Below are 57,671 nucleotides of genomic sequence, written 5' to 3' on the forward strand. Positions count from 1 at the left end.
AATCTTAAAAGATTGTCAGGAGTTTCCAAGTAAATAATCCAGTTAATCCTAAAATCCCGTTAATCTTGGTTTAGACTTCTTTGTGAGGATACAGAAGGATTATAGGGCGATGCAGAAGAGTTGTAGGACAATACAGAAAGATTGTAGGACAATGCAGGACTTAAACGCTTTAATGGGGCGTAGTTGCGATTGGGTGCGGGTTTATTTGCACAATCCTAATTCTGGCGTTAAGGAGGAGGATAGACATTTGTGTGATGGGATTGGGGGTAAATCGTCAGTATCAGGATTTTGAGGATTAGAGGATTTTCAGGATGCTCAATCTTAAAAGATTGTCAGGAGTTTCCAAGTAAATAATCCAGTTAATCCTAAAATCCCGTTAATCTTGGTTTAGACTTCTTTGTGAGGATACAGAAGGATTATAGGGCGATGCAGAAGAGTTGTAGGACAATACAGAAAGATTGTAGGACAATGCAGGACTTAAACGCTTTAATGGAACGTAGTTGCGATTGGGTGCGGGTTTATTTGCACAATCCTAATTCTGGTGTTAGGGAGGAGGATAGGGGTTTGTGTGATGGGATTGGTGAGGAGAAGTGATAATATAGTTACATATTATGGAGATTTAGAGAAGAAAATGATCTTACTCAATTATTGTGAAAAAGCTTTACAAAAAGCACAATACAAAAGGCTAAATGACGGTACTTGGTTTGCTGAAATAGAAGGCTTTCAAGGCGTTTGGGGAAATGGATTGACCGTTGAAGAATGCCGTCAAGACTTACTAGAAGTTCTAGAAGAATGGATCATTTTAAAATTACAAGATGGCGACCCTTTACCTATCATAGATGGATTAGAAATTAAAGTTACAACAGTTGCAGAAGTTTAGTTATGCCATCAGCAATTTCTCGAAGAAAATTAATCAGAAAATTGAAAGCTTTAGGTTACGCAGGGCCTTTTTCTGGTAGTAAACATCAATTTATGAAAAAGGGTCAACATAAAATTCGCATCCCTAACCCTCATGGAAATCAAGAAATCTCTATAGATTTAGTTAAGGAAATTCTCAAACAAGCGGGTATTAGTGATGAAGAATGGGACAACAGTTAAACAGTATTGGTTATATATTTAGGATTTGATCTTTATGATTCTTTTCATATCGCTTGCGCTGAATATGCTAGAATAGACGTATTGTTAACCACCGATGACAGATTACTGAGAAAAGCCATAAAATACAGTAAATTATTGCAAGTAAAATTAGCAGAATTAAATATCTTAACCAATTAAAAAAGCGAGAAAGTATTAGCAACCCTTCTCGCTTTATTATAACTAAACCAACGCCTCCACAGCTTGCGGAACTACTGCCGTCTCAGTTGTGGTATTTTCCCCTAGGTAAATTCCCAAAGAACGGGCTGTTTTGACGATAAAACCATCAGGATCCACGGGATAGGCACAGCGATGCTCTTGATGACATTGTTTGATAATTTTGATCACTGGTTTCAGGGGCAAACTACGCACTTGTCCCCCGCGCCAAATCACCACGCGATCGAGTTTTCCCTGTTCGATTAATTCTACGGCCTTAATGCCGAAAGCCGTGGCTAACAGTCGATCCATGGCCAAAGGAGGACGACTTCTTTGCAGGTGTCCCAAAGACATGGCCCGCACATCCATGGAATTGAGATAACAGAAGACGGGATCGGTAACGCACAAAGAGCGAGTTTTGTCAAATATTAATTTTTCTAAATAATCGGCAATATACTTCTCTTTTTGGTTATCTTCGTTTTTAACACCCTCAGAAATCACAATGAGAGCGAATTTACGACCTTGAGCGCGTAATTCTGCCAAATGGCGACAACAACCGTCGATAATTTCGGGAGTGAGAGCCGGGGTTAATTCGGGAATAAAAATCGCATCGGCCCCCCCGGCAATTCCGGCATGAAGAGCTAAATGACCGGCATCTCTACCCATCACCTGCACAATCATCACCCTTTCGTGACTAGCGGCGGTAAAGGTGAGATCATACAAAGCTTGAGTAACGATATCGACGGCAGTGGTAAAACCGACGGACCATTCCGTATAGGGAACGTCATTATCGATGGTTTTGGGAACCGCGATAATATTCCAGTTGCCTTTCTGGGCGAGATCGTAGATGATATCGATGCTCCCATCGCCCCCGACGACGATCAGGGCATCTAATCCCAGCATTTCGTATCCTTGCAGGATTTTCGTGGCAATTTCTGGGTTTTCGGGATGTCCTTTGCTCAAAGAACCCAAAACACTACCACTAAGAAACTGCAAAACGTCTAATCCTTTCAAGACCCCGGGTAGGTTATAGCCATGCTGAGTCAGGATCAAATCTTGGGGGTGATATTTTCCCTCGGCAATCTGCATAAAACCGTCGGTCCCGTAGGGAATGCCGTACACATCCCAACCCTTGAGTTTTGATGATTTCACCACGGCACGAATTACCGCGTTTAACCCCGGGCAATCGCCACCACTGGTAAGAATACCGATTTTTTTCTTTTGATTCTCGTTCATAGTTATATCCTCCTGGATTTTTTTGTCAGTTATCAGTTATCAGTGATCAGATGTAAGTTTTCAGTTTTCAGTTAAGTAGCTGGTTATAATTAAATTAAAAATCGATTTTAGGTTCGATCCCCCCTGCCCCCCTTGATAAGGGGGGTGCCGATCCCCCCTGCCCCCCTTGATAAGGGGGGTGCCGATAGGCGGGGGGATCCCCCTTGATAAGGGGGGTGCCGATCCCCCCTGCCCCCCTTGATAAGGGGGGTGCCGATCCCCCCTGCCCCCCTTGATAAGGGGGGTGCCGATCCCCCCTGCCCCCCTTGATAAGGGGGGTGGCTGATAATTTTTAACGCCTACCTACTTAAGTTTTCAGTTCACTGATTACTGATTACTGTTTACTGGACGGCTACGCCGTGCCTTTGGCAACACTGAAAAAAGCTCCCCACTTCCCACTTTTATTTACTGGTGGTTTGAAAACGTTTCCAAACAGGTTCGTAACTTTGCAGAGCTTTCATGTACTGTACCCGTTCAAAAGCAGTCGGATCTGGGCAATTCATTTGACTCATACTGCCAATTAACTGCTCGATCGATTCGTACTCATTTTCTTCCAACCAATGCAATAAACCCTGTTCGATCTTGGTAATTTCCTCCAAACCGTGGCGTAATAAAACACTAACTAACATGGTCGCTTTTGCCCCTACCATCATCATTTTGATCACGTCGATGGCGTTATGAATACCACTGGTAGCGGCAAAATCCGTCGCTACACGACCGTAAAGCATGGCAATCCAGCGCAGGGGTAAACGCATTGCTTGGGGATTACTGAGGATAATATTAGGGTGAACATCCAAGGTGTCTAAGTCGATATCCGGCTGATAGAAACGGTTAAATAATACCAACCCATCGGCCCCTGCTTCCGCTAATTGTTTAGCCATATTGGCCGTATTGCTAAAGTAGGGACTTAACTTCATCGAGACGGGAATTGATACCTCCGATTTGACAATTTTGAGGATATCAATATAGTTTTGTTCGACGTGATTTCCGGTTAATTCTAGGTCGTTGGGAACATAATAAACATTCAACTCCAAAGCATCAGCGCCCGCTTGTTGAATTTGAATGGCATACTCCAACCATCCCCCAGAGGTCTCACCGTTGAGACTGGCAATAATGGGAATATCGACCATTTCTTTGGCTTTGCGAATATGGTTGAGATATTCGTCGGAACCAACGTGAAAAACCTCTGGTTCGGGAAAATAAGTCAAAGCTTCCGCAAAACTCTCGGCTCCGTGGGTAAAATGATGGTGTAGAGCCAGTCTTTCGTGTTTAATCTGCTCCTCGAAAAAGGAGTGTAAAACCACGGCAGCGGCTCCGAAGTCTTCCATTCTCTTGATATTGTCGATATCCTCGCTCAAGGGTGCGGCCGCACCGATGACTAGCGGCGATCGCAATTGCAAACCCATGTAAGTAGTGTGTAGATTCATAACTATTCGTTGCTCCCTGTACCTTTTGCTGCTAAATACTGATACATTTGCCAGCGCGTATCCACATCTGCTTGTGCTTCTTTGAGCAGACGTTTAGCTTCCTCCGGCTTACTGGTGGCCAACATCTTAAAGCGATTCTCCGAGTAGAGAGTTTGCGCTACGGTAAGCTTAGGCGCACGGCTGTCCAATTGTAGGGGATTTTTGCCTTCTTTAGCTAAATCGGGATGATAACGGTACATTAACCAGCGACCGCTTTCCACCACTTCTTTTTGATGGTTCATGGCGGTGGTCATGTTGATCCCGTGAGCAATACAGTGAGAATAGGCGATAATTAACGATGGCCCGTTATAAGCTTCCGCTTCTAGGAAAGCTTTGATAGTTTGCTCGTTTCTTGCCCCCATAGCCACGCTGGCCACATAGACGTTACCGTAGGTCATGGCCATTAAACCGAGGTCTTTTTTCGGGCTGGGTTTGCCACCAGAAGCAAATTTAGCTACGGCGGCGCGAGGAGTAGCTTTCGAGGACTGGCCGCCCGTATTCGAGTAAACTTCCGTATCCATGACCAAAATATTCACATTGCGACCACTGGCTAAAACGTGATCTAAGCCACCATAACCGATGTCGTAGGCCCAACCGTCACCCCCGACAATCCAGACACTTTTCTTGACCAGATAATCGGCCACGGATAACAACATTTTCACCTGCGTGGTCGGGGTTAACTGCCCTAAACGGGATTTTAGGGCCTCTACCCGATGCCGTTGTTCGTAAATTTCCGCTTCATCGACTTGGTGACAATTGAGAATATCTGCCGCTAGACTTTCTCCGATTTCACTAGCGAGGGTTTGTAACAGTTCGGCAGCAAATTCTGCCTGTTTATCGATGGAAACTCGGAATCCTAAGCCAAATTCGGCATTATCTTCAAAGAGGGAATTCGACCAGGCCGGCCCGCGACCTTCGGCGTTAACTGCCCAGGGTGTTGTCGGTAAATTACCTCCGTAGATAGATGAACAACCGGTGGCATTAGCCACTATCATGCGATCGCCAAATAGCTGACTGACTAATTTAACGTAGGGAGTCTCACCACAACCGGCACAAGCGCCAGAAAACTCAAAGAGAGGTTCCTGCATTTGCTGATGGTTAATTTTATTGAGATTTAGGCTTAATCGGTCTGGATTAGGCAAATTAAGGAAGAAATCCCAGTTAACTCGTTCCTGTTCCCGCAGGGGCAGTTGGGGAGCCATATTAATCGCTCTTAGACGTGGTTGCGATTTGTTTTTAGCGGGGCAAACATCAACGCAGAGACCGCAACCGGTACAATCTTCGGCGGCCACTTGGATGGTGAATTTTAGCCCTTTCCAGTCGTGATCCTTGGCATTAGCGACTTTAAAGGTTTCTGGAGCGGTGGCTAATTCGACCTCATCATAGACTTTCGAGCGAATAACGGCGTGGGGACAAACAAGAACGCATTTACCGCACTGAACACAGACATCTGCATCCCAAACGGGTATTTCTTGGGCAATATTGCGTTTTTCCCATTGGCTAGTGGCGGTGGGATAGGTCCCATCGTTGGGAAGGGCGCTAACGGGTAGTTGATCCCCGTGACGGGCGATAATTTTGCCGAGGACTTCTCGGACGAAAGCAGGTGCGGTGTCGGGAATTGGGGGTCTTAATTCAAAAGCTTCGGGGGTGACAGTGGCGGAAATTGGCACTTGATAGAGATGTTCTAGGGCAGAATCGACGGCTTTAATGTTCATCTGCACGATTTCTTCGCCTTTCTTGCCGTAGGTCTTGCGGATGGCTTTTTTAATTTGTGCGATCGCATCTTCCCGCGACAAAACTCCCGCTAGGGCAAAGAAACACACCTGCATAACGGTATTAATCCGGCTGCCCATCCCCGCTTCTTTGGCTACTTGAGTCGCATTAATCGTATAAACTTGCAGATTTTTGTCGATGATAGTTTGCTGGAGATTGCGGGGTAGGTGACTAAATACCTCCTCCGGTGGATAGGGACTATTGAGTAGAAAAATTGAGTTCGATTTAGCGGTTTCTAGCAGATCAAATTGTTCGACAAATTCCCACTGATGACAGGCGATAAAGTTAGCATCGGTGATTAAATAGGTAGAGCGAATCGGCTCCGAACCAAAGCGTAGGTGAGAAACGGTGACGGAGCCAGATTTTTTGGAATCATAGACGAAATAACCCTGGGCATAATTATCAGTATCTTCACCGATAATTTTAATTGAATTTTTGTTAGCTCCCACCGTACCATCGGAACCTAAACCGTAGAAAACTGCCCGCACTACTTTGTCTGGTTCGGTGGAAAAACTGCGGTCATATTCCAGACTGGAAAAGGTAAGATCGTCAACGATACCAATAGTGAAGTGATTTTTCGGTTTGTCGAGACTTAAGTTATCAAATATACCAGCAACCATAGCTGGAGTAAATTCTTTGGAAGATAAACCGTAGCGTCCTCCGACAATTTTCGGCAGCTTGCCTTCGTACTCTTCCATAAAGGCATTTACCACGTCTAAATATAGCGGATCGCCCCCAGCACCGGGTTCTTTACAGCGATCTAAAACGGCTATTTTTTTCACTGTGGTGGGCAAAGCTGCCAGTAATTTTTCGGCGGCAAAAGGACGATAGAGACGAACTTTTAAAACCCCAACTTTAGCCCCATTTTGATTGAGATAATCCACGGTTTCATGGACGGTTTCCCCTCCCGATCCCATTAACATAATCACTCTTTCGGCATCGGGCGCACCGTGGTATTCATAGAGATGGTATTGCCGTCCTGTTAATTGGGCAAAACGATCCATAATTTTTTGAGTGATATCGGGACAAGCATGATAGAAAGGATTGACGCTTTCCCTTGCCTGGAAATAAACATCGGGATTTTGTGCCGTGCCTCGTAACACCGGTCGATCGGGAGTTAAAGCTCTTTGACGATGGGCAATAATTAGGTCTTCATCTATCAGTTCTTTGAGAATTTCATCGCTAATTAATTCGACTTTTTGCACCTCATGACTGGTACGAAAACCATCAAAAAAGTGTAGGAAAGGAAGCCGCGTTTCTAGGGTGGTAGCTGTGGCGATTGCTGCCAGATCATGAGCTTCTTGAACGGAATTAGCCGCTAACATAGCCCAACCCGTACTTCTGGCAGACATGACATCACTATGATCCCCAAAAATTGACAACCCTTGGGCTGCTAAAGCACGGGCCGCCACATGGACTACTGAAGAGGTTAATTCCCCCGCAATTTTGTAGAAGTTGGGGAGCATTAATAATAATCCCTGCGAGGAAGTGAAAGTAGTAGTTAAAGAGCCTGTTTGTAGCGCTCCGTGCAGGGTTCCCGCTGCCCCACCTTCGCTCTGCATTTCGATTACGGAAGGAATGGTTCCCCAGAGATTAGCTCTGCGTTCGGCTGCCCAACTATCGGACCATTCACCCATAGGCGAGGAGGGAGTGATAGGATAAATAGCGATTACTTCACTGAGACGATAGGCAACGCGTGCAACAGCTTCGTTACCGTCTATGGTTGCATAGGTTTTTGTGGTCATGTGTTCCCCTTAGTTTTTACGATATTTGTCGGGATTTTAAGTTTTTTTACGGCTCAATTTCGCACTAAATATCCTCTCGTTTCCCTGACAACCGAAGGATTTTCTTTGAGCGTCGCTTTTGACTCCCTATCTACTATTGGACGCTTACGGCAGACAGGCTTAAGTAGAGCAATTTTTCTGTCTCCACCTCGATCATTATCCAGATTCTCGGCTTTCTAGCAATTCGTTATTTTTTCTTAATACGCTGCTGAGTTTGCCAGCAACCGACCCTGGGATTAATTAATATTCAGAATTGAGATAAAAATTAATGATACTTTTAAAAAAAAAGTGCTAGGTCAGAAGATAAGCTGTTGACTATCTAAATTACTCGTTAAGACTGCATGGGAGCAGGGAGAAGGAATTATGAATTATTAATTAGGGTTTGCGGCAAAAAGTTTTTCGGTGGTGGCAGGGTGTGGGGTGTGGGGTGTGGGGTGTCGGAAGAATAAATAGAAATAATCCCCTGTCTCGGAGTCTCCTGTCTCGGAGTCTCCTGTCTCGGAGTCTCCTAACCAAGCACGACAATTTTTGATTTTTGCAAGAGATCTAATAACCAGTTGATTTAGTCAGCCGATGAAGTTAAGATGTACTAGGTTAAACACAAATGAACTAAAGTACAAATTATCTTAACCCAAGGATAGGAAAATAGATCATGACTAACCTCGAATCCCTTACTCAAGCGCAACAGGAGTTGTACGACTGGCTAATTGAGTACATTCGCACTACTCAGCACGCCCCTTCCATCCGGCAAATGATGCGAGCGATGAATTTACGCTCTCCCGCACCGATTCAAAGCCGTTTAGAACGTTTACGCGCCAAAGGCTATATTGATTGGACAGAAGGAAAAGCACGCACCCTGCGGATTCTCAAACAACCAGTGCAAGGTTTACCGGTTCTGGGTGCGATCGCTGCTGGTGGTTTAGTGGAACCCTTCACCGATGTGGAAGAAAAACTCGATCTTTCTAACCTGTTGCAACGCAGTCAAGACTGTTATGCTCTGCGGGTTTCCGGAGACAGTATGATCGAGGACCATATTGCCGATGGGGATCTGGTGATTATGCGTTCTCTCACAGGCAATGAAGGGGTGTCCAATGGGGAAATCGTCGCCGCTAGAGTCGAAGGCCACGGTACTACTTTAAAACGTTTCTACCAAGAAGGCGAAATCATCACTCTCCAACCCTCCAATCAAAAATATCAACCAATTACAGCCAATACTGAACAAGTACAGGTGCAAGGGGTTTTGGTTGGTGTTTGGCGCGGTTATTAGCCAAAACTGGGGCGCACTTAAGCGCCCCGATCATTTTTCCTCTCCTTGGCTACTGGAAAAGAATCGGGTTGGCAAACTAGGATAATATAAGGGTTTTAGCCTATCCCGCACTCAGGTGTTTTAACTTTTATGCCCAAAAAACAGAAGTATCCCCATCTCTTGGGGTCAAAATGGACGGCAAAACAAAAAACATGGGGCTGGCGACATTTTCAAGTGGTCAATCGTCAAAATCGCGGTCAATGGGTTTTTGCCGAATTAGTCGCTTCCTGCGATCCGACTGTCCGCTTCTGGATTAATGCTAAACAGTTGCAAGACGCGAATCTCTGGCAATCAGGTTGGCAAACCCTAACGGAAATGAACCAACCCGACAGCGCCGACGAGATTATTGTAAATTAAATGCAGTACAGCCTATTACTGTTCCATAAAAGTCCGCACCGTACCATCAGAACCAAGAACTAGACGCAATTGAGGATTACCAGAGATATCGAGGGGAGACACGAAAGGTTGATTGAGCAGGGGCATATTAGTGCGATCGAGATAGATTTTCGCCGCCTGTCCCAGGGGAATAATCTGTTTTAGGGAACCATCCTGATTTAAGACCAAACGGTACTCTAGAGTATGCTTGAGACTTTCCGGGGGTTGCCAACGGGACTGAAAATATTCTCTGGTTTCTGCCACTTGGGGAATTGTATCTAGTAAGTTCGTCTCTGGGGCTTTAGCGGTACTTGTGGATGGTTTGGGGTCTAAATTGACATTTTCGGGGTTAACAGGGCTTAGAGGCGGTAAATTGGGCAATTTTGGCGGTGCTGGACTCGGATTCATCGTGGTGGGGGGGACATCTGCCAGTGCATTTGTACCCTGAGCGCCAGTGACGGGGGGGGCAGTAATCGGGATGTTCTGATTATTCGGTTCAATTATGATCGCCGTGCCGCCGGGAAGCGAACCTGTGACTGGTGGCGGCGGTAAAGTGGACGGCGGAATCACCAGGGGGACGCTAGAGGGACGAACTGGGGCTGGAACGGTTCCCACGGGCGGCGGTGGCGGTAAAGGGGTTTTATTGCCCAAATTTGCCGGTAACTGCGGGTTTGGGGCGGCTGTTCCCGTGGGGGGTAAAGGCAGCGTTGGCAAGGGTTGGGGAATCTTGGCACTATTGGGATCGCTGGTTAAATCATTATTGGCCACTTGTTGCTGTTGATAAAATGCGATCGCTATTCCCCCGATAGTTATTAGGGCTGAGGCGATTAATCCCGTCCAGATCAGGGCATTTTTTCGAGTTTTCTGGCGAATTAATGGGGGTATTAGGGGGCTTTCATGGTTATACTCCCCTAAAGCATTGGCTAGATCGAATAATTGCGACGTGGTTAATTCGATCTCCTGTTTATCCTGATCGGTTAGCAGGGAACCTAAAAATAATTGATGCTGCAGAAGTCCCTGACAACGGAGAGAGGGTAAGGAGGGGAGATGACTTTCGGGGGAACCACTAGCCACGAAAGAGAGGGTAGAAACGGGACTAGAGAGTAAATTCTGCACATAATTAGCGACAATTTCCCCTAGGAGTTGTAATTGTGTGCGATCGCCTTTGATTGTCACCTGTTTTTCCTCACTCAATCTAGGATCATCAAAGCGCAATTGAAAGTGGGCATCGTTTAAGACATTTTTACCTAACCAAACCGCTAGAGGCGAACTATTTCCCCAAATTTCTAGGGTACAGGTGGGAGGTGTATATTTGCGAATTAGATTACTCATTTTTAGTTATCGGTGGGAATTATAAATTATGAATTATGAATTATGAATTATGAACTGGGAAGCTTTTTTTCAGTGTTGCCAAAGGCACGGCGTAGCCGTCCAGTAAACAGTAAACAGTAATCAGTGAACTGAAAACTTACATCTGATAACTGATAACTGATAACTGATAGGCTTTTTACTTTTTACTTGCCAAAAGGGTGTGCCAAAGAAGGAGATGACTGCGGGGGCTGCTGTAGAACAATAAATCGATTAATAATTTCCAAGCTAGGGAAGTTAGGCTAGAATCAATGAGATTATTTTCCGATATTTCTGGGTATTTTAAGCGAAAATTATCAATATAATTGCCCAAAAGTGTGGTTTTAACTGGTTCTTCTCCTTGAGTTCCCACTTGTTCCAAGAGAATTACAGCGCGACGGATTAACTCTTGCTTTTTTTGGGCCAAATGACAGAGGAGGAGAACTAGAGAACGGATGTCCGCGAGGGAAAGTTTTGACTGGGGTTGCCAGTGGTGGGCAACTAGGCGATCGCTTGTATCTGCATCTAAGGCTAATTCTTGGGCTGCTTGGGTGATAGACTCGGAGTCTAAATTAGCTAGAGAGACTAAAGCCGCCAAAATCAGGTTTAAATAGCTATTAATACTCTCTAACTGCTCGTTACTGGGTGAGATAGCTAGGGGTAAATCCTCACCCGTGGAGGACTCGGCAGACTGAGGCATAGTCAAGGACATAGATAAAAGGAATTGCCAGCAGAAAAACTTGGGTTTAGGAGAAAAAATCACTGGTTCTAAAGTGTCATAATAATTGAGATTGTTCTTTTCTTGCACGTCCGCTCACCGATTGCCTCCCACCCAATGAGTTTAGAATCCGCTACCGATGAAGTCATTAAGCAAAATTTAGAACAATTTCTAATTGTTTTGTCCGTTTCCCTGAGTGTGGCCACGGTTTCGAGGATTTTTAGCTGGTTTCGCCAAATTCCTTACACCCTATTGTTAGTGATAGTCGGTTTAGGTTTAGCCTTCATCGATATCCGTCTGGTGAACCTATCCCCCGAACTGATTCTAGAAATTTTTCTGCCCCCTTTGCTATTTGAAGCCGCTTGGAATACGCGCTGGCGAGATCTGAAGGATAATTGGATTCCCGTCAGTCTTTTCGCTATTGTCGGCGTAATTATCTCGATTTTCGGGGTTGGTTTTACCCTAGATGAATTGACCAATTTACCCCTATTTACGGCATTATTAGTGGGTGCAAGCCTTTCTTCTACGGATCCCGTCGCTGTTGTCGCTCTTTTTCGCGAATTAGGGGCCAGTAAAAAACTCACCGTGCTTTTGGAAGGGGAAAGCTTATTTAATGATGGGGTCGCTGTGGTCGCTTTCGCTCTTTTGGTGGAAATTCCCCTCGGTGCTAGTGGTCTATCCTTAGAGACAACCATTAGCCGGATTGCCGCTTTTATCGGTATCGGGGTGGCAGTGGGTTGTTTAGTGGGTTTTGGTATTTCCTATCTGACTCAACGTCTGGATTTACCCCTAGTGGAACAGTCTTTAACTCTTGTGTCCGCCTACGGTGCTTATTTATTAACCGAGGAGTTCGGGGGTTCGGGGGTAATCGGAGTGGTGACTACGGGGATTATTTTGGGTAATTTTGGCTCTAGAATCAGCATGAGTCCCCGTACGAGGCTATTAGTCACGGAATTCTGGGAGTTTCTCGCTTTTTTTGTCAATTCGATCGTTTTTCTCCTCATCGGCGATCAGATTCGTCTCTCCAGTTTAGCCGATAATCTCAATTTAATTTTTATCACGATCGCTGCCGTAGTGGCGGCCCGTTTTCTGGCTACCTTTGCCTTGGCAACTGTTAGTAATGCCTTGATGGAAACTAAAATTAATTGGCGGGAAAAAACGGTTTTATGGTGGGGAGGTTTGCGCGGTTCCGTTTCTATTGCCCTAGCTTTAAGTGTGCCGGTTATTTTTCCCAATCGTCAGGATATCATCGATATCGTCTTCGGAGTTGTTCTCTTTACCCTGTTGGTTCAGGGATTAACTATTCAAACTTTCCTATCGAGATTAGACTTGATCGGTGATCAACCAATTCGAGAAAACTATGCAGAACTTTTAGCCCGACGGGTAGCTTTAAAAAGGGTTTTAGACTATCTTTCTAAGTTAGATAAATCTCCCGATGTTGCCCCCGAATTCTTTAGTTATGAGCAGCATCTCGTCAAAGAAAAGTTAAAGACCGTAGAAGCGGAAATACAATCTCTCAACGATAGTTATCCCCAATTACAGCTATTGACAATGGAACAACTTCGGGAAACCCTCCTAGATATCGAAGCTGATACCTACGCTGAATTTATTCGAGCCGGCCGTTTAACTAGCAATTTATCCCCCGTCCTTCAAGAAATTCTCGCTGAAAGTAAAATTACTGATCAGTAGGACTATTTTGGGGTACATACCTGAACTTTCCCCGTATAAATATACGGCTCATCTGAGTTCAGTATGCTAAAGATCGAAGACAAATTTCTCAAACAGTTTTCACACAACTATTTGGACTCTTGATAACCGTCCTATTGGATTTTAGGCTCTGTAATCTTGGGCAAGAGAGGGATTGAGTTTTTATAAATTTATAGATAACCTACTAAACTAGGATGAGTCCATTGGTATGGGAGACGATAGTTTCGATCGATACCGACTCCACAGACTATCTTGGCTTATCCTTTACTAAAGTTCTTCAGCCAAAGCTAAGACACGCTGATATAGCTGGGAACTGACACGAAAACCAGCTTGGCTAATCAAGGTATCCATAACAGGTTGAACTTGAGGGATGAGGCTTCTTTGTTTGGCAACGAGCAGAATGCCCAGAATACCAATGATAGACAGCCCTAGCCGCAGGGCTTCTTGCCGCCCCAAGCGTTCATCAATGAGCAGATCATCAGCTTGTAGCTCAAGGGCCAAGGCTATGGCATTCGCTTCTCCAGCATCCAATCCTCGTTCTTGCTGAAGCTGGTTAACGAGTTCGGAGTTGGTGAGGGGTTGGGGTTGAATCCAACCGACTTGGAGAATGGCTGGAATGATGGGATTGCTTGCGGCTGCTAGTTCCCTAGCAACAACGTCTGGAATGATAACGGTTTGGTAAATTGACTCTAGCAACCAGAGATGATCGATAATCGCTAGATTGGCAAGGGCGGAGGTATCGCTGACGACGATCATAGCCAGCCTCGATCGCGCAGATGTTGAACATCCTGCTCAAAGTCTTCTACATCGTAGTGAACACAAATACCGCGATCTGCCAACAGTTTTTGAAAGTCCATGACTTCCATCCCGGCAATTTTACTGGCGCGACTGAGGGAAATCCGCTCTTGCTGAAACAGCGCAATGGCAATCTCCCGGAGCCAGTCACCCTGGTTAAAGGTTTCGGCTTGGCTGAGGTTATCCGGTAGGTTTAGGGTAATTTGCATTGAGACATCCTCACGCGCTAATACTTACTTCTTCTAGCCTGCCATATCTCAGTTAAAGCTTTGGCTCTTCTGGTTTCTGTGTGGAAACGAGGTCTATACTGATAGAATATCCGTCAAAATAGTGCTGAAAGTCTTGCCCGATCAGCATTTCACGATTCCATAAGCAAAAATTATCAGACAAAATCGAGAAGAGCCATTAATTCTGTTGGGGTACTTAGAAAGGAATATCGTCTAAATTTTCCTCCACCGATGTGTCGCTAGGTTGCCAAGCGGAAGGATTAGAAAGTTCATAGGATGCGTCGTATTCGAAGTCCCCGGGGGAGACAGGTGCGACGGGTTTTTCCACCGGGGTTTTATTCGATTTGTGGGTATTGATTGGCACGACTTTTTCTGGAGTCGGGGCTGCCATTTCACCGCTACTCAGGCTGCCGTCAAGATGATAGAGATGACTAATGACTAATTCGGCCCGTTTTTCCTTAAAACCTTCGGGACGATCGATCGTCTGCATCGAGAGACGACCTTCTAAAATTACCCGATCGCCTTCATTATAGTTCTGAGCGACTTCTGAGGCTAAATTTCCCCAAGCTACGGCCCTTAAATTAGCTGGGGTTGCCTCGGCACGATTGGGGGAAAACTCGACTAACATTTGAGCGTAGGGAGTTTGATTATCTTGGGTATAACGTAATTCGGGACGACGGACAATTTTAGCCATTAAAATGCAACTGTTCATGGTCGAAAATCAGTCTGAATTTTTCTAATAGCACCATTGTACTGAAAAAGTACAATGATCACCACTGGGGAGGTTAGGGAATTTTATGGGACTCTGGTTAAGAAAAAATCTCTTTAACACTTGGTACAACGTCATCTTAACCCTTGCGGGTCTATTTCTCAGCCTCTGGGGTGGCTTAAGTTTTCTTGATTGGTCGATAAATCGGGCAAAATGGGCTGTAGTGACGGAAAATATCGGTTTATTCGTAGTCGGTCGTTATCCAGAACAGTCAATATGGCGGATTTGGCTGATTTTAACGATTATTGCGGCTTTATCACTGTTTTCTTGGCAATTAAACCGGGGTCGCTTCCCCAATTGCCCCGCTTTTCTCCAACGCTGGTGGGGATTGCTCTGGTTATTGACTTTACCTTTAATCGCTTGGTTACTATTGGGAGGATTATTTTTAAAGGCAATTCCCCTCGATGATCTCAGTGGTTTAATCTTAACTTTATTAGTAGCGATCGCCAGTATGATTTTATCTTTTCCCTTGGGGGTATTATTGGCCCTGGGGAGACAGAGTGAATTACCGGCAATTCGTTGGCTATCTATTGGTTATATCGAATTATTGCGCGGTTTACCTTTGTTGGGAATTTTATTCATGGCTCAGGTGATGTTACCTTTAATTTTACCCGCCGGGACCAGACCAGAACGGGTGATCAGAGCGATCGCCGGATTTACCCTTTTTGCGGCAGCCTATCTGGCCGAAAATGTTCGGGGTGGTTTACAAGCGATTCCCAAAGGTCAAATTGAAGCGGCCAGGGCTTTGGGTTTAAAACCGATTTTCGTTTTATTATTGATCGTTCTACCCCAAGCTTTAAAAGCGGTCATTCCCGCTATTGTTGGTCAATTTATCAGTTTATTTAAGGATACTTCTCTACTGGCGATCGTGGGACTGGTGGACCTCTTGGGTATGGCAGGATCGGTTTTAGCTAATCCGAAATTTATCGGCGATTATCCAGAGGTTTATCTATTTTTGGCGTTTATTTACTGGATTTTCTGTTATTCTATGTCCCTAGCCAGTCGTAGGTTAGAACAGCGTTGATTGGGGTGTGGGGTGTGGGGTGTGGGGTGTGGGGTGTGGGGTGTAGGGTGTAGGGCGTAGGGTGTAGGGTGTAGGGTGTAGGGTGTAGGGTGTGGGGTGTAGGGTGATGGGGTGATGGGGTGATGGGGTGATGGGGTGTGGGGTGTAGGGTGTAGGGTGTAGGGTGTGGGGTGTAGGGTGTGGGGATAATAAATAAAAATAATCTCCTGACTCCTGAATACTGACTCCTGAATACTGACTCCTGAATACTGACTCCTGAATACTGACGACCGGCTACTGATGACCGGCTACTAACCCCACCAACAGACTTATTCAGCACACCCTACCTGGCTTTTTGTCATAAATATTGATATGATTTAACAATCAGCAGCAATTTATGGTAAATATATTTATTTAGGAGAGCGAGAAAATGGCTGGATTCTTTGGCCTGTTTGGCAATAAGACGAAATACGTCGATGAACCGATGGATATGAGCGCACCGGAACCGAAAGAGGCTTTTTACTTGGAACCCGATGACGCTAAAACTCTCGGTAATATCGACTTTATGCGGACACCGATCACGATCCGACGTACTTTCCCGAAAACTGCCTCGAATAAAAAGGGTGGCGAATCGATTAAACAGATTTCTTCCATGGAAGTCAGCAAAGTCACCGATAACGGTATTGTGGCAAAATCGGCGACTTCCGAGGCTAATAGTAAGGCTAACGCTGCTAATGATAACGTTCGTCGCGCTAACGATGACAATATCAATCCTTTCCTGAAAATGGCCCGCGAAATCAAGAAATAGTATAGGGTTTGCTGAATAAATCTAAAAACCTTGTTGGGTAAAACTTTTAGACCTTTTGGCCATCAAAAAGTAATGGATATGGGAGTGATCGAGGGAAAAATCCCTGGACTTTTTCCCTGAAAATTAGGTAATTGACCCCCTCAAAATCGGTAAAACCCCACACCCCACACCCTACACCCTGCCCCCAGGAAAAACTTTTTCAGCAAACCCTAGTATAGTAAGGTGAGCATTGGCCACCCTTGATATCAAACTTTGGTGGGGAAAGCCCACCTTTTTTTATGACCATTATTAACGGAAAAACCAAGTTATTAGGCGTAATCGGCGATCCCATCGGCCATACTCTTTCTCCCCCCATGCACAATGCCGCTATCGATGCCTTGGGGCTAAATTATGTTTATCTTCCCCTACCGATCGCCCCGGAAAATTTGGCAACTGCGATCGCTGGTTTGTCCGCCATCGATCTACAGGGTTTTAGCGTCACAATTCCCCATAAATTAGCAATTATTCCCTTATTATCGCAAATTACGGAGAAAGCAAAGCTAGTAGGCGCAGTTAATACCGTCTGGCGCACGGAAACCGGCTGGCAGGGAACAAATACCGATGTGGATGGCTTTCTCGCACCCTTGAAATCCCTTGACAAAGATTGGAGTCAGGTGAATCCAGTTATTTTAGGCAATGGCGGCGCTGCCCGGGCGGTAGTGGTGGCTTGCGCCCAGTTGGGCTGTGGCGAAATTCATGTGGTAGGACGCAATCAAAAGAAATTAGATCCTTTTAAAGAAAGTTGGGCGAATACCAGCCTCTATGACCTCCTAGAAGTGCATGGCTGGGACGAATTAGAGGGGATGCTACCCACCACAGAACTCCTGATTAATTCTACCCCCATCGGAATGTCCCCCCAGGGCGAACAATCCCCAGTTGAGTTAGAATTATTAGACCTTTTGCCCTCATCGGCGATCGCCTACGATCTAATTTATAATCCCCGACCGACCAAATTTCTCCGGTTGGCCCAGACTAGAGGGATAAGAATTATTGATGGGTTAGAAATGTTAGTTAATCAGGGAGCGATCGCGCTAGAAATCTGGTTAGGTCAACCCGTCCCCGTCTCGGTCATGCGGGAAGCTTTGTTAAAACAATTCTAAATGCTAAAATCCTATTTCTGGCTTGATTTATGACCCCTTCTAGCTCCTTTTGGAAAACTCTGAATAACTCGATTCTAGTGCGCTATCTATTATTATTTGGTTGTGGCTGGAGTCTGATTATCTTAATTAACTATTTCTACGGGATAATCGCTATTTTTACTGGTTCAGCGATCCTGGCTGCTCTATTAAATTATCCCGTGGTTTGGTTATCTCGTTATCTACCGAGAGGACTAGCCATTGCTATTACCACCATAGTAGCTTTTATCCTCCTATTTAGATTAGTCACAGGCATAGGATTAGAAGCAGTTAGTCAGGGGAAAGGACTACTATTCAATCTTACCGATGCCTTGGGTCAACAAGATTTTTTACCCTTTAAAGACTTTCTCGATCGATTAGATTTGAATAAAATGGTGGGAACCCTACAAACTGGTTTAGCCACGGGTTTATCGATCGTACAGGGAGTTTTTTCCAGCGTCTTTACTGGCGTTTTCGGGGCGGTGATCAGTGTTTATATGCTCATCGACGGTGATAAACTCTGGCGAGGTTTTTTGCAGCTTCTCCCCCCAGCATACCGGGAGCGTTTTGCCAAGTCTTTTCGACAAAGTTTTCTGGGATTTATTCGCGGGCAACTGTTATTAATGCTCTTTTTATCGGTGACGAGTTTCTTAAGTTTTTCCCTATTGGGAATTCAATATGGGCTAATTTTAGCGGGTATTCTTGGTGTTATCGATGCTATACCGGGTATCGGGGCAACCCTGGGCATTTTGTTGGTAACTATCTTGACTTTTACCTCCCAAGGACTAACAATTGCCGTTAAAGCTTTTATTGTCTGTGTTGTCTTGGTACAAATTCAAGATAATATTATTCGCCCTAAAGTTATGGGCAATGCCCTAGAATTAAACCCGGTAATTTTATTTTTATCCCTCTTTATCGGCGAAAGAATTGCGGGATTATTAGGGGTTTTTCTCTCCATTCCTATCGCTGGGATGATTGCGATCTGGATCAGTTACGGGGAAGAAAAACCAATAACAGATTTAGAGGAAAATCAGTTAAAAGAAAGTCAGGAGAATTAAGGGCTGATCCCCAGTTTCTACTATACAATTAGGGAAATTTGTTATCTACAAAACTCGATCGCTACCTATGGAAAACCTAGATTTAAAGAAATCCTCACCCCTCTTACTTATCTCACCGTTTTTTCTCTGGGGAACAGCGATGGTAGCGATGAAGGGTGTTATCCCCCACACCACCCCCCTATTTATGGCGGCAATTCGCCTTGTTCCCGCCGGAATGTTAGTTTTAATGATAGCTTGGTTTTTAGGTCGTCCTCAGCCCAAAACCCTGCAAGCATGGTTATGGATTGCCCTTTTTGCTCTCATGGATGGCACTCTTTTTCAAGGTTTTCTGGCATTGGGATTAAATCGCACCGGGGCAGGGTTAGGATCGGTAATTATTGACTCCCAACCCCTAGCGGTGGCTTTAATGTCCAGTTGGCTATTTAAAGAAGTTATCGGTGTCTGGGGGTGGTTGGGATTGGGTTTAGGAATTGGGGGAATTAGTTTAATTGGCTTGCCCGATCAATGGTTTTATGACTTTTTTGGACAAAAAGCGGTAAATATTGACTTTAGCTGGCAGGAATTACTAAATAGCGGCGAAATGCTCATGCTTTTGGCTTCCCTATCCATGGCGGTGGGAACAGTCTTAATCCGGTTTGTCTGTCGTCATGCGGATCCCGTCAGCGCCACAGGATGGCACATGATTTTAGGAGGATTGCCGCTATTTTTAGCTTCAGGTTTCACCGAATCCCATCAATGGCAAAATGTAGATTTAAATGGTTGGTTAGCTTTAAGTTATGCCACTATTTTTGGTAGTGCGATCGCCTATGGAATATTCTTTTATTTAGCCGCCAAAGGCAATTTAACCAGTTTAAGTTCTTTGACTTTTTTAACTCCGGTTTTTGCCCTCACTTTCGGGAATTTATTCCTCGGTGAGATGTTAAGTGTATTGCAATGGGCGGGGGTATCTTTAACCCTTGTTAGTATTTATTTAATCAATCAAAGGGAAAAAATATCCCCACAAGTGCGGGCAATTTTTGCTAATCTTTCCTCACTTATACCCAAAAGCAACTAACTCAATCTTGAGATAATACAGTTAGTTTTTCTCCCGATGGATCGTATTTAAAAAAAGCTTCTACGCCATAACCGCAGCGATCGCTATTATGGCAGAAAGCGGCGACTAAACTACCGCAACGAAAACAACCAATTTGACAGTAAACCTCGTCTGGTTGCAGACAGGCAACGGCTAGATTGAGCAGGGGAAAGAGATTGCGATCGGGATAGGAGGCAGTTTTTTGGCTTAAAAGGGTTAATTGCTCGGAAATAGGGGACATTAAAGCCGATCCCCAATCCTGATACTGTTGGGGCAGTTTTTCTAAGAATTTCTGTAAATCCATGCTCTTGCAAAAGTGACGATCCTCACCCTTAATCATAGATCGTTATCTTCGGGATGAAGTCACTGCCTTAATTGTGGAAGAGTGCTAATCTAACTATTAGCCTATTAGCACAAGTAGAGGAGCTTCTAATATGCCCTACAAATGCTTCCAGATCAAATTTTGGGGAGTGCGGGGGAGCATTCCCTGTCCAGGTTCGGAAACCGTTCGTTATGGTGGTAATACTTCCTGTGTGGAGATGCAAGTCGGTAGAGAAAGATTAATTTTTGACGGTGGTACAGGGTTACACATCCTAGGACAGTCTTTGATGGCAGAAAGTCCAGCGAAAGCCCATTTATTTTTCAGCCACTCCCATTGGGATCATATTCAAGGTTTTCCTTTTTTTACCCCTGCTTTTATCAGGGGCAATACTTTTAAAATCTATGGGGTTCCCTCTCCCCAAGGGGCAACCTTAAAGCAAAGATTACACGATCAGATGTCACATCCTAATTTTCCCGTGCCTTTGCAGATTATGCGGGCTGATTTAGAATTTTATGATCTAGAAATGGGCGAAACCCTCCACTACGGCGATTTCACCGTCGAAACCCGTCCTTTAAATCATCCCGGGGAAGCGGTGGGTTATCGGGTAAATTGGCAGGGTTTATCGGCAGCTTATATTACCGATACCGAACATTTTCCTGATCGCCTTGATGATAACGTTTTGGCTTTAGCCCAGCAAGCGGATGTGATGATTATTGATGCTACCTACACCGATGAGGAATACAACGATCCTCAGTATTCTAAGGTGGGTTGGGGTCATTCCACTTGGCAACAGGCAGTCAAAATCGCCCAGGCAGCGCAAGTTAAGCAGTTAGTTCTATTTCATCATGATCCCGCCCATAATGACGATTTTCTTGATCGCATTGGGGAACAGGTAAGAAAGATTTTCCCTGAAACTATTCTCGCCCGGGAAGGCCTCTCGATCAAATTACGACCGGAAGGTTCTCGGATAGATGAAGCGTAACCTAAGTCACTGTTCCCACCATGAAGATAACTGCTGTAGATGGTCAACAGCTTATCTCCGTGGGCGGAGATAGGATAGAATGACATAACTTCATCTGGGATTTTCTCTGGTGCTATATTATAAAAATGTCCAATCAATCCTCACCTAACTCCACAGAAATACAAGCAATTTTTGATCAGATCGCTCCCGAATATGACCGCCTCAATCAGGAATTAAGTTTAGGATTACACCGTATCTGGAAATTAATGACAGTCAAATGGTGTCAACCCGAAAAAGGGGACTTTGCCCTCGATGTCTGTTGTGGTAGCGGCGACCTGACTAACCTATTATCAAAACAAGTGGGTAAAACCGGCCAAGTGATCGGACTAGATTTTTCCCCACAACAATTAAAAATCGCCCGTCAACGTTTTAGCGCCACTAATATTAACTGGATGGAAGGGGATGCCCTCAATTTACCCTTTGCCGATTCTAGCTTTGATTGTGCCACTATTGGCTATGGATTACGCAATGTGGTCGATATTGCCCAATGTTTGGGGGAATTATACCGAGTCCTCAAACCGGGTGCTACAGCGGCGATTCTGGACTTCCATCAACCCACCCAAACCATCGCCAAATTATTCCAAAACTGGTATCTCGATCATATCGTCGTTCCGGCTGCCGAGCGTTACGGTTTAACTGACCAGTACGCTTATATTAGTCCCAGTATCGATCGCTTTCCCATGGGCCCAGAACAGGTAAAATTAGGCTATCAGTCGGGATTTTCCAGTGCTGTTCACTATCCACTCCTAGCAGGACTGATGGGAGTGTTAGTCTTGAAGAAATAACCTACTGACATTTCCGTTTATTTTTTGCTGCTAAATTGAATCTCCCTACTCTTTGGACATGGATATTACCGCCGATCGCGGGGGCAATTATTGGCTATTTTACGAACGATGTAGCCATAAAAATGCTATTTCGTCCCTACAAGGCGATTTATATCGGTAAGCGTCCTCTTCCCTTCACCCCGGGGTTAATTCCTCGCAATCAAGATCGATTAGCTGTCCGGGTATCGGATACGATCATGGGTTCCCTGTTAACCCCCGAAGAACTACAAAAACTAGCTAAACGACTCCTCGACACGGAAAGGGTACAGGGGGCGATACTCTGGCTGTTACAATTAGCTTTAAAACAAATAAAAGGCGATCGGCAAGCAAAAACCGCCGAGATTTTGGCGGCGATTCTTCACGATTTATTCGGGGAATCTTTAGCGAAATTACTAAAAGTTTTAGCCCGACGGCAGGACTTTTTAGAAAAACAGATCAATCAAATTTTTGATCGCCTAGTCTTGGAATTTTCTCTCAGTGAACAACAGGCGCGACAATTCTCCGATTGGCTATTAGAAACTGTCTTACCTGCTGATGTTATCCGTCTAGCTTTAATCGATTTTTTAACCGATCGCAATATTCAAGTTATCGATGAAGGATTTCGGGAAAAAACCAGTGGAACCTATTGGGTAGTAGCCAATTTATTCGGTTTACGCAATGCTCTCGCTCGCTTACGCACTTTTTGCCTTGATGAAAAGGATTTAGCTAATACCAGAATCAAAGAATTATTACTATCTTTAGAGATGCGTAATCGTCTGAAAAACTGGTTACAAGGTATCTCTTTGCAAAATTTACCTATCTCCACCGTCAGACAATTGCGTAAAACCACTAGGGATACGGTGCGAATTTATATTCAAGAAAGTGGCGAACAATTTCTGCAAGATTTTGGACAAACGATCGACTGGGATCAAATCGCTAATTTAATTATTAATCGTCTGCAATCTTCGGAGTCAATGACTACATCATTAGGGGTAATTAGTCAAGAGTTAGCGTTAATTTTAGAGCGTTATCTAGAGGAAGATTTAGAGAAATTAGTCGCCCAAATTATCCCAATTCTCAACATCGATCAGGTAATCCGCGATCGGGTAAATGCTACTTCCCCTGCTGATCTGGAAAATGCTATTCAAGGCATTGTTAAACAGGAATTACAGGGAATTGTTAATCTCGGTGGTATTCTTGGTCTTCTAGTCGGACTAATGCAAACAGTTATTTTAATTGCACAGAATCCGGGGTAATAATTAGGGTCTGCTGAAAAAGTTTGTTGGTGGGGGCAGGGTGTGGGGTGTGGGGTGTGGGGTGTAGGGTGTGGGGTGTGAATTTTCCCCCTGAAAAAGCCTTAATCTAACAAGGTTTTTAGATTTATTCAGCAAGCCCTAATTAGGTGGGTTAAACTAAGTTAACCCACCGGAATCATCCCGTTTATTTTTAAGGTAAAATCAAAAAACTTCCCTGACAGAAAAGAGTTTTATCGTCGAGAATAAAAGATTTAATCTCCACATCTTTGCCTAAATCGACAGTAAAAGGTTGCAAATCAATAGATAAATCTGGGGCTAAACCTTGCCATTGTCGGGGAATAATCCCTAAAGTGCGGGCATCTTCTAGGGTAATATCAGCGCTAAAAATTACTTCCGCACCTGTTTCTCTATAGCCGAGAAGAGAGAAATAACCCTGATTTAAGAGAACATTTTTCCAGTTAAAACGCTGTTGTGAGATAATTTCTCTGGCGTTAACAATTCCGTTATTTTCTAGGGAAAAAATTAGTAAATCGGCAAAAGCATTAATTAAAATAGTCGAGGCGATCGAATTATTTAAATCCTGCTCGTTAATTTCCACCTCACCGCTAACCCGAATAGGTTCCAAAATTTTTAGGGGTTTCCCTCGCAAAACCTGCCCGATATTAAGACGAATATTTTCCCCTCTTAATTGCGCTTTACCTAGATGTAAACCCTGATAAATCGCTTTTCCCACGGCTAAAAATACCCCGGGGATATAACCGCGCAAAATTTGCCGATCATGACCTTGCAGCTGCATTTCTAAATCTTCTATCTGTTCTACTTGCGTTCTTAAGAACAGACGTACTGCTGGCGGCAAAACCTTACTAATAATCTCACTTTGAGTATTGACCCACATAAACGTTATCTCACTCACTCCACAATGTTTCTAATTGTAACAGAGCTAGATCGATCGAACCATGAGGGGCTGCCGTCAGCTATCAGTTATAGCTAAAAACTTCGCTACTTTCTGTTTACTGATTACTGATCACTGATCACTGACAAGCCCCTAATTCTTAGGTTTTTGAGGCGTTGAGGGAATTAAAACGAGGGGAAAGATAGGCGACTAAAACCCCGAGGGCAAAACCGATTAAATTGCGGAAAAGGGGCAGTAATTCACTGGTGCGAGTAACCACCGGTCCGATGCCAAAAGCAACAAAGAGGATAAACCAGAGGGGAGAGACAATTAAAACCCATTGCCAAGCGAAAACCTGTCCTTCTTTGCGGGGAATACCGGCAAACCCGAAGACTAAACCACCGACAATTGAGGTAATTAAAGTTAGGATCCACTGTTCCCTCGGTAAACCGGGGACTACCGCACAACCACCTTTAACTAAACAACCTTTTACCGTGTCTAAGGATTGTACGATCGCGTTATTTTCGCCATTTTCCCGGACAAAATACATATTGCCGAAACGGGCCTGTAATTCGATCCAAAAAGTGCGGGGTAAAAATTCATAGACGGCATCACCAATACTAAAAGATAGTAGATTACCGCCGCGACCATCGGCCACTAGGAGAATACTTTTATCATCCAATCCCCAGAAATTAATCACTGCCCGGCCGGGGCTGCGGTCATATTGGGTTAAAACTCGCATTTTCCAGCCCGTTTCCCCTTGAAATGTCTCGATATCTCGGATTAATGCCTCTTCCTGTTTTGCGGGTAGATAATTGGCTAAATCAACGATCGGAGTGGCTTGATTGGGCAGTAATTCGGGATTATTCACCGCTAGAGCTTGATCCGGGCAGATAATCCAACCCAGACAGCTAATGACACCAATTACAAGAGCGATCGAGATTCCTCGGCAAAAACGATTGAGCATAGCACTTCTAGACAATGAGAATTTTTTCAGCAAGGGTGTAGGCTAACTTTCAGTTTCTTTACACTTATTTACTTTATCTTAAGGGAATTCTCAACTTTAGTCACCCAGTTAGGGACTTGCGCTTTGATAATGTACCTTTTGGGCGAACGCAGTTCGCCCCTACATTAATGTACCTTTTGGGCGAACGCAGTTCGCCCCTACATTAATGTACCTTTTGGGCGAACGCAGTTCGCCCCTACATTGTGGACAAAATCCGTTACTGTAGGGGCGCAAGGAACCTGCGCCCTCCGATCGCCCAGGTTTGCTGATCACCCTAAGTAGGGGGAGAGCCTTTGAGAGTCCCCGCAGCTAAGGGACTTGCGCTTTGATAATATGCCATCTGGCCGGCCTGATTCTTCTACAGAGCGATTTTCTGGCTAGGATATTATTCCCACGCAAGTCCCTTATCGGTCATCAGATGCGAGTTTTCAGTTCACTCTCCAGAAACTCAACTCAAGCTGATGAGGTCTCAACCAGTGGCATTAACTGGATCTTTTGCCAAAATGGAGTGAATATAGTAGCGGGGGGATGGTCAATGACAGCACAGGAAGTATTAGAGTTAATTCAACGGGCAAAAGACGAAAGAGCGGAGAAGTTGGATCTGTCCAACAAAAACTTAACAGAAATTCCCCCCGAAATCCCTCACCTCACCTCCCTGCAACTCCTCGACCTCAGCAATAACCAAATCAGGGAGATACCAGAAGCGCTCGCTCAACTCACCTCCCTGCAATACCTCAACCTCAGAAATAACCAAATCAGCGAGATACCAGAAGCACTCACTCACCTCACCTCCCTGCAATACCTCAACCTCAGCAATAACCAAATCAGGGAGATACCAGAAGCACTCACTCAACTCACCTCCCTGCAACATCTCTATCTCAGCTTTAACCAAATCAGGGAGATACCAGAAGCACTCACTCAACTCACCTCCCTGCAACATCTCTATCTCAGCTTTAACCAAATCAGGGAGATACCAGAAGCACTCACTCAACTCACCTCCCTGCAACATCTCTATCTCAGCTTTAACCAAATCAGGGAGATACCAGAAGCACTCACTCAACTCACCTCCCTGCAACATCTCTATCTCAGCTTTAACCAAATCAGGGAGATACCAGAAGCGCTCACTCACCTCACCTCCCTGCAAATCCTCGACCTCAGCAATAACCAAATCAGCGAGATACCAAAAGCGCTCACTCACCTAGTCAACTTGAAGGGATTAGTCCTCGAAAATAACCCGATTACCAACGTTCCCCCGGAAATTATTCGTCAGGGATGGGGTGAAACAATATCGGATGATGGCAACCCGCAGGCGATTTTTAGTTATCTCAAGAATAAAGCTACACGCCCTCTTAATGAGCTTAAAGTTTTATTGGTGGGGGAGGGGGATGTGGGGAAAACTTCCCTGTTAAAGCGGTTACTGCACAATACCTTTAATTCCGGAGAACCCAAGACCCCCGGCATTAATATTGAAAAGTGGCCACTGCCCCAAAAACCCGATATTCGCCTCAATATCTGGGATTTTGGCGGTCAGAAAGTGATGCAAACCACCCATCAGTTTTTTCTGACTAAACGCAGTCTTTATCTGCTTGTCCTCGACAACCGCAAAAACGAACAGCAAAACCGTCTGGAATACTGGTTAAAACTCATTGAAACCTACGGAGGCAATTCTCCCGTGATTATCGTGGGTAATTGTGCCGATGAAAATCCCCCGCAAGTTAAGATCCGCACCCTCCGGAAAAAATATCCCCAAATCACCAAACTAATCGCCACTTCCTGTAAAACCGGTGTGGGAATCGAGGAACTTGTACAGGAAATCGCCTCCCAAATCGATGCTATTCCCCATATCAAAGATTTATTGCCTAATAGTTGGTTTGAGATCAAAACTCAACTAGAAACGATGCAAAAGACTTATGACTTTATTTCCTACGAAAAGTATCAGGAAATGTGTCAGACAGCCGAGATTAAAGAGGCCAGCGATCAAAAAAGTTTAGTGCAGTTTCTCCACGATCTCGGTATTGTCCTCAACTACCAAGATGATCCGCGACTGAATGAAACCAATGTCCTGAACCCGGAATGGGTAACTAGCGGTGTTTATGATATTCTCAATAATCACGATTTGATGGTACAAAAAAAGGGCATTCTTTCACTGCCAGATCTGCCAAATATTCTCAAACAAACCCAACGTTATCCCGAAAATAAACGCCGATTTTTGATGGATTTGATGGGAAAATTTGAACTCTGTTTTCCCCTTGATGGTTACAGTCCCGCTCGCTATCTAATCACCGATCTTCTACCCATCGATGAACCGGATGTGGATATCTACGAAAACGCACCTTTACACTTCCAGTACCGTTATGATATCCTGCCCGGTAGCATTATTTCCCGCTTTATCGTCCGTAATCACCAGATGATCTATAAAACCATGCGTTGGCGTAGTGGTGTGGTTCTGACAATGGATATTAATAAAGCTTTGGTGCGTGCCGACGAGGAAGATAACTACATCAGCATAAAAGCCCAGGGTTCCCGTGCTAGTGCGCTTTTAGCTATTATTAAGACAGATTTTGACAAAATTCACGCTACTATCCCTAATTTAGCCGTACAGGAAAGGTTAGTGATTCGAGAATTGCAAGGGGAAAAACCCACCGGGGTAGAAGTTCCCGTCGATTATCTCCATCTGATAGAACTCGATCGCCAAGGTGTCGTGGAGGCAATTCTCCCCGGTTTGCGCGGCAAATATAATATCCGCGATATCTTAGAAGGGGTGGAATCTAAGACAGAAAGAGCAAGAGATCTCGATATAAGGGAGGAACGTGGCCGCAAAAGCCGAGAAAATCGCCCTATGAGTCCCAAAACGCCAGAAACTCCCAGTCTCCTGAAACCTAGTCTCGCTTTGTTGCTGGTTTTAGCTGTGGTTGCTTGTATAGTTGCGGTGTTTGCCCATTTTGTGCCAGATTCAAAGCATATTACCAGCGTTTTGACAATTATTTTTATCTTTGCTTTTATTGTCTTTGTGTTATTGCTCTTGACGGGTAAAATCAATCAAACGACCTTTAATCAGCTTTTTGAAGTTTTGTCGCGATTTATCCCTACTTTTAAAGGACAAGAACCAAAAACCAACAACGATGACACCCCCCAAGAAACCCCCAAATCGGAGCAGTAAAGATTTGCTTACCACAGAAAGGTAACTTAGACGAAAAAGTTTACAAATATTTAGGGTTTGCTGAATAAATGTGAAATGTAGGCAAGGTAGAGGTTTTGTGGCTTTTCTCCCGAAACAGGTGCAAGATTCTGAGAGAATCGTGCTTCAAAACCTTGCGTCTTCATGGTTCCGCGTCCTGTAGGGGCGAAGCATTCGGACAATAACTTATCGGTGAAACCGTAGATTTTCTATCCGAATGCTTCGCCCCTACTTTTTCAGCAAACCCTATTTAGGGTTTGCTGAAAAAGTTTGTTGGTGGGGTTAGGAGTTGAGAGTTGGGGTTTTAGGGAGTTGGGGTTTGAGGGTTTTGGGGTATTAGTTGAAATTCTGCTATCTCCCCACTTCCCCACTTCCCCACACCCTACACCCCACTGCCCCATCTCCTTAACTGCGTTTCCAAGTATTCCAAGCGACTTTAAAACCGATCAAGAGGCGACGGCTGCCACGATCGAGCTTGCTAAGACCAGCTTTAGCACTACCGAGACTGCGATCGACTCCTTGGACAACTTGGCGGGTACTTTTGACCCCTTCATCGATATTGTCGGTTAATTCGCTGATTTCCGCCCCTGTTAGGCGAATTGCTTCTAGAGTCGGGGGGAATTCCCGATGGAGGGTATCGAATAATTTTTCGGCACTGCGGGCTGCCCGGGCTAACTCTTGCAGGGCAGGTAAAGCGGCGATGAAAACCGCCGTTAAACTAACGGCGACTAGCAGTAAAGAACATCCTAGCCAGAAAATAGGTTCGGTCATTTAATAGTGATTCGAGTGTTGATTATCGCCTTCGGGGGATTCTTGCGAGTCGGGGAAAGGATTGTCCGTGGCTAGACTTTGACTAGCTTCGATTCCGGCTGTCACCGCCTCTTTTAATCTCATTAAAGTATCATCCCAATTACGTCGGGCCGATTCCGATAGACGATCGGCCTGCAATTGCATCGTCGTGGTCAGATCTTCGGCTAATTCTGGCAAAGCCCGCGCGGATTTTTGCAGAATTCGACGGGTTTCTTTTCCAGATCTGGGCGCTACTAATAAACCCGCCACTACTCCGATCGCACTGCCCACTAAAACCCCGACGACGAATAAGCCACCGTTACCGTTATTGTTATCTGCCATAGGATTGCCCTTGTACTTAATTCCCAATTTTACGAGCAATTACACTTCTCTTGTGCAGTTTCTTCGGCAAAAATTTTGACCTGTTGCTCTTGGTAAGCAGCAACAGACCTAGAAGGGATACATTGAGAAAAAACTAGCGATCGGGCAAAACCTGATTTTATTGCCGACTTTGAGCCAATAAGGGAGTGAAAAAGAAGAACCTCTGGGAGTCTTGCCGTGTTTCGACCCCAAAGGTTCCTCTTATACTGAACTTATACTCCTCACACAATATTTATATTACACACAACCCACTGCTTTTGTCAAGAGGTTTCTGAAATTTTTTCCACAGACCTCTGGCCAAATTAATTTCCTGGGATCGGTAGGCGCTCTTGTCGGGGACAGCTAAGTAGGGTTTGCGGCAAAAAGTTTTTCCTGGGGGCAGGGTGTGGGGTGTGGGGTGTGGGGTGTAGGGTGTGGGGAAATGGGGAAATGGGGGAGTGGGGAGAGGGAAGTAGGGGGTGGTATCAACTATTGCCTTCAAGCCATGTTTTTAAATCTCGTTCTGGTTTAGCCACATTGAATAAATGTAAACCAAAATCCTCTGAAATATCTTGACAAATTTTCACTCCTCTGATGCTGTTGCCTTTTTCATCTAAAAGGGGCGAAAAAGTCCCAATTCCCAACTGATGGGGAACTACTGCCGTAATTCCGCCACCGACACCGCTTTTTGCTGGTAATCCTACCCGATAGGCCCATTCTCCCGAAGCGTCGTACATTCCACAGGTAAGCATAACACTGATCACATCTTGAACGTAGTGTTCATCGATCGCCCGTATTCCCGTGATTGGGTTGACACCTCCATTAGCTAAGGTGGCAGCCATCAGAGCTAAATCGTGAGCATGGACGAGAATGGCGCATTGTTGACAGTAAAGGTCGAGGGTTTCTTCAATTTTATCGCTAACCATGCCAAAATTTAGCATCAGATAAGCCATGGCCCGATTGCGATTGCCGGTGGATTTTTCCGAGAGAAAAACGGGGACATTAATCTCGTGATCCCTACCCGTATAGCGTTTAAACATTTCTAAAATACGTTTTAGCCTTTCGGTGGCATTCTGTCCGGTGATTAAATCCGTGGTAGCGATCGCACCAGCATTAACCATAGGATTATAGGGACGATTGGTTTTTTCATCGAGAATAATCGAGTTAAAAGCTTCTCCGGTGGGTTCAACACCGACTTTACTATTAACGTATTCCCTTCCGTGATCTTCTAGGGCCAATCCAAAGACAAAAGCTTTAGAAATCGATTGTACTGTAAAGGTTTGCTGACAGTCTCCCACCTCAAAAATCTGACCATCAGTGCTAATTACAGAAATACCAAACCATTCTGGAGCTGCTAGGGCTAATTCCGGAATATAATCGGCGATATGACCCGTCTGTAAATCAGAGTATTTTGCGTGCAGATAGTTAAGATAGTTCCGAAAAGGATAGACTAACTCTTGCTCGGAATTGACGGGACTAATAAAATCTTTTGGGGAAGCCATAGAGGAGTATAGCAGTTATCGTTTAATTGCCACTCTAGAGACGTTGATAGACACATCTCTAGAGAATTTCTGTAATCCCTAATTAACTTCTCGAACCGCGATAAATGCGATCAGCTTGGGAGGGTTCTAAATAAGTATAGCCCGGTTTTTGGGTTGAGGAGCCATTCTTTTTGGCCACAGTATTAACCGCAGGAGTCGCTTTTTTTACCTCCGCGTGAGTCCTGATATAATCCTCAGAAATCTTGAAGGGATGACTATTGGGAAGATGACGACTAGAGGGTAAATTGTCTGCTGCTTCGGCATGGGCAATTTTACTATGAGGAGCGACAAAATCGTGTAGGATGGGATCATAGGCTAAAATTTCACCAGTTTCAATCCGAAAAATCCAACCGTGTAGAGATAATTTACCCTGATGTAATCGGGAACGAATAATTGGATAGCTTTGCAAATTACTTAACTGATTGAGAACATTTTCTGCTACTGTCACCTCGATCAGTTCTTCCCCTTCTAATTCTTTGTAATTATCCTTAACTAAACGTCGAGTAGCTTCTGCTTGTTTTAACCAATCGTAAACTAAAGGCATTTCATCGGCCAGACTCTGCAATTTTAACAAACCTTTCATCGCTCCACAATGGGAGTGACCGCAGATAATCACTTGCTCGATGCCGAGAGCGTTGATAGCATATTCTATAGATGCACCCTCACCACCATTGGTTGCTCCGTAGGGAGGAATTATATTCCCCGCATTACGAATTACGAATAATTCCCCCACCTCCGCTTGGGTAATTAGGTTAGGATCGATACGGGAATCGGAACAGGTGATAAACAGGATTCTCGGTTTTTGTCCGTGGGAGAGTTGCTCAAATAATTGCCGATGTTCATCAAAATAACCACTCTGGAACTTTTCTAGTCCCTGTAGGAGTTTCTTCATAATAATTTTTCTGGTTTAGTTTGATCGCTATTTACTCGATCCTTTCAGCATTATCGGGCATGAGATAACAGCAATGCAACCGGCCAGATTAGCGATCGTTATCGGCTGCGAGATCGGTTATATTTTGTTAAGATAAGATACAGACTGTATCTAAGCAAATTTTATTTTATGGAAACTGCAACAATTTTGGGTGTTTCGATCGCTGCCGCTTTGGTAGGAATTACCGCTTTAGCTCTTTATACCGCTTTTGGACCGCCGGCAGCAGAATTAAGCGATCCTTTTGAAGATCACGAAGATTAATTCTTTAATAACCATGTGGCTATCTGCCAAGGAGAAATTTGCTCCATAGGATCGATCGCTCTTTCTAAACCGTCGATCGATTCTTTTATTGTTAATTGTAATTGATTTTGCCAATCAATAACAGCGTTTTCTCCCTGACATTCATAAACGCGCATTACCCAACCCCGAGAGGCTGTTTCACTTTGTTTGAAACTCATTAAAATTAAGTTATCGGCCGAGAATTTTAACCATTGTGCCACGGGTGGCAACTGGGTTGATCGAGAAGAATTATTAATAAAAATAACGTTGACAGGTGAGTTTAACTGCCAAGCGTGATGGACAGTTTTCGCCGTTTTCCAGTTACCTTGATGGGGATATATTGCATAGGTAAATTCTTGTTTACCCAGATCTGCCTCGGGATCGGGCCATCGGGGACTTCTCAACAGAGTTAATCGCAGTTGCTGGTTAGTAGCATCATAGCCATATTTATTATTATTTAAAAGACTTACCCCGTAGTTTGCCTCTGTATCGGTTAAATCCGCCCATTTATGGGCGTAAACTTCCCATTTTGGCGATTCTGGTTCGTGATCATGCTCGATCGCACCACAGGCAATTTCATAGGTGGTAAAATCGCTGTTTAGGGTAAGAGGAAAAGCGGTTTTTACTAAAGTATGTTCTTGCTGCCAATTAACAATAGTTTTAATCTCGAGAATAGGAGCATCTTTTTCTAAGATATAATCTTGACAAAATTCCGAATCAGCTAAATTTCTGATCACGCGAATCTGCCAGCGCAAGGGACCACATTCTAAGCATTCGATCGATTTTAATACTGTTTTAGGTAAGGTATATTGTTGATAATTCGGATCAATATTCCAAGCGTCCCAATATTGTCCTTGATCTTTAAATGCCTGTAATTGATTACCAGCAGCTTGTAGGATTTCTTTTTGATTAATTATATCAAATATACTATCTATATCCCCCGTTTCTGAGTTAATAGTAACTTTAAGCAAGCCATTATCTAAAGTAAATTGGCAGTTAGTTAAATTTTGCTCGGCTGCTTGCTGATTGGGAACTAACCAAAATAACTTATAACCCACAGAAGGAATATTTTCAGCGAGAAATAATAGCTGATTGTCGTGGGATAATTGCGAAAGACAAAGACAATTATTCAAGTCATAAACCGAACAATTGACAGATTCTATAGCTAAAGAGATAACCTGAAATCTTTCCCAGTTAAGAGAATTAAAAACTAGAAAAGGTTTTGCTTGGGGATGGGGGGGATTAGGCAAATTAATTTGATTAGCAATTGCCTGTAAAGCTTGATCTAAAATTGCTTCACCTGTAGTGATAACTTGCCGCCATAACTGATTAGCATCCCTAAATACTTCGGGGATCGAAGTACCGGGCAGTATATCATGAAACTGATTTAATAAAACCTTTTTCCAAGCGGATTCTATCTCGACTTTCGGATAGTGAATATCTAGTAAGATATTAGCCAGAGAAGACCATAATTCTCCTTGATACAAGAGGATTTCACAGTAACGATTATAGGCTTTTTGGTCAGAGTGAGTGGTATAACAACCCCGATGGAATTCTAGATATAATTCATCATCCCAGATAGGAAGATTACTTGTATCGAGACTGTCCAGATAAGTTGTTGCTTGGCTAAATTTTAACTGGGGGAAAAAAGGAGATTTTTGCCAACGTTGTGCCACTGCTAACATATCACGAGTCGGACCGCCGCCATGGTCGCCAACACCGGGCAGCCAAAAAATATCTTTTAAGCCGGTTTGCCGTTCCCAATTGAGAGCATGATCGGTCATAATAATTGGATTAGTATCCATAACTCCAGCAACATTGGGAGGAGACATTAGGGAAAGAATTTTACTGCCATCGGGAGATTGCCACCAGAAAAAACCGTGGGGAAATTTAGTCGTATCATTCCAATGTAGTTTCCCAGTTACAAAATATTTGATGCCAAAGGATTTAAGAATTTGTGGCAATTGGTAGGGAAACCCAAAGGTATCCGGCAGCCAAGCAGTTTCAGTGATTTGTCCAAATTTTTCTTGAAAATATTTTTGTCCATAAAGCAGCTGTCGAAATAGGGATTCCCCAGAAATTAAATTGACTTCTGGTTCTACCCACATCCCGCCTAAAAGTTCCCAGCATTGCCCTTTATATGCCTCTAGAATTGCTTGAAATAGGTCAGGATGATGTTTTTCTATCCATTCGTAAATTAGGGGACTAGAATGACCAAATATGAGGGCAGGAAAATATTTTTGCAGGTTTAAAACCGAGATAAAAGTGTTTTTTGCCACTTGCCAAGTTTCTGCCAACGGCCACAACCAAGCCATATCTAAATGTGCGTGGCCGAGAAGATGAAAACTGCGTTCTTTGAGAGGTTGAGCGAGGGGTTGCAGGGATTGACGAATTGATTCTAGGGATTGATTAAATCTATCTTTGTTGGTGACATTATCCCAGTCAATATTATCGAGAGTAGCGATAAAAGCCGCTAAGTTTTCAGGATAAAAAGTTTGTAGATAATTATGGAGAATGGTCAATTCATCAGCAACAAAACTAGGATCGATCGCTTGGCTATATTCATAGATTAACTGCGATTTCATCAAACCACCAATATCATGATTGGGACTGACTAAACGCAGAGTAACAACGATTTCTTGACCAGTAGAGACCGAGTTAGAAAGTAAAATGCGCGTGGAAGAATCAAAGAGGTCTCCTGCTTGGATAAATTGATTATTAACATAAATTTTGACATCTTCCGCCCACCAAGTTAGGATTAATCTCAGTTCCATTCCCGCTAAAGGATAACCGGCTAAATGTTCGGGGACAATAATTTTTTGAGTTAGATATTGGATTTGTCTGCCGGCCGGCCAAATAATGTATTGTTTTTCATTGAGGGTGACGGGTTGAATTGGTTTTCCCGCTGCTGTAGCGATAAACCAATTTTTCTGAACATCTCTGCGGGTGAGGTGAGACAGTTTAGCGATGTTGTCGAGGGGAGACATGAGCCAACAAATAAGTTAATTTTGACTATTTTAGGCGATCGATGCCTAATCGGGCTAGGGGATAACTTCTGTTAACGCAATAGTGCTGAAGACTTACTTAGGGTTTGCGGCAAAAAGTTTTTCGGTGGAGGTAGGGTGTGGGGTGTGGGATGTAGGGTGTAGGGTTTTACCCATTTTCAGGGGGTCAATTACCTAATTTTCAGGGAAAAAGTCCCTAAATTTCCCCCCCGATCCCTCCAATGGCCGGTACTTTTTGATTTCAAAAAAGCCTAAAAATATTATCCAACAAGGTTTTTAGATTTATTCAGCAAGCCCTACTTAATCTCATCCTTCAATGGTTGATTGAGAATGAGTAGGGAAGAGAAAGCCCGTGATGAGGATTGAACTCATGACCTCACCCTTACCAAGGGTGTGCTCTACCACTGAGCTACACGGGCATTGATCGTGGTGGGCCGGGCCGGATTCGAACCAGCGTAGGCGTAGCCAACGGATTTACAGTCCGCCCCCATTAACCACTCGGGCACCGACCCATTAATTCCACGATTAACAATCATAGCACCCTTAGCTAAAACCCACAAGTGTTTAGGGAAAAAAATTTTTGAGCCATAAAATAACTCCCGTTAAAGCCATGGCTCTAACGGGAATTTTCTGACGATCTGGAGAGAGATTACTTCAAAGCGTCTTCTTCCTGGTGGGTGAGGATCACACAGTCAGAGGTGGGATAGGCGACGCAGGTGAGGACATAACCCGCTTCAATTTGATCGTCATCTAAGAAGGATTGATCGGATTGATCGACAGTACCAGATTCAAGTTTACCTGCACAGGTGGAGCAAGCTCCTGCGCGGCAGGAATAGGGTAAGTCCAGTCCTCGCTCTTCAGCTACATCGAGAATGTACTCATCATCGGGAACCTCAATTGTACTCTCAATTGTACTCTCGCCATCGGGTGTTTTCAGGGTGACTTTATAAGTTGGCATCGGTTGTTCCTCTTAATTAAATGCTAGTGAAAGCGGCAGTCTCTATAATTGCCTCTCGCTCGTCGTCAGATTGAACGATGTGAGCGAGTTTCATTTTTGATACTACGGGAAAATCTGCCTGACTCAGCCTTGCATTAGTAATGACAGTCTTAAATAAACTTAAAATAAAATTTACTTATATATCTAACCCAGAATTCTTGACGCTCCTTGCTCGATCTCTAGATAATTTCATCCCTCTACAATCTAGCTAAACTAACCACTACTAAGCATTTGGAGCTATAATGCTAATCGTTTTTTTCGTCTTGAGCCGATTTTTATTAAATATTAATTTAACTTATGGTTAAGATAGATGTCGATGAATTGTCTTTAACCCAGCCAAGAAATTGCTTTTCGGCACTACTGCCGGTAACACATCTAGGGAAACTAGGAAAAAATCTATTGACAATCAAACCAATAAATGATAGAGGGGGATAAATCCCCTGTTGCCAGGGGTAGCATCCGTTAAAACGGATGGCTAACCCTCCCTGACGATTTCTTGGTTTTCGGATTGTCAGTTTTCCAGTATCTGGTTCACCGATTAGCAAACCCTAATTACTTATTAGGTTGGGGAGTCATGCGTAGATAGGGTTTGATTTCTTCAACTCCTTTGGGAAATTTGCTGCGAGCTTCTTCAGTGGGAATAGAGGGAACCACCACACAATCGCCACCGTCGGTCCAGTTAGCCGGGGTAGCCACTTGATAGTTATCGGTGAGCTGCAGGGAGTCAATTACCCGCAGGATCTCGTTAAAATTGCGTCCCGTGCTGGCAGGATAGGTAATGGTTAAACGTAATTTTTTGTTGGGATCGATAATAAACACCGAACGTACCGTCAGATTATTGAGGGAATTGGGGTGAATCATGCCGTAGAGATCCGACACTTTGCGATCGCCATCGGCGATAATCGGATAGTTAACGGTAGTGTTTTGAGTTTCGTTGATGTCATTAATCCAACCCCGATGGGATTCGGCACTATCCACACTCAAAGCGATCACTTTCACATTGCGTCGCTCAAATTCTGACTTAAGACTAGCCACCGTACCTAATTCCGTGGTACAAACGGGGGTATAATCAGCCGGGTGGGAGAACAGCACCACCCAGCTATCTCCTACCCACTGGTGAAAAGAAATCGGACCTGCACTAGAATCTTGTGTAAAATCTGGAACGATATCACCCAATTGGAGAGCCATAATTGTGTCTTCCTTATTATGTATTTCAAGACAAGCAACAGTCTATGATGCCATAGGAGTGCTGTTCGTCAGCGATAATTTTAGGGATTTATAATAATTGGGTTAGGGGATAGGGGAATGAGGAAATGGGGGGAGTGGGGAGATAGGGAGATAGGGAAATTCAACTGTAGCAGCAGCCAGATGGCATCAGGAAAATCCTTGCCAGAAAAGGGTTTTAGCGATTTAGATTCTCCTAACCAACTTGTTCTTTGTGATCAAACCCCAAAACCGCAAAACCCTTCCCCTAGGGGGGCAAACTAGGTTATGATCTGGTCTAATGGCATGATATAACTTTTTTAACTAGCTATCAGCGTTCAGCTAATAGCTAGGCTGCGGTGGCAAATCTCAACTACCCACCCTATGCCTAGTCGGAAAGCTGACGGCTTAATTTCTTGTCCTGATCGTTAATTTGCCTTGGTTTTAGGAGACCACAACTGCAATGAAGAATCTTGTTCGTCTGCTGGCGGTAATTGCCTTGATTATCGGGAGTTTTTGGGGCAAAGTTCCCGCTCAAGCTCTCAATCTTACCTCGATCACCCTTCCCTCTCATCCCGTGGCGGTCTTAAATGCGGCTGATGCCAAACTAACCACAGAATTTGGGGCGAAAATCGACCTCAATAACAGTGATATTCGCGATTTCCGGGACTTGAGAGGGTTCTATCCCAATTTAGCCGGTAAAATCATCAAAAACGCCCCCTACGAAGAAGTGGAAGATGTCCTCAATATCCCCGGACTCTCGGACACTCAAAAAGAGCGTTTACAGGCTAATCTGGAGAAATTTACCGTTACTGAGCCTTCTAAAGAATTTATCGAGGGTGATGACCGTTTTAACCCCGGAGTTTACTAAATCTAGTTAATTACGGTTTTAAAAAAATTTCTAGGTGGGCGATCGCTCACCTTTTTCAGTGATCAGCTTCTGAAGGCAAGAGGCAAAAGAAAGAATCTGGCATACTGCCCCAAGGGAAAGACTGGCGATTTTTGCCAGAACTATAGAGAAATGAAATGCTAGAATAAATAGAATTTATCAATTAACTCCTACATGGTCGTTTCCTCGCAACTGCCGAGTTATCAAGATGTGTTAGTGGTGGGATCGGGAGCGGCGGGATTGTATGCCGCACTGTGTTTACCCCCTAACTTAAAGGTGGGTTTAATTACCAAAGAAGATTTAAAAACTGGGGCTAGTGATTGGGCGCAGGGAGGAATTGCGGCAGCCACCTCCCCGGCAGATTCCCCCGTTTTCCATTTAGAAGATACCCTGAAAGCCGGAGCGGGCTTATGCGATCGCTATGCTGTGCAGTTTTTAGTCGAGAAGGCCCCCCAAGCGATCGCTGATTTGCTGCGGTTAGGAGTTAGTTTTGATCGCTCCGGAGATGACTTAGCCCGCACTCTTGAGGCTGCCCATTCCCAGGCCCGGGTGCTGCACGCGGCCGATCGCACGGGGAGAGCGATCATCAGTACCCTGATGGAAAAAGTGACCGAGCGCCCCAATATTACCATTATTCCCCAAGCGATCGCACTGAAACTCTGGCTTGATCCGGAAGGGCAACGCTGTCAAGGTATTTGTCTGCTCCATCAAGATCATCTCTGTTGGCTGCGAGCGCAGGCAGTCATTCTGGCTACGGGAGGCGGTGGTCAAGTCTATGCCCAAACCACTAATCCCGCCGTTAGCACGGGGGATGGAGTCGCCCTCGCTTGGCGTGCTGGGGCAGTGATTCGCGACCCGGAATTTTTTCAGTTTCACCCCACCGCTTTGACTGTGCCGGGGGCACCGCGGTTTTTAATTAGTGAGGCGGTGCGCGGCGAAGGAGCGCATTTAATTGATGCTCTGGGGCGGCGTTTTGTCTTCGATTATCATCGGGCCGGAGAATTGGCCCCCCGGGATGTGGTGAGTCGGGCGATTTTTAGCCATTTGCAGAAAACCTCCGACGATCCCGCCCATGCCAAAGTATATCTAGATTTAAGACCAATCGAACCGGAGCGTCTGCGTTATCGTTTCCCCAATATTATCCGCATCTGTCAAAAATGGGGCATTAATGTGTTTGAGGATGTGATTCCGGTCGCCCCCGCCGCTCACTATTGGATGGGAGGAGTGGCCACAGATTTAAACGCCCGCACTTCTCTATCTGGTTTGTATGCGATCGGCGAAGCCGCTAGTACAGGTGTTCACGGGGCTAATCGTTTAGCTAGTAATTCTCTCTTGGAATGTATTGTCTTTGCGGCAAGTTTAGCTGCAATAGGTCTGGAGCCAGAAAACTTTCTGGGGGAAAGACCCGAAAAACCCTTAGAAATTGCGGAAAACTGGCAGGAAGAACAGGAAGACTGGCAAAAAGTACGGAGAGAATTACCGATTTTAATGTGGGAAAATGCGGGAATTTGCCGATTTCAAAATGAGTTAGAAATTGCTATCCTACGGGTGCAACAGTGGAAACAACAGTTACATTCCTTAAAGATAGGCCAATTTCTCCAGAATCTTCTCCCCGACAAAGGACAATTATTTTTGTGTCCCTCGGTGCAGTTAGAAATAAGAATAGCGATCGAGACATTAAATCTTCTAGATATCGCCGACTTAATTCTGGAAAGTGCCTTATTACGGGCAGAAAGCCGAGGTGGTCACTATCGGGGCGATTATCCAGAAATCGTAGCTAATTGGCAATTACACACGACCATTCAAGGCCGAACCTGGCACAAAACTCCGGTACAAGCTTAATTGAGCCAGTTTTTCACAGATAATCCCTCAGCGTTAAACAGTGGACTCTATCTCCGATCCCAGCAGCGGCACTATTGGCCTGACGCTGACCGGGGGCTTTTCCCAATCATCCTAGTCTATGACCCATCTCTGGAGTTGAGTGCCTCCCATCTATAGCTTTTAGGCTATCATACTTTTACCAACCCCCAAGCAGTTACATAAATTCTATGATCAAACCTAATTTTTTATTGTTGTTAGCTATCGGTGTGAGCAGTTGGGGTCATGATTTTCAGGTTTTATCCAAGGTTAACGCTCAAACTTCACCTGGGTTAGAGCAAACCCAGACTTTCGCCACTTACGAGCAGTTGATGAAAGCTGGTTACGAGGCCAAAAGCCAAAAGAATTATCAACTCGCCGTGGAAAAATTTCAACAAGCTCTGGCACAACTTCCGAACGACCCCTCTGCTCAAAATGCGATCGCTAATACGAAGAAGTATCTAGGTCAAACCACCAGGGCTGCCAACGCTGGCGCCGAAAATGCGGCTTCACCAATACCATTAATTGCTGGCTCGGCCCTGTTATCCATCGCTTTATTGGCAGCTTTACTATCGCTTTTCTTCCAATATCGTCCCAAGGGCAAAGCCTCAAAACGGCGCGAAAAGACAACTTACGCCAATCCTAAAAACCCACTCGACAACTTTTCCAGGGGCAATGGCAATCCCTTCGGCGCAGACACCAAAACTGACAGTGACATTAATGGCAGTGGTGACGAGGATTTCGACCCTTCTTTGCCCGTACAAGCTACCTCCCGCATCCCGAACGTAGATTTAATCTTGCGTTTAATTGAAAGTCTTCGCGATAACGATCCCCGTACCCGTAGAAGGGCGGTTTGGAAGCTGGCACAGGTGTCCGATTCTAGGGCAATGCAGCCTTTAGTCGATAGCATGGTGGATGGAGATTCCTACGAACGCAGTTTAACCCTAGAAGCTCTCGCTCAAATCTGCACCCGCTCCCTGCGACCGATGAACCAAGCTTTGGCTATCTCTCTCCAGGATAAAAATCCCCAGGTGCGGAAAAATGCCATTCGGGATTTAACCAGACTCTACGATATCATGTCTCAGATCAGTCAATTAATTTGTCATGCCCTCGATGATCCCGATGAGGAAGTGCAAGAAACAGCACGCTGGGCAGTTAGACAGTTAAATCTGCAATTAGCTCCCCGTTTAGATATTGCTCCCCTAGAAACTACTGGTGAACCAGAAGATGACGATGTACAGGATACTTCCTTCACCGACACCACACCGACCTTCACCGAAACTACACCCAACTGAGGTGCAAAATTGAGTCGAAAACTGTTATTTATCTCCACCCCCGTGGGATTTTTGGGATCGGGGGACGGCGGTGGCGTAGAACTAACTATTTATAATCTCGCTCGCACTCTGAATAAGCAAGGGTACGCGGTGCGGGTAGTGGCTCCAGAAGCCTCGCAATTGCATGATATCCCCTTGATTACTATAGCAGGAAATGCCCAGATTTCCGCCCAAAGTCAAGGCAGGGAAGCCCCGATTTTAATGCCCGAAAATGCCGTTTTGGCCAATATGTGGCACTACGCCCAACAGGTACAAAATGAGTACGATTTAATTGTTAATTTTGCCTACGATTGGCTCCCTTTTTATCTCACTCCTTTTTTTGCTACTCCCGTCGCCCATTTAGTCAGCATGGCTTCCGTTTCTTTGGCGATGGATCATATTATTCAAAAAACCTACCGCAGTTTTCCCCATTTACTCGCTTTTCACACCGTCGTCCAAGCAGAAACTTTCTCAATATCTCCCCCCTATCGCTGTTTGGCTAATGGTTTAGACGTATCTTTGTATCAGTTTCGGGCCAATCCGTCCCCCTCTCTGGCCTGGGTGGGACGGATTGCCCCGGAAAAAGCTCTAGAAGATGCGATCGCCGCTTGTCAACAGTTGGGCGTACCTTTACGCGTTTTCGGTCATATTTCCGATCCTCTCTACTGGCAAAATTTACAGGATAACTATAGTTTCGATTTAGTCGATTATCGTGGGTTTTTGCCCACCAGGAGCCTACAAAAAGAGCTAGGGGACTGTTTTGGCCTGTTGATGACCCCGCGCTGGGTTGAGGCTTTTGGTAACGGAGCTATTGAAGCTTTGGCCTGTGGTGTTCCCGTAGTTGCCTATGGTCGTGGTGGTCCGGTAGAAATTATTGAAGATGGAAAAACTGGTTTTTTAGTTGAACCCGATAGTATCGAGGGATTAGTTACGGGAATTAAAAATTTAGACCGGATCGATCGATATTCTTGTCGTGCAGTAGTGGAGCAAAAATATTCCCTAGAAGCTTTAGGAAATCGAGCTATTAATTGGTTTGAAGAAATTTTTGCTCGCAGTCAAAAATAAATAGGCTCTCTTGGTTTAGTCTGGTTAAATCTTTATCCCAGAAGGGTTCGGGATCAACCACAGAGACACAAAGAACACAAAGATTGATCGATCCTATGATAAGTTATACCATTTCTCTAAATGAAAACTACACATCGAATTTAAGTCACCCTTTTTAAGGGGGATTTAGGGGGATTAAACTTCTGTAGTCAGACTTTGGAGAATTGGTATTAAACTTATCACACAGAACCTAGAAGAGCCAAAAACGCCTACCTCAAACTAATGGGTAGGCGTAGTTTATCGATTACTCTACCTAAACTCTCTGTAAAACTCTGGCATAGACAAAATCAGCCAACTGTGTACCCGACCAGAAACCGTGGTCAGCATCCCATTGGAAGTGAACCCCCAGATAAATACGGCTGCGACCATTTTCCAAAGCCGCCGAACTAAAACTATTATAGGTGCGTTTAATCCCCTGGGCGTTAGGATCGTCCGTGTCGGCAGTAAAAGTGACGTTATCAGTACCAAAGAAATTACGCATAATCCCAGCGTGGGCCGCCCCAAAAGTGGAATGACCAGAAACATAGGCAGGGAAAGCGGGACTAAAACGCTGACCGGCGGGATTAATTGATAGGGGTTGCCAATTGGGATCAGCTTCGGTTAAAAGATTATCATCTTGATCGGCCAGACGGATCGCTGTTTCCGGTCGCCAGAGATTAATCGGTAGCCGGTACTTAGCATCCCAAGCGACAATAGCGGCATCACCCATGACTAAACCCACTAGGGCAAATAAACGCGCCGTTTCCAGTAGAGATAAATTTCTTTGTTGGGCGACAATTTGGGTAATGCGGAACAGATGGCCGGGGGGTTTATAGGTTCCATCCACATCATTCGCCCAGAAAAAGGCAATTATAGCCTCTTCAGCAGTACGCACAGGGGAATTGGCCGCCCCTAACAGTTTGACTTCGTTAAACTGGGCCGCATATTCAGGACTACGGAGAAGGTCGATTGTATTAGCATAGTTACCCGGAAAGGGTGGCCGAAATTGACTACCAGAAGTCATGACAAAGGGAGTCACGTCTGGCCATTGGGGGGCAACCGCATCCCCGGATCCTGTCGGTCGCCAATCCCCCGGCTGATTACCCGGTTTATACAGGGGAGGTTGGCCAGAACCGTCATTCTGACGCAGGGTGAGAATCGAATCGGCCACGGCCTGCCCAAAGGTTTTACCTTTGGTATCGGCATCGGACATCTTAACCACGTTTAATCTTTGCAGGGATCTATCCAAAGCAGTATTAAAAGTCATGGTCAGATTGACATAAATCCGGCTAAGAATACGATGGGCCGCATAAACCGCCGCTATTTCAGGAGAAGTACCGGGATCAGGCTTTAACTGTAAATTGCTAGGATAGGGACTGTATAAATTCCCTGAAAGGGCATTAATGGCGTTAAACATCGCCACCTGTAACATCGCCCCCGCCCGGGCAATCGGTGTCGGACCGCCACCAATTTTCCGAATGGTTTCTAAAAAAACGTCATTCCACTCGATAATTACGCTCATATCGTTGCCTCCTTCAATATCGCAACTTTGACTTAACAGCCCCAGTCTATTGGATAAGTTCAACAGTAACCATAGAAGTTTAGGCTGTTAACAAGAAGTTAAGTGACATAAATCCCACTTTAAAGCACTGGCAATTTGTCAACTACTTTTTACAAAAATTAACTATTGCAGTTATTACTTATCAGATTTGACTGTTCAGTTCACTGATGACTGTTGACTGATAACCGAAAAACCTGCCACTTGCCACTTTTCTATAGCGATTTAGTCTGATTGACGATTCGATCGTAGAATAACAACAGATCAAGAGAGTACAGGTCAAATATGCCGAAATTTGTTGTCTGGGGTAGTTATTGTGAAAATGTGCTGGAAAAACGCGCACCCTATCGTCAAGCGCATCTAGAGGGATTAAATCAACAGAAAGAACGGGGAATTCTCGTTACTATCGGACCAACGGCAGATTTAAGCCAAGTTTTCGCAATTTATCAGGCAGCCAGCGAGTCAGAAGTGCGAGAATTAATCGAATCGGATCCCTACTGGCAAAATGGCATCTGGACAGAGTACCAAGTCAAGGAATGGATTCAAGCCATCTAAGGGGGCTATCAGCTATATTTTTCTATAAGGGTATCTTGATAAAATTTTCCAACTACGCAACTAATCAAACTCATCTCCGGTCAAGTCTGAGGATATTGTCAAGGATAAACCGGAGTTATCCCTTATCGATTCCAGCTGACAGCTGATAGCTTGCCTACTTTTTGCTTATTGCCATGGTTTACATCAAAAAGGTCGAACTCTCACACTTCAAATCCTTCGGGGGAACGACTCCTATACCCTTTTTACCGGGGTTTACGGTGGTTTCTGGTCCAAATGGTTCGGGAAAGTCGAATATCCTCGACGCATTGCTATTTTGCTTGGGATTAGCTACTTCCAAGGGAATGCGGGCCGAAAGATTACCGGATTTAGTCAATCACAGCTATAACAGTCAACGTCATAGCTCAGAAGCGAGTGTTTCGGTGACTTTTGATATTGCCGATATTCCTGACGCAACCGATAGGGATTGGACGGTTTCCCGACGCTTAAAAGTGGCTAAGGGTGGCAGCTATACTTCTACCTACTATATCAATGGGGAAACCTGTACGGTTAGCGAACTTCACGACCAATTAAACCGTTTACGCATCTATCCCGAAGGGTACAACGTGGTGTTACAGGGGGACGTAACCCGAATTATCAGCATGAATGCTAAGGAAAGACGGGAAATTATCGACGAATTGGCAGGAGTAGCCGAATTTGACCGCAAAATTGAGAAAACTAAGGAGAATATCGATTCGGTTAAAGAAAGGGAAGAACGCTGCCAAATTATTGCCACAGAATTGCAAAAATCTCTGGAGAAATTAGCACTCGATCGCATTAAAGCCGAAAAATACCAAAAACTCAAGGCCCAAGTCCAAGAAAAGCAACAATGGGAAATTGTCCTCCATTGGCAAAATCTCCAGCAGCGCTGCCAGCAAGTACAAGGACAAATTCAAGCTGGGGAAAGGGAAAAACAGGTTTTAACGGAAACTATCGCCAATTTATCCCAACAAATCGCCCAAAATAGTCAAGAATTAGAGAAACTCAATCAACAGGTTAAAGCTTTTGGGGAAGATGAACACCTGTCCCTGACTTCCCGATTAGCGAGTCAACAGGCCAAACGACAACAACAGCAACAACGACAAAAAGAGTTAGAAAACCTCGAAAAAGAATCTCAGGCACAGAAAACCAGACTTTTAGAGGAAATTAATCGCTACAATCTCGAATTAAACCAGATTACTGCTGAAAAAAGCCGTTTAGAAACTGCAATTTTACCCAATCTCCTACGGACAACTCAAACCGCAAGGGAAACCCTAGAAAACCATCGTCTGCAAGCAAGTAGTCTCGCGGAAGCGTCAGAAGCTTGGGTAAAAGAACAAAGTGACCTTTCCCGCAATATTACCCGTCTTCAGGAACAATTAAACCCCTACCGTAGCCAACGAGCCCAATTGACCGAAAGATGCGATCGATTGCAAACTAATATAGTAGAAGCTGGTCAACGTCTGCAAGAATTAGAGCAAGTTATTAGCACAAAAACAGAAGAAAGTCAAGAAATATTACAAAAAATTAATCAAGCGGAACCCTATATCCAAAATTTAGCCCAAAAACTCACCATTGCCGAACAAAATCGCGTTATCAGTCAGGACACCCAAAAACGTCTGCTAAAAGAACAACGGGACAAACAGAGGGAATTAGATAAACTGGAAGCGACCAAGCAAGCGCAACAGGAGGCCCAGGGAACCTATGCCACTCAAATATTATTACAGTCAGATTTGCCCGGAATCTGCGGATTAGTGGCACAATTGGGCGAAGTAGAAGAACGTTATCAAATTGCTCTGGAAATCGCCGCCGGAGGTCGTTTAGGTCATGTAGTCGTCCAAGATGATAGCGTTGCGGCTGCCGGAATTGCCTTACTAAAACAGCGTCGCATCGGTAGGGCCACTTTTTTACCCCTGAATAAAATTCGTCCTCCCCGTCCCCAGGATATTTCCTCTCTGCGTCACGCGCGGGGTTATCTGGATTTAGCGGTGAATTTAGTTAAGTTTCAATCCCAGTATCGGGAGGTTTTTAACTATATTTTTGGCAGTACGGTGGTTTTCGAGGATATAGATTCTGCCCGTTATTATATCAATCAATATCGCATCGTTACTTTGGATGGCGAGTTATTAGAGATGACTGGCGCTATGACTGGAGGCAGCCAACCGACGCGATCGGGGCTGCGTTTTGGTAAAATTTCTCCGAAGGAGTCTAGTGAAGCGGAATCTCTACGGGAAAGATTAGCAGAAATCGATCGCATTCTTACCCGCAACGAAGAAAAAATTACTCAAGTTAATAATCTTATCAGTCAGTTAACCCAACAGTTAACCGAAACCCGTCAAAGTCATCGGGAAAATCAATTATCTCTACAACAATTAAGCAAGGATTTACAACGTTTAACCACAGAAAAAGAGGATTTAACCCGTCAATTATCGGGTCAGCAAGAGGAAATTACTATTTCTCGTCAACGGTTAGAAATATTAACCAGAGAAATTCCTGAGTTAGAGTTATCTTTACAGCAAGAACAGGAGAAATTAACTGCTTTAGAGGCCAATCATACCCATAGCGAATGGCAACAGGTACAGGGAATAATTCGCGCTCAAGAATTAGAGTTACAAACCCAAGAAAATCACCTCGCTACAGTCCGCGAACAGTTAAAAGATTTACATAATCAACAAATCAGACTAGAGGAAAAAAGTCAAGAGTCTGCGGATAGAATTATTGAGATTGAGAAAATAATTACCGATGCAGTTAATCAGAGAAATATCGGTAATCTGGAGATAGAAAAACTTGATCACCATATTTTAGAAATCAATCAAGCTTTACAGCAATTATCCCGACAACTAGGGGAAACCAAGCAAAAAAGAGACCAATTAGAGACAGTTTTGCGACAACAACAAAACCAACAACAACAGGCTATCTGGCAATCGGAGAAGTTAGTCAACAATCAAGAGGAAAGACGAGCATTACTAACCACTTTACAGACAGAAATTAGTCAACTAGAAAGCGACTTACCCAATCCCTTGCCTGAAATTCCTGAAAGCGAGCGAGATTTCGAGAAAATTCAAAGCGATATTCGGCAGTTACAAAAGAAATTGGAAGCTTTAGAACCTGTGAATATGTTAGCTTTAGAAGAACACCAAAAAACCAAAGAGAGATTAGATGAACTATCAGAAAAACTGCAAACTCTAGAAGGAGAAAGAACCGAACTACTTTTACGCATAGAAAACTTTACCACCCTCAGATTTAATGCTTTTCAGGAAGCATTTACTGCCGTTAACGAAAACTTTAAGAGTATATTTGCCACCCTGTCCGATGGCGACGGTTACTTACAACTAGAAGACGAAAATGATCCCTTTAATGGTGGCTTAAATCTGGTGGCCCATCCCAAAGGAAAACCAGTACAGCGATTGAGTTCCATGTCTGGAGGTGAAAAATCTTTAACCGCTTTAAGCTTTATTTTTTCCCTACAAAGATATCGTCCTTCTCCCTTTTATGCCTTTGATGAAGTGGATATGTTTTTAGATGGGGCAAATGTGGAGAAATTGGCCAAAATGATTCAAAAACAAGCACAACAAGCCCAATTTATTGTTGTTAGTTTGCGTCGGCCGATGATTGAAGCATCGGAAAGAACCATCGGTGTCACCCAAGCACGGGGAACCCATACACAGGTACTAGGAATTAAAGTTTAACCTTAGACGCAAGTAGGGTGTAGGGTGTGGGGTGTGGGGTGTAGGGTGTGGGGTGTGGGGTGTGGGGTGTAGGGTGTAGGGTGTGGGGTGTGGGGTGTGGGGTGTGGGAAGCTTTTCAGTAAACAGTAAACAGTGAACTGAAAACTCACATCTGATAACTGATAACTGATAACTGATAACTGCCAGACAAGCCAGACAAAGTTAAGTTATATTAAGATTACTCAGAATGCGTCCCCGTCCCATTCAGAAATCTCATGACTCAACCGCAAGCACAACGCATCCTCTACGTTAGACTCCCCTGTAACCCCATTTTCCCCATCGGTGTGGTTTATCTTTCCGACCACGTTCATAAACTCTTCCCCGACATCGAACAAAGGATCTTTGACCTTGGCACCGTCCCCCCCTTAGACTTTAACCAGGCACTCGATCGCTGTGTTGACGAATTTCAGCCCACCCTGCTAGTATTCTCCTGGCGGGATATTCAAATATATGCCCCCGTCGGTGGTCGCGGTGGTAATCCCCTACAAAACGCCTTTGAATTTTACTACGCTAAAAACCCCCTAATCAAGCTGCGAGGTGCTTTAGGGGGTTTAAAGGTGACAACAGCCTACTACGGGGAATTATGGCGGAATCAGGGACTAATTCGCCGAGGGTTGCAGCGGGCCAGAAAATACCATCCCGAAGCGCGAGTTATCGTCGGGGGTGGTGCCGTCAGTGTTTTCTACGAACAACTAAAAACCAAACTGCCCACAGGAACAATTGTATCAGTGGGAGAAGGGGAAACCCTGCTAGAAAAATTCCTCTCCGGCCGGGACTTTAGCGATGAACGTTGTTATGTGGTCGGAGAAACCACACCCCGGCCGCGTTTAATCCACGAATCCCCCACCCCCTTAGAAAAATCCGCTTGTAACTACGATTACATCGCCAGTATTTGGCCGGAATTTTCCTACTATTTCCAAGAAAACGACTTTTATATCGGGGTGCAAACCAAGCGCGGCTGTCCCCATAACTGCTGCTACTGCATCTATACCGTCGTCGAAGGGAAACAAGTACGTATTAATCCCGCTGATGAAGTAGTTAAGGAAATGCGCCAATTATACGACCGCGGCATTCGCAATTTCTGGTTTACCGATGCCCAATTTATCCCCACCAGAAAATTTATCAACGATGTAGAAGAACTATTAGAAAAAATCCTCGCCGATGGGATGAAAGATATCCATTGGGCTGCCTATATTCGCGCCGATAATCTTACCCCAAAACTGTGCGATTTAATGGTAAAAACAGGCATGAACTACTTTGAAATCGGCATCACCAGTGGTTCTCAGGAATTAGTCCGAAAAATGCGTATGGGCTATAATTTGCGGACAGTTCTGCAAAATTGTCGAGACTTAAAAGCGGCAGGTTTTAATGATCTAGTTTCGGTAAATTATTCCTTTAATGTTATTGATGAAACCCTAGAAACTATTCGTCAAACTATCACCTATCATCGGGAATTAGAAAATATTTTTGGAGTCGATAAAGTGGAACCAGCCATCTTTTTTATCGGACTACAACCCCACACCCATCTAGAAGAATACGCCTTCAAAAAGGAAATTATTAAACCCGACTATGATCCCATGAGTTTAATGCCCTGGACAGCCAAAAAACTGCTCTGGAATCCCGAACCTTTGGGGTCATTCTTTGGCGAAGTTTGTCTGCAAGCATGGCGACAAAATCCCGATGATTTTGGACGGGAAGTGCTGAAAATTTTGGAAGCAAGACTAGGGAAGGCCGATTTAGAATCCGCTTTAACCGCACCGATAGAAACTAAGAAAAAAGTCTTAACTCCTGCTTAAAAATTAATTTTAGTCAATCCCAAGGCGGCAATTAGCGTTACCATGAGTCTGAAATCAGGAGATGATCAAAATCCCTTTACCGATAACTGCAAAATGACCGACCATCGCCTCCATGGGCTAGAATTAGCGGAATATATCGCCCTAGGATTAACCCTGCTTACCCTTATAGCCATGGGTGCGGGGTTTTTGCCTTTGTTCCTCCTAGTAGTGACTTTCGGGTTGAATATTCTCAATCGTCTCCGAGAAAGAACCCTGCAACGTCAACGCTTAACTGAAATAACCGGTCATTTACAGGAGCAGTGGGAAGAAGAAAAAGAAGCTTTATCGGCCCAAATACAGTCCCTCGATCCCGCAGCGGCCAGCGATAACGACCGTGCGGTCGCAGAATTAGAGGAGAATATTCTCGCCCTCGAACAGTCCTACAATCAAATTATTCAATACATCAACCGTAACGCGCTGCTGGAACGCATCGAACATCTGGAAAAATCCTACAGTCGCTTACAAAGAGAGATTTTGCCGCTTAAGGAAGAATCAGCAGATATTAACGCCATAAAAGCGGAAAATGAGCCACAAATCACCCTACCTGCCCTTAATTTAACTCCCACTTCCCCCCCTGTCCCCCATTGGCACTATTATCGCCGTCTGAGCGCCCATCGGGAAATGATTACAGCGATCGCAATTACCGAAAATCAAAGGTTTTTAATTAGCGTTAGTTGGGATCGTACCCTAAAAATCTGGGATTTTGCGAGAGGAACCCTGATTAATACGGTGGAAGCTCATGATCAGGGCATTTTAGCCCTAGCAGTGACCGGAAACGGCGATTATCATCTAGCGACGGGGGGATTCGATCAAACCGTTAAATTATGGACTTTAGCCAGGGATGGCAGTAATCTGGAATTAAATCAAATTTTCCTCGGTCATCTCGGTTCGATTCACGGCCTAGATTTTGCCCCCCGTTGGCATTTTTTGGTTAGTGGTAGTTACGATCAAACCCTAAAACAGTGGAATTTAGAGCAGGAAAACGAAGAATTTAGCTCCTATGACAGTCTGGGGGCAATTTATGCCCTAGCAGTGGCTCCTAATCAAGATTTTATCGCCGCAGCTGGAGGTGATGGCACTGTCACCCTCTGGCAATTGGGATCGGGAGCAAAAATCGCCGTCTTATCAGGTAACGTTTCTTCGGTGCAGAGTCTGGCGATCGCTGCCGATAGTCAGATTATTGCCGCCGGTTGTGTGGATGGGACGGTGAAAATCTGGCAATACGACCAGGAGAAAAGCGGTCATTTTGCGCCAATTCGGGTGATTAATGCCCATAATGGTCAGGTGACAAGCTTGGTATTTGCAGAGGAGGGTCAGTGGTTATTTACCGGGGGAACCGACGGAGAGATTAAAATCTGGTTAGCCAATTCTCAACAGGCGATCGCAACTCTCACCGCTGCCGATGGGCGATCATCGCCGATCTCCAGTTTAGTTCTCAGCCCCGATTATTGTCACCTAGCGGCGGCCGCGGCCGACGGCAGCATCACCATCTGGGAAAATATCACTTAATGGTCGATCGAACTAGAAAAATTGTATAATGTAATGTCCCGGACTCGATCGGGCCAGTTTGACCCCAAGAAAAAGTGACTGAGTTAACCGTCGTTTCTGCCTAATAGTTGTCATCGGGGCATCGAGAACGCGAGAGCGATCGCTTATCCCAGAATCATTACCCATAGTAAAAAATTCAGAATGAAGACTCCAACAGATCAAAGATTTGATTACGTCAAAATCGGTTTAGCGTCCCCCGAGAGAATTCGGCAATGGGGAGAAAGAACCCTACCTAACGGTCAAGTCGTCGGAGAAGTAACCAAACCAGAAACGATCAACTATCGGACTCTTAAACCGGAAATGGATGGGTTATTCTGCGAGAAAATTTTTGGTCCCTCCAAAGACTGGGAATGTTGGTGCGGTAAATACAAACGCGTCCGTCACCGGGGAATTGTCTGTGAACGTTGCGGGGTGGAAGTCACCGAGTCGCGGGTACGTCGTCATCGCATGGGTTTTATCAAATTAGCTGCCCCCGTCACCCACGTTTGGTATCTCAAAGGTATTCCCAGTTATCTCAGTATCCTGCTCGATATGCCCCTGCGGGACGTGGAGCAAATCGTCTATTTTAATGCCTATGTGGTTCTCGATCCGGGTAATGCCGGCAATCTTAGTTATAAACAACTCCTCAGCGAAGATCAATGGTTAGAGATCGAAGAAGAAATCTACGCGGAGGACTCGGAATTAGTCGGCATTGAAGTGGGTATCGGGGCCGAGGCTATCCAAAGACTCTTACAGGAAATTAACCTGGAAGAAGAAGCGGAAAGACTGCGGACGGAAATTGTCGAAAGTAAAGGGCAAAAACGGGCAAAATTAATTAAACGTCTCCGGGTAATCGATAACTTTATCGCCACGGGTTCTCAGGCAGAATGGATGGTTTTAAGCGTAATTCCCGTGATTCCTCCCGATTTACGCCCGATGGTGCAGTTGGACGGCGGCCGTTTTGCCACCTCTGACCTGAACGATCTCTACCGTCGGGTGATTAACCGCAATAACCGTTTATCCCGTCTGCAAGAAATTCTCGCCCCGGAAATTATCGTCCGCAACGAAAAACGGATGTTACAGGAGGCCGTCGATGCTTTAATTGATAACGGTCGTCGCGGTCGCACGGTGGTGGGAGCCAATAATCGCGCCCTGAAGTCTTTATCGGATATTATCGAGGGTAAACAGGGGCGTTTCCGTCAAAATCTCCTCGGTAAACGGGTTGACTATTCGGGACGTTCGGTTATCGTTGTCGGTCCGAAGTTGAAGATCTATCAATGCGGTTTACCCCGGGAAATGGCGATCGAATTGTTCCAACCCTTCGTTATCCATCGTTTAATTAAATTAGGCATCGTCAATAATATCAAGGCAGCCAAGAAAATGATCCAACGGGGGGATGCCAATGTTTGGCACGTCTTGGATGAAGTGATCACGGGACACCCGGTGATGTTAAACCGCGCTCCTACCCTGCACCGTTTGGGCATTCAAGCGTTTGAACCGATCCTAGTGGAGGGCCGGGCGATTCAGTTACATCCCCTCGTCTGTCCCGCTTTTAACGCTGACTTTGACGGGGACCAAATGGCTGTACATATTCCCCTCTCCCTGGAAGCACAATCGGAAGCGCGATTATTGATGTTAGCTTGTCATAATATTCTCTCACCAGCGACCGGTCGCCCGATTGTTGCCCCTTCTCAGGATATGGTTTTGGGTTGTTATTATCTCACGGCCGAAAATCCCAAGGCCCAAAAGGGTGGAGGTCGTTATTTCGCCAGCATGGATGACGCTATTCGCTCTTTCGATCAGGGATTGGTGGATCTACACGCTTCTGTGTGGTTGCGTTTACCGGTCGGAGAAAAGGTGAAAACCAATAAACCCGATGAGGAAGTCCTGGAAACGGAAACTCTCCCCGATGGCAGCATCTGGAAATATTATCGGGAGCGCAAAACCCGGGAGAAGGATGGTGAGATAATTTCTCAGTATGTGCGTACTACTGTAGGGCGAATTATCTACAATAAGACGATTCTAGAGGCTTTGGTGGTCTAGAGAGAGATTAGGTTAGGGTGGGCATTGCCCACCTTAATTTTTAGGCTAAAGCGGCAATACATTCTATTTCCACTAGCACATCTTTGGGAAGACGGGCCACTTCCACACAGGCCCGGGCCGGGGCAGTTTCCGGGGGGAAATAACGGGCATAAACTTGATTCATCGCCCCGAAATTGGCTAAATCCGAGAGAAAGACGGTAGTTTTCACCACATTTGACCAATTAGCCCCAGCAGCGGTTAAAATGCCCTCCAGATTGGCCATAACTTGTTCGGTTTGAGCGCTAATTTCCCCGGAGACGATTTCACCCGTGACGGGATCTAGGGGAATTTGTCCCGCAACAAAGAGAAAAGGACCAGGAGCGGCGATCGCTTGATTATAGGGACCCACAGGGGCCGGAGCTTTATCAGTACGGATGACCTGATTATTCATATGACGTTGCAATTCTGCATCTAACTCTTTTAACAAACCATATATTTTATCAAAATCACGTTTAGTTTTAGAAGGAGCGTCATAAGTTCTCAAAGTACCTTGAGTATGAGTATGAGCCGCTCGATTGCGACTATCTTTTAGATTACCAAGATAACCTTTTAAAGCACTAATTTTACCAGTTTTTTCTAACTTTTTTTCGATTTTTTCTAATGTTGCTAAACCAATAACCATCATCAACATTTTTCTAAAAGGTTCATATTCAAAACTATGAGTACCACTAATAGTCTTATCGATGAATTTTTTGTTAGCTTCGGACTTTAAGCATCGTTTAGCACATCTTAAAACTATATCATCCATAGTTTCCTCGATCCAGCCACATAATTCTATAAGAGCTAGTTTGGAATAAGAAGAAGTTTTTTGATTATCAGCTGTAGGGTCATTATAGAGTTGATCAAGCCAGTTTAACGTCTTGAGTAAATAATCTTTAGTAATCATTACCAGTAGATGAAAAAATTTTGATAGATGTATTAATTCTCTCTAAAGCCTTATCTTTTTGATAAATACCACTAGCTAAATTTTTAGTCAAAAATGGTTCAGATTTTATTAATCTAGAATACTTGTCTTGTAATTCACCATTGGAGAGATTGACTAAAGTATCTAAATTTTTGGCAACTCCTAACAGAACTCCCTCAGCAATAACTTTACTGGTTTTGAGAGGTTCCTCTTTGAAGATTCTATCATAAATCAAGTCAACAGTTTGCTTAAATAATTCATCTTTATCTTGAATAAAATCTTCATGAGCCAATCTATGTTTATACATATAATCATTTAAAAATCTGGTCAATTTCCCCTTGTAGTTCTGGTATCCATCATAAAAAGCAAAGAAACGAAGCACTAATTCTTCATCTTCAAACCGAGATGCTTTTTTCTGCTTTCGATCCATCAGCAAAAGCCAGTTTTCATATTGAGCGCATTCTTTTAAAAAAGTATTAAACTCGCCATTATAGATACAATTTCTGATCTCCTGATTATTGAGTTTTACTCCACCGGTATTTAAGCGATGGAAAATGTTAAAAATATAATTATTATGAGTTTTTTTGCTGGAGTCATAGCGAATCATGGTGATGGGAATAGTCATATTTTCTACGCGTTCATATAATTCTTCATGCTGAGTTTTTATTTCCTCAACTGTTTTTCCAGAAATAGACGAATCTACATCAGCTAATTTTGATAGCCTCCAATTTTCAGTAGTTAAAAATTTGACGATGGTACTAATTCGTTGTAATCCATCGATGATATAGCGTTTATCTGTCTTATAGTCAAGACTAATACACATACTAGGAATCGGTAACTGTTTCATTAAACTATCAATAAAACGAGTTTGTTGTGGATAAGTCCACACCACATCTCTTTGAAAATCTGGATCGATAACCAATTGTTTTTTTTGATACATTCTAACTAGATCAGAGCAGGATCGCTGCTCATTGTAAGCAATAATATCTACAGGAGGAAAATCCACATCATCTTCTTCCTCTAGATACTTTTCTTCTTCGGCTGCTAGTAATTTCTCTTCTTGACTGAGATAATTAACCATAATTTTTATACCTCCTAATATCTATAAAATTTTCACAGTTAAAAGGGTACTTTATTCGACAATAAAGCACCCTTTTAGTTTAGCTTAGAACTCTCCTTTTAAAGCGGCATTACAGCGCTCGCAAATAGTGGGATCATCGGCAAATTTTCCCACTTGAGTGGAATAATTCCAACAGCGATCGCATTTTTCGCCGTCTGCTTTGACAATTCCCACCGAAACAAAGTCCGATTCTCCTTTATATTCTGCGGTTTGAATCGCGCTAATATCACTGACTAATTCCACTTGGGAAGAGAGAAATAGATAACGCAATTCATCAACTTTATTCCCAGTTAAACTATCACAATTGTTGAATAATTCTAACTCCTGTTGTAAGGTTTCATCGGGAACATAAAGTAAAACTTTTGCCTCTAAAGAAGCACCGATCGCCTTATCATTTCTGGCAGTTTCCATCACCTTATTAACTTCGGTGCGTAGCTGCCGGAATTTGGCCCATTTATCGGCCAATTCGCGATTATTCCAAGCAGGATCGATGTTTAGCCATCCTGACTCAAATACCGATAAATAAGGAGTTTTGTAGGGGAGAAATTGCCAGATATCTTCCGCTAGATGAGACAGGACAGGAGCGATCGCTTTAGCGAGATTTTCTAAGGCAATAGCATAAACTGTTTGACAACTGCGACGACGGAAAGAATTAGGATCAGAAATGTATAAACGATCCTTAGCGATGTCGATATAAAAGTTAGATAAATCGACAACACAAAAATTCTGTACCGTCTGGAAAAAGCGGAAGAATTGGAAACTTTCAAAAGCTGCCGTTACTTCCGTAAACACTTCCGAGATACGATGTAACATATAGCGATCGATCTCCGGTAGATCTTCATAAGCTACCGCATCCTTAAGGGGATCAAAATCATTTAAACTCCCCAGTAAAAACCTGGCAGTGTTACGGATTTTATTACGGATATCTACCAACTGTTTAAGAATATTTTGACCGATATTCACATCATTGGTATAGTCCACCGAGGACACCCATAACCGAATCACATCCACCCCATAAGCGGGTTCTTTTTTCTGGTCTTTACCCCCATTAATGATCACATTGGGATCGATGACATTACCCAGAGATTTACTCATTTTTCGTCCCTGTTCATCCAAAACAAAACCGTGAGTTAACACCGTTTTATAGGGAGCAATACCATTAGCAGCGACACTGGTTAATAAACTCGATTGAAACCATCCCCGATGCTGATCCGATCCTTCTAGATACATATCCGCAGGATAACTTAATTCTGGTCGAGCATTAGCCACCGCATTCCAACTAGAACCAGAATCAAACCACACATCCATAGTATCCATTCCCTTGCGATAACTGCGACCATTATCGCGATAACTGGGAGGTAATAATTCCTCTACGGATAACTCCCACCAAGCATTAGAACCCTTGACTGCGAAGATAGCTTGAACGTGATTAATCGTCTCCTCCGTTAACAGAGGTTCATTCGTTTCTTCGTCATAAAAAACAGGAATAGGAACCCCCCAACTGCGCTGACGAGAGATACACCAATCGCTTCTTTCACTAACCATAGAAGTGATGCGATTCTTACCTGTTGCGGGAATCCAACGCACCGAATCAATTGCTTCTAAAGCTAATTCCCGGAATCCTTCCACGGAAGCAAACCATTGTTCCGTTGCGCGGAAAATTGTCGGTTTTTTGGTTCTCCAATCGTAGGGATA

The 57,671-nt window shown here is 44.3% G+C and carries 46 protein-coding genes, 2 tRNA genes and 1 pseudogene (1 of these 49 running past the window's edge); 24 read left to right on the forward strand and 25 right to left on the reverse strand.

The features are described 5' to 3' along the window. Positions 1–631 precede the first annotated feature (631 nt). Positions 632–880, forward strand: a complete 249-nt coding sequence (locus tag H6G40_RS02365) for a type II toxin-antitoxin system HicB family antitoxin (RefSeq protein ID WP_002736552.1) — start codon at positions 632–634, stop codon at positions 878–880. A gap of 2 nt (positions 881–882) precedes the next feature. After that, the gene (locus tag H6G40_RS02370; RefSeq protein ID WP_069474680.1) at positions 883–1,098 is read left to right on the forward strand and encodes a type II toxin-antitoxin system HicA family toxin; all 216 of its coding nucleotides are present in this window, start codon (positions 883–885) and stop codon (positions 1,096–1,098) included. 219 nt (positions 1,099–1,317) lie between these two features. Here the strand turns inward: H6G40_RS02370 and H6G40_RS02375 are convergent, their stop codons facing one another. The 3 genes from H6G40_RS02375 to nifJ all read right to left on the reverse strand — a co-directional run bounded on the left by H6G40_RS02375 (position 1,318) and on the right by nifJ (position 7,549). Continuing rightward, positions 1,318–2,526 (reverse strand): ATP-dependent 6-phosphofructokinase, encoded by a 1,209-nt coding sequence (locus H6G40_RS02375; RefSeq protein WP_069474679.1) that lies wholly within the window; start codon positions 2,524–2,526, stop codon positions 1,318–1,320. Between the two features lie 440 nt (positions 2,527–2,966). Beyond that, positions 2,967–3,992, reverse strand: coding sequence for a dihydroorotate dehydrogenase-like protein (locus tag H6G40_RS02380; protein ID WP_002754321.1), 1,026 nt, complete (start codon positions 3,990–3,992; stop codon positions 2,967–2,969). A gap of 2 nt (positions 3,993–3,994) precedes the next feature. Then, on the reverse strand, positions 3,995–7,549 hold the full coding sequence (nifJ, locus tag H6G40_RS02385) for a pyruvate:ferredoxin (flavodoxin) oxidoreductase (RefSeq protein ID WP_190537215.1): 3,555 nt from the start codon (positions 7,547–7,549) through the stop codon (positions 3,995–3,997). 691 nt (positions 7,550–8,240) lie between these two features. Between nifJ and lexA the strand changes: the two genes are divergently transcribed. Both lexA and H6G40_RS02395 read left to right on the forward strand, forming a co-directional pair. Next, positions 8,241–8,855, forward strand: coding sequence for a transcriptional repressor LexA (gene lexA, locus H6G40_RS02390; RefSeq protein WP_002737392.1), 615 nt, complete (start codon positions 8,241–8,243; stop codon positions 8,853–8,855). Positions 8,856–8,984: 129 nt separating this feature from the next. Beyond that, positions 8,985–9,251 (forward strand): TIGR02450 family Trp-rich protein, encoded by a 267-nt coding sequence (locus H6G40_RS02395; RefSeq protein WP_002737176.1) that lies wholly within the window; start codon positions 8,985–8,987, stop codon positions 9,249–9,251. A 15-nt stretch (positions 9,252–9,266) separates the two neighbouring features. Here H6G40_RS02395 and H6G40_RS02400 read toward each other — a convergent pair whose 3' ends face one another. Together H6G40_RS02400 and H6G40_RS02405 are read right to left on the reverse strand one after the other, a co-directional pair. After that, entirely contained in the window at positions 9,267–10,601 is a 1,335-nt protein-coding gene (locus H6G40_RS02400) for a DUF4335 domain-containing protein (protein ID WP_069474677.1), read from the reverse strand. 175 nt (positions 10,602–10,776) lie between these two features. Next, a complete protein-coding gene (locus tag H6G40_RS02405; protein ID WP_123230464.1) occupies positions 10,777–11,316 on the reverse strand; it encodes a DUF3038 domain-containing protein in 540 nt (179 codons plus the stop codon). Between the two features lie 135 nt (positions 11,317–11,451). On the opposite strand from H6G40_RS02405, the gene H6G40_RS02410 reads away from it, so the two are divergent. After that, positions 11,452–13,023 (forward strand): Na+/H+ antiporter, encoded by a 1,572-nt coding sequence (locus H6G40_RS02410; RefSeq protein WP_123230458.1) that lies wholly within the window; start codon positions 11,452–11,454, stop codon positions 13,021–13,023. A gap of 285 nt (positions 13,024–13,308) precedes the next feature. Here the strand turns inward: H6G40_RS02410 and H6G40_RS02415 are convergent, their stop codons facing one another. From H6G40_RS02415 to H6G40_RS02425, 3 genes are all read right to left on the reverse strand, one after another. Further along, on the reverse strand, positions 13,309–13,797 hold the full coding sequence (locus H6G40_RS02415; RefSeq protein WP_123230457.1) for a PIN domain-containing protein: 489 nt from the start codon (positions 13,795–13,797) through the stop codon (positions 13,309–13,311). Further along, positions 13,794–14,045: a UPF0175 family protein gene (locus H6G40_RS02420; protein ID WP_002754345.1), complete on the reverse strand. Its 252-nt coding sequence runs from the start codon at positions 14,043–14,045 to the stop codon at positions 13,794–13,796. Before H6G40_RS02420 ends, H6G40_RS02415 begins: the two co-directional genes overlap by 4 nt. 214 nt (positions 14,046–14,259) lie before the next feature. Continuing rightward, positions 14,260–14,775 (reverse strand): single-stranded DNA-binding protein, encoded by a 516-nt coding sequence (locus tag H6G40_RS02425; protein ID WP_123230456.1) that lies wholly within the window; start codon positions 14,773–14,775, stop codon positions 14,260–14,262. 85 nt (positions 14,776–14,860) lie between these two features. Between H6G40_RS02425 and H6G40_RS02430 the strand changes: the two genes are divergently transcribed. Further along, a complete protein-coding gene (locus H6G40_RS02430; RefSeq protein WP_069474673.1) occupies positions 14,861–15,856 on the forward strand; it encodes an amino acid ABC transporter permease in 996 nt (331 codons plus the stop codon). Here the strand turns inward: H6G40_RS02430 and H6G40_RS02435 are convergent. Continuing rightward, complete coding sequence (locus H6G40_RS02435; RefSeq protein ID WP_002737710.1) at positions 15,819–16,175, reverse strand: hypothetical protein; 357 nt, start codon at positions 16,173–16,175, stop codon at positions 15,819–15,821. The two genes, H6G40_RS02430 and H6G40_RS02435, sit on opposite strands and share 38 nt — an antisense overlap. Before the next feature lie 90 nt (positions 16,176–16,265). On the opposite strand from H6G40_RS02435, the gene H6G40_RS02440 reads away from it, so the two are divergent. The 4 genes from H6G40_RS02440 to H6G40_RS02455 all read left to right on the forward strand — a co-directional run bounded on the left by H6G40_RS02440 (position 16,266) and on the right by H6G40_RS02455 (position 19,909). Beyond that, positions 16,266–16,643, forward strand: coding sequence for a hypothetical protein (locus H6G40_RS02440; protein ID WP_002754350.1), 378 nt, complete (start codon positions 16,266–16,268; stop codon positions 16,641–16,643). Between the two features lie 278 nt (positions 16,644–16,921). Beyond that, entirely contained in the window at positions 16,922–17,782 is an 861-nt protein-coding gene (locus tag H6G40_RS02445; protein WP_190537217.1) for a shikimate dehydrogenase, read from the forward strand. Between the two features lie 29 nt (positions 17,783–17,811). After that, the gene (locus H6G40_RS02450; RefSeq protein ID WP_004156985.1) at positions 17,812–18,855 is read left to right on the forward strand and encodes an AI-2E family transporter; all 1,044 of its coding nucleotides are present in this window, start codon (positions 17,812–17,814) and stop codon (positions 18,853–18,855) included. A 67-nt stretch (positions 18,856–18,922) separates the two neighbouring features. Beyond that, positions 18,923–19,909 carry a DMT family transporter gene (locus H6G40_RS02455; RefSeq protein ID WP_004156976.1) on the forward strand — a complete coding sequence of 329 codons (987 nt, stop codon included), beginning with the start codon at positions 18,923–18,925 and terminating at the stop codon, positions 19,907–19,909. Between the two features lie 4 nt (positions 19,910–19,913). Here the strand turns inward: H6G40_RS02455 and H6G40_RS02460 are convergent. After that, positions 19,914–20,231 (reverse strand): annotated as a pseudogene (locus tag H6G40_RS02460) (class I SAM-dependent methyltransferase); the annotation flags it as partial. A gap of 130 nt (positions 20,232–20,361) precedes the next feature. Between H6G40_RS02460 and H6G40_RS02465 the strand changes: the two are divergent. The 3 genes from H6G40_RS02465 to H6G40_RS02475 all read left to right on the forward strand — a co-directional run bounded on the left by H6G40_RS02465 (position 20,362) and on the right by H6G40_RS02475 (position 23,329). Continuing rightward, positions 20,362–21,231 carry an MBL fold metallo-hydrolase gene (locus H6G40_RS02465; RefSeq protein ID WP_069474668.1) on the forward strand — a complete coding sequence of 290 codons (870 nt, stop codon included), beginning with the start codon at positions 20,362–20,364 and terminating at the stop codon, positions 21,229–21,231. Positions 21,232–21,356: 125 nt separating this feature from the next. Further along, entirely contained in the window at positions 21,357–22,055 is a 699-nt protein-coding gene (gene ubiE, locus H6G40_RS02470) for a bifunctional demethylmenaquinone methyltransferase/2-methoxy-6-polyprenyl-1,4-benzoquinol methylase UbiE (protein ID WP_190537219.1), read from the forward strand. Between the two features lie 35 nt (positions 22,056–22,090). Beyond that, positions 22,091–23,329, forward strand: coding sequence for a DUF445 domain-containing protein (locus H6G40_RS02475; protein ID WP_002735083.1), 1,239 nt, complete (start codon positions 22,091–22,093; stop codon positions 23,327–23,329). Between the two features lie 190 nt (positions 23,330–23,519). Here H6G40_RS02475 and H6G40_RS02480 read toward each other — a convergent pair whose 3' ends face one another. Together H6G40_RS02480 and H6G40_RS02485 are read right to left on the reverse strand one after the other, a co-directional pair. Continuing rightward, positions 23,520–24,224 (reverse strand): LmeA family phospholipid-binding protein, encoded by a 705-nt coding sequence (locus H6G40_RS02480; RefSeq protein WP_123230451.1) that lies wholly within the window; start codon positions 24,222–24,224, stop codon positions 23,520–23,522. A 157-nt stretch (positions 24,225–24,381) separates the two neighbouring features. Further along, positions 24,382–25,188 (reverse strand): TPM domain-containing protein, encoded by an 807-nt coding sequence (locus H6G40_RS02485; protein ID WP_002736671.1) that lies wholly within the window; start codon positions 25,186–25,188, stop codon positions 24,382–24,384. 574 nt (positions 25,189–25,762) lie between these two features. Here H6G40_RS02485 and H6G40_RS02490 point away from each other — a divergent pair. Continuing rightward, complete coding sequence (locus tag H6G40_RS02490) at positions 25,763–28,387, forward strand: leucine-rich repeat domain-containing protein (protein WP_190537255.1); 2,625 nt, start codon at positions 25,763–25,765, stop codon at positions 28,385–28,387. 423 nt (positions 28,388–28,810) lie between these two features. On the opposite strand, the gene H6G40_RS02495 is transcribed toward H6G40_RS02490, so the two are convergent. From H6G40_RS02495 to H6G40_RS02510, 4 genes are all read right to left on the reverse strand, one after another. Then, complete coding sequence (locus H6G40_RS02495; protein ID WP_002735843.1) at positions 28,811–29,176, reverse strand: hypothetical protein; 366 nt, start codon at positions 29,174–29,176, stop codon at positions 28,811–28,813. Next, complete coding sequence (locus tag H6G40_RS02500; RefSeq protein WP_190537221.1) at positions 29,177–29,536, reverse strand: YtxH domain-containing protein; 360 nt, start codon at positions 29,534–29,536, stop codon at positions 29,177–29,179. A 503-nt stretch (positions 29,537–30,039) separates the two neighbouring features. After that, a complete protein-coding gene (glsA, locus tag H6G40_RS02505) occupies positions 30,040–31,056 on the reverse strand; it encodes a glutaminase A (protein ID WP_002736106.1) in 1,017 nt (338 codons plus the stop codon). A gap of 82 nt (positions 31,057–31,138) precedes the next feature. Beyond that, positions 31,139–31,987 carry a carbonic anhydrase gene (locus H6G40_RS02510; protein ID WP_002737349.1) on the reverse strand — a complete coding sequence of 283 codons (849 nt, stop codon included), beginning with the start codon at positions 31,985–31,987 and terminating at the stop codon, positions 31,139–31,141. A gap of 168 nt (positions 31,988–32,155) precedes the next feature. Between H6G40_RS02510 and psbN the strand changes: the two genes are divergently transcribed. Next, positions 32,156–32,287 (forward strand): photosystem II reaction center protein PsbN, encoded by a 132-nt coding sequence (psbN, locus tag H6G40_RS02515; protein ID WP_002736132.1) that lies wholly within the window; start codon positions 32,156–32,158, stop codon positions 32,285–32,287. Here the strand turns inward: psbN and H6G40_RS02520 are convergent. The 5 genes from H6G40_RS02520 to H6G40_RS02540 form a co-directional block, all read right to left on the reverse strand. After that, positions 32,284–35,292, reverse strand: coding sequence for an alpha-mannosidase (locus tag H6G40_RS02520; protein WP_190537223.1), 3,009 nt, complete (start codon positions 35,290–35,292; stop codon positions 32,284–32,286). The genes psbN and H6G40_RS02520 overlap by 4 nt on opposite strands. 365 nt (positions 35,293–35,657) lie before the next feature. Next, positions 35,658–35,729, reverse strand: a tRNA-Thr gene (locus H6G40_RS02525). Between the two features lie 8 nt (positions 35,730–35,737). Further along, positions 35,738–35,822: transfer RNA gene (locus H6G40_RS02530), tRNA-Tyr, on the reverse strand. Between the two features lie 137 nt (positions 35,823–35,959). Next, entirely contained in the window at positions 35,960–36,268 is a 309-nt protein-coding gene (locus H6G40_RS02535) for a ferredoxin (RefSeq protein WP_002736278.1), read from the reverse strand. Between the two features lie 591 nt (positions 36,269–36,859). Continuing rightward, complete coding sequence (locus H6G40_RS02540; RefSeq protein WP_002735346.1) at positions 36,860–37,495, reverse strand: peroxiredoxin; 636 nt, start codon at positions 37,493–37,495, stop codon at positions 36,860–36,862. Positions 37,496–37,973: 478 nt separating this feature from the next. Here H6G40_RS02540 and psbU point away from each other — a divergent pair, with 478 nt between their 5' ends. The 4 genes from psbU to H6G40_RS02560 all read left to right on the forward strand — a co-directional run bounded on the left by psbU (position 37,974) and on the right by H6G40_RS02560 (position 42,634). Further along, positions 37,974–38,381 (forward strand): photosystem II complex extrinsic protein PsbU, encoded by a 408-nt coding sequence (psbU, locus tag H6G40_RS02545; protein ID WP_104395577.1) that lies wholly within the window; start codon positions 37,974–37,976, stop codon positions 38,379–38,381. 192 nt (positions 38,382–38,573) lie between these two features. Further along, positions 38,574–40,241, forward strand: coding sequence for an L-aspartate oxidase (gene nadB, locus H6G40_RS02550; protein ID WP_130757638.1), 1,668 nt, complete (start codon positions 38,574–38,576; stop codon positions 40,239–40,241). A 206-nt stretch (positions 40,242–40,447) separates the two neighbouring features. Further along, positions 40,448–41,551, forward strand: coding sequence for a HEAT repeat domain-containing protein (locus H6G40_RS02555; RefSeq protein ID WP_002737329.1), 1,104 nt, complete (start codon positions 40,448–40,450; stop codon positions 41,549–41,551). Positions 41,552–41,560: 9 nt separating this feature from the next. Next, complete coding sequence (locus H6G40_RS02560; RefSeq protein ID WP_069474661.1) at positions 41,561–42,634, forward strand: glycosyltransferase; 1,074 nt, start codon at positions 41,561–41,563, stop codon at positions 42,632–42,634. 292 nt (positions 42,635–42,926) lie between these two features. Here the strand turns inward: H6G40_RS02560 and H6G40_RS02565 are convergent, their stop codons facing one another. After that, entirely contained in the window at positions 42,927–44,174 is a 1,248-nt protein-coding gene (locus H6G40_RS02565; protein ID WP_069474660.1) for a vanadium-dependent haloperoxidase, read from the reverse strand. Between the two features lie 321 nt (positions 44,175–44,495). On the opposite strand from H6G40_RS02565, the gene H6G40_RS02570 reads away from it, so the two are divergent. From H6G40_RS02570 to H6G40_RS02590, 5 genes are all read left to right on the forward strand, one after another. After that, a complete protein-coding gene (locus tag H6G40_RS02570; protein WP_002775909.1) occupies positions 44,496–44,765 on the forward strand; it encodes a YciI family protein in 270 nt (89 codons plus the stop codon). Positions 44,766–44,938: 173 nt separating this feature from the next. Next, a complete protein-coding gene (gene smc, locus H6G40_RS02575) occupies positions 44,939–48,469 on the forward strand; it encodes a chromosome segregation protein SMC (RefSeq protein WP_190537225.1) in 3,531 nt (1,176 codons plus the stop codon). Positions 48,470–48,723: 254 nt separating this feature from the next. Beyond that, positions 48,724–50,304, forward strand: coding sequence for a photosystem II high light acclimation radical SAM protein (locus H6G40_RS02580; RefSeq protein ID WP_190537227.1), 1,581 nt, complete (start codon positions 48,724–48,726; stop codon positions 50,302–50,304). 42 nt (positions 50,305–50,346) lie between these two features. Beyond that, a complete protein-coding gene (locus tag H6G40_RS02585) occupies positions 50,347–51,852 on the forward strand; it encodes a WD40 repeat domain-containing protein (RefSeq protein WP_190537228.1) in 1,506 nt (501 codons plus the stop codon). Positions 51,853–52,032: 180 nt separating this feature from the next. Continuing rightward, a complete protein-coding gene (locus H6G40_RS02590; RefSeq protein WP_002737004.1) occupies positions 52,033–53,913 on the forward strand; it encodes a DNA-directed RNA polymerase subunit gamma in 1,881 nt (626 codons plus the stop codon). A 40-nt stretch (positions 53,914–53,953) separates the two neighbouring features. On the opposite strand, the gene H6G40_RS23835 is transcribed toward H6G40_RS02590, so the two are convergent. The 3 genes from H6G40_RS23835 to ileS all read right to left on the reverse strand — a co-directional run. Next, on the reverse strand, positions 53,954–54,343 hold the full coding sequence (locus tag H6G40_RS23835) for a RidA family protein (RefSeq protein ID WP_002754393.1): 390 nt from the start codon (positions 54,341–54,343) through the stop codon (positions 53,954–53,956). A 484-nt stretch (positions 54,344–54,827) separates the two neighbouring features. Beyond that, the gene (locus tag H6G40_RS02600; RefSeq protein WP_069474656.1) at positions 54,828–55,937 is read right to left on the reverse strand and encodes a DUF262 domain-containing protein; all 1,110 of its coding nucleotides are present in this window, start codon (positions 55,935–55,937) and stop codon (positions 54,828–54,830) included. A gap of 84 nt (positions 55,938–56,021) precedes the next feature. Further along, positions 56,022–57,671 carry the 3' portion of an isoleucine--tRNA ligase gene (ileS, locus tag H6G40_RS02605; RefSeq protein WP_002736955.1) on the reverse strand. It continues 1,209 nt past the right edge of the window, so only the last 1,650 of its 2,859 coding nucleotides appear in the window; its start codon lies beyond the right edge, outside the window — the gene reads right to left on this strand; its stop codon occupies positions 56,022–56,024.

It is taken from the genome of Microcystis viridis FACHB-1342 (assembly GCF_014698335.1).
Taxonomy (GTDB): Bacteria; Cyanobacteriota; Cyanobacteriia; order Cyanobacteriales; family Microcystaceae; genus Microcystis; species Microcystis ichthyoblabe_A.

Bases quoted from the DNA above. Each gene is read 5' to 3' on its own strand.
- H6G40_RS02365 (WP_002736552.1), top strand. From the start codon at position 632: ATGATCTTACTCAATTATTGTGAAAAAGCTTTACAAAAAGCACAATAC.
- H6G40_RS02370 (WP_069474680.1), top strand. From the start codon at position 883: ATGCCATCAGCAATTTCTCGAAGAAAATTAATCAGAAAATTGAAAGCT.
- H6G40_RS02375 (WP_069474679.1), bottom strand. From the start codon at position 2,526: ATGAACGAGAATCAAAAGAAAAAAATCGGTATTCTTACCAGTGGTGGC.
- H6G40_RS02380 (WP_002754321.1), bottom strand. From the start codon at position 3,992: ATGAATCTACACACTACTTACATGGGTTTGCAATTGCGATCGCCGCTA.
- nifJ (WP_190537215.1), bottom strand. From the start codon at position 7,549: ATGACCACAAAAACCTATGCAACCATAGACGGTAACGAAGCTGTTGCA.
- lexA (WP_002737392.1), top strand. From the start codon at position 8,241: ATGACTAACCTCGAATCCCTTACTCAAGCGCAACAGGAGTTGTACGAC.
- H6G40_RS02395 (WP_002737176.1), top strand. From the start codon at position 8,985: ATGCCCAAAAAACAGAAGTATCCCCATCTCTTGGGGTCAAAATGGACG.
- H6G40_RS02400 (WP_069474677.1), bottom strand. From the start codon at position 10,601: ATGAGTAATCTAATTCGCAAATATACACCTCCCACCTGTACCCTAGAA.
- H6G40_RS02405 (WP_123230464.1), bottom strand. From the start codon at position 11,316: ATGCCTCAGTCTGCCGAGTCCTCCACGGGTGAGGATTTACCCCTAGCT.
- H6G40_RS02410 (WP_123230458.1), top strand. From the start codon at position 11,452: ATGAGTTTAGAATCCGCTACCGATGAAGTCATTAAGCAAAATTTAGAA.
- H6G40_RS02415 (WP_123230457.1), bottom strand. From the start codon at position 13,797: ATGATCGTCGTCAGCGATACCTCCGCCCTTGCCAATCTAGCGATTATC.
- H6G40_RS02420 (WP_002754345.1), bottom strand. From the start codon at position 14,045: ATGCAAATTACCCTAAACCTACCGGATAACCTCAGCCAAGCCGAAACC.
- H6G40_RS02425 (WP_123230456.1), bottom strand. From the start codon at position 14,775: ATGAACAGTTGCATTTTAATGGCTAAAATTGTCCGTCGTCCCGAATTA.
- H6G40_RS02430 (WP_069474673.1), top strand. From the start codon at position 14,861: ATGGGACTCTGGTTAAGAAAAAATCTCTTTAACACTTGGTACAACGTC.
- H6G40_RS02440 (WP_002754350.1), top strand. From the start codon at position 16,266: ATGGCTGGATTCTTTGGCCTGTTTGGCAATAAGACGAAATACGTCGAT.
- H6G40_RS02445 (WP_190537217.1), top strand. From the start codon at position 16,922: ATGACCATTATTAACGGAAAAACCAAGTTATTAGGCGTAATCGGCGAT.
- H6G40_RS02450 (WP_004156985.1), top strand. From the start codon at position 17,812: ATGACCCCTTCTAGCTCCTTTTGGAAAACTCTGAATAACTCGATTCTA.
- H6G40_RS02455 (WP_004156976.1), top strand. From the start codon at position 18,923: ATGGAAAACCTAGATTTAAAGAAATCCTCACCCCTCTTACTTATCTCA.
- H6G40_RS02465 (WP_069474668.1), top strand. From the start codon at position 20,362: ATGCCCTACAAATGCTTCCAGATCAAATTTTGGGGAGTGCGGGGGAGC.
- ubiE (WP_190537219.1), top strand. From the start codon at position 21,357: ATGTCCAATCAATCCTCACCTAACTCCACAGAAATACAAGCAATTTTT.
- H6G40_RS02480 (WP_123230451.1), bottom strand. From the start codon at position 24,224: ATGTGGGTCAATACTCAAAGTGAGATTATTAGTAAGGTTTTGCCGCCA.
- H6G40_RS02485 (WP_002736671.1), bottom strand. From the start codon at position 25,188: ATGCTCAATCGTTTTTGCCGAGGAATCTCGATCGCTCTTGTAATTGGT.
- H6G40_RS02490 (WP_190537255.1), top strand. From the start codon at position 25,763: ATGACAGCACAGGAAGTATTAGAGTTAATTCAACGGGCAAAAGACGAA.
- H6G40_RS02495 (WP_002735843.1), bottom strand. From the start codon at position 29,176: ATGACCGAACCTATTTTCTGGCTAGGATGTTCTTTACTGCTAGTCGCC.
- H6G40_RS02500 (WP_190537221.1), bottom strand. From the start codon at position 29,536: ATGGCAGATAACAATAACGGTAACGGTGGCTTATTCGTCGTCGGGGTT.
- glsA (WP_002736106.1), bottom strand. From the start codon at position 31,056: ATGGCTTCCCCAAAAGATTTTATTAGTCCCGTCAATTCCGAGCAAGAG.
- H6G40_RS02510 (WP_002737349.1), bottom strand. From the start codon at position 31,987: ATGAAGAAACTCCTACAGGGACTAGAAAAGTTCCAGAGTGGTTATTTT.
- psbN (WP_002736132.1), top strand. From the start codon at position 32,156: ATGGAAACTGCAACAATTTTGGGTGTTTCGATCGCTGCCGCTTTGGTA.
- H6G40_RS02520 (WP_190537223.1), bottom strand. From the start codon at position 35,292: ATGTCTCCCCTCGACAACATCGCTAAACTGTCTCACCTCACCCGCAGA.
- H6G40_RS02535 (WP_002736278.1), bottom strand. From the start codon at position 36,268: ATGCCAACTTATAAAGTCACCCTGAAAACACCCGATGGCGAGAGTACA.
- H6G40_RS02540 (WP_002735346.1), bottom strand. From the start codon at position 37,495: ATGGCTCTCCAATTGGGTGATATCGTTCCAGATTTTACACAAGATTCT.
- psbU (WP_104395577.1), top strand. From the start codon at position 37,974: ATGAAGAATCTTGTTCGTCTGCTGGCGGTAATTGCCTTGATTATCGGG.
- nadB (WP_130757638.1), top strand. From the start codon at position 38,574: ATGGTCGTTTCCTCGCAACTGCCGAGTTATCAAGATGTGTTAGTGGTG.
- H6G40_RS02555 (WP_002737329.1), top strand. From the start codon at position 40,448: ATGATCAAACCTAATTTTTTATTGTTGTTAGCTATCGGTGTGAGCAGT.
- H6G40_RS02565 (WP_069474660.1), bottom strand. From the start codon at position 44,174: ATGAGCGTAATTATCGAGTGGAATGACGTTTTTTTAGAAACCATTCGG.
- H6G40_RS02570 (WP_002775909.1), top strand. From the start codon at position 44,496: ATGCCGAAATTTGTTGTCTGGGGTAGTTATTGTGAAAATGTGCTGGAA.
- smc (WP_190537225.1), top strand. From the start codon at position 44,939: ATGGTTTACATCAAAAAGGTCGAACTCTCACACTTCAAATCCTTCGGG.
- H6G40_RS02580 (WP_190537227.1), top strand. From the start codon at position 48,724: ATGACTCAACCGCAAGCACAACGCATCCTCTACGTTAGACTCCCCTGT.
- H6G40_RS02585 (WP_190537228.1), top strand. From the start codon at position 50,347: ATGAGTCTGAAATCAGGAGATGATCAAAATCCCTTTACCGATAACTGC.
- H6G40_RS02590 (WP_002737004.1), top strand. From the start codon at position 52,033: ATGAAGACTCCAACAGATCAAAGATTTGATTACGTCAAAATCGGTTTA.
- H6G40_RS23835 (WP_002754393.1), bottom strand. From the start codon at position 54,343: ATGAATAATCAGGTCATCCGTACTGATAAAGCTCCGGCCCCTGTGGGT.
- H6G40_RS02600 (WP_069474656.1), bottom strand. From the start codon at position 55,937: ATGGTTAATTATCTCAGTCAAGAAGAGAAATTACTAGCAGCCGAAGAA.